General features: G+C 74.9%; 50 protein-coding genes and 1 pseudogene (1 of these 51 only partly in view). 36 read left to right on the top strand and 15 right to left on the bottom strand.

Annotated features, from left to right (window positions below; all coding sequences use genetic code 11):
- From steA to AC3WT4_RS05580, 7 genes are all read left to right on the top strand, one after another.
- Positions 1-366, top strand: the final stretch of a protein-coding gene (gene steA, locus AC3WT4_RS05610; RefSeq protein WP_074805944.1) for a putative cytokinetic ring protein SteA. Its footprint begins 822 nt before the window's first position; 366 of the gene's 1,188 nt are visible here — the last part of the coding sequence; its start codon lies beyond the left edge, outside the window; its stop codon occupies positions 364-366.
- 124 nt (positions 367-490) lie between these two features.
- On the top strand, positions 491-1,585 hold the full coding sequence (locus AC3WT4_RS05605; RefSeq protein ID WP_492314941.1) for a copper transporter: 1,095 nt from the start codon (positions 491-493) through the stop codon (positions 1,583-1,585).
- A gap of 1 nt (position 1,586) precedes the next feature.
- Complete coding sequence (locus AC3WT4_RS05600) at positions 1,587-2,426, top strand: hypothetical protein (RefSeq protein WP_074805949.1); 840 nt, start codon at positions 1,587-1,589, stop codon at positions 2,424-2,426.
- Positions 2,423-4,060 carry a murein biosynthesis integral membrane protein MurJ gene (murJ, locus tag AC3WT4_RS05595; RefSeq protein WP_400113343.1) on the top strand — a complete coding sequence of 546 codons (1,638 nt, stop codon included), beginning with the start codon at positions 2,423-2,425 and terminating at the stop codon, positions 4,058-4,060. Before AC3WT4_RS05600 ends, murJ begins: the two co-directional genes overlap by 4 nt.
- Positions 4,061-4,118: 58 nt before the next feature.
- Positions 4,119-5,804: a CTP synthase gene (gene pyrG, locus AC3WT4_RS05590; protein WP_492314940.1), complete on the top strand. Its 1,686-nt coding sequence runs from the start codon at positions 4,119-4,121 to the stop codon at positions 5,802-5,804.
- Positions 5,805-6,440: an NUDIX domain-containing protein gene (locus tag AC3WT4_RS05585; protein WP_108051580.1), complete on the top strand. Its 636-nt coding sequence runs from the start codon at positions 5,805-5,807 to the stop codon at positions 6,438-6,440. It begins immediately after the preceding gene.
- Between the two features lie 52 nt (positions 6,441-6,492).
- Positions 6,493-9,918, top strand: a complete 3,426-nt coding sequence (locus tag AC3WT4_RS05580) for an AfsR/SARP family transcriptional regulator (RefSeq protein WP_492314939.1) — start codon at positions 6,493-6,495, stop codon at positions 9,916-9,918.
- 26 nt (positions 9,919-9,944) lie between these two features.
- Here AC3WT4_RS05580 and AC3WT4_RS05575 read toward each other — a convergent pair whose 3' ends face one another.
- Positions 9,945-10,799: an ABC transporter permease gene (locus AC3WT4_RS05575; protein WP_492314938.1), complete on the bottom strand. Its 855-nt coding sequence runs from the start codon at positions 10,797-10,799 to the stop codon at positions 9,945-9,947.
- On the bottom strand, positions 10,796-11,833 hold the full coding sequence (locus AC3WT4_RS05570) for an ATP-binding cassette domain-containing protein (RefSeq protein ID WP_074805967.1): 1,038 nt from the start codon (positions 11,831-11,833) through the stop codon (positions 10,796-10,798). The genes AC3WT4_RS05575 and AC3WT4_RS05570 overlap by 4 nt, the downstream gene beginning before the upstream one ends.
- A 283-nt stretch (positions 11,834-12,116) precedes the next feature.
- Between AC3WT4_RS05570 and AC3WT4_RS05565 the strand changes: the two are divergent.
- Positions 12,117-13,086, top strand: a pseudogene (locus AC3WT4_RS05565) (patatin-like phospholipase family protein).
- Positions 13,087-13,137: 51 nt separating this feature from the next.
- Here AC3WT4_RS05565 and AC3WT4_RS05560 read toward each other — a convergent pair.
- The 3 genes from AC3WT4_RS05560 to AC3WT4_RS05550 all read right to left on the bottom strand — a co-directional run bounded on the left by AC3WT4_RS05560 (position 13,138) and on the right by AC3WT4_RS05550 (position 15,906).
- A complete protein-coding gene (locus tag AC3WT4_RS05560) occupies positions 13,138-14,082 on the bottom strand; it encodes a COX15/CtaA family protein (RefSeq protein ID WP_492314937.1) in 945 nt (314 codons plus the stop codon).
- Between the two features lie 67 nt (positions 14,083-14,149).
- Positions 14,150-14,953, bottom strand: a complete 804-nt coding sequence (locus AC3WT4_RS05555) for an ABC transporter permease (protein ID WP_074805978.1) — start codon at positions 14,951-14,953, stop codon at positions 14,150-14,152.
- A complete protein-coding gene (locus AC3WT4_RS05550) occupies positions 14,950-15,906 on the bottom strand; it encodes an ABC transporter ATP-binding protein (protein WP_074805981.1) in 957 nt (318 codons plus the stop codon). The genes AC3WT4_RS05555 and AC3WT4_RS05550 overlap by 4 nt, the downstream gene beginning before the upstream one ends.
- A 206-nt stretch (positions 15,907-16,112) precedes the next feature.
- Here AC3WT4_RS05550 and AC3WT4_RS05545 point away from each other — a divergent pair, with 206 nt between their 5' ends.
- The 11 genes from AC3WT4_RS05545 to AC3WT4_RS05495 all read left to right on the top strand — a co-directional run bounded on the left by AC3WT4_RS05545 (position 16,113) and on the right by AC3WT4_RS05495 (position 28,146).
- Positions 16,113-16,901: a helix-turn-helix transcriptional regulator gene (locus AC3WT4_RS05545; protein WP_074805984.1), complete on the top strand. Its 789-nt coding sequence runs from the start codon at positions 16,113-16,115 to the stop codon at positions 16,899-16,901.
- 95 nt (positions 16,902-16,996) lie between these two features.
- A complete protein-coding gene (sufB, locus tag AC3WT4_RS05540) occupies positions 16,997-18,457 on the top strand; it encodes a Fe-S cluster assembly protein SufB (RefSeq protein ID WP_074805987.1) in 1,461 nt (486 codons plus the stop codon).
- A gap of 1 nt (position 18,458) precedes the next feature.
- Positions 18,459-19,715, top strand: a complete 1,257-nt coding sequence (sufD, locus tag AC3WT4_RS05535) for a Fe-S cluster assembly protein SufD (protein ID WP_114552665.1) — start codon at positions 18,459-18,461, stop codon at positions 19,713-19,715.
- Positions 19,712-20,056, top strand: a complete 345-nt coding sequence (locus AC3WT4_RS05530) for a non-heme iron oxygenase ferredoxin subunit (protein ID WP_021480875.1) — start codon at positions 19,712-19,714, stop codon at positions 20,054-20,056. Before sufD ends, AC3WT4_RS05530 begins: the two co-directional genes overlap by 4 nt.
- Positions 20,057-20,121: 65 nt before the next feature.
- On the top strand, positions 20,122-20,904 hold the full coding sequence (gene sufC / locus AC3WT4_RS05525) for a Fe-S cluster assembly ATPase SufC (protein ID WP_061268222.1): 783 nt from the start codon (positions 20,122-20,124) through the stop codon (positions 20,902-20,904).
- Between the two features lie 27 nt (positions 20,905-20,931).
- The gene (locus AC3WT4_RS05520) at positions 20,932-22,248 is read left to right on the top strand and encodes a cysteine desulfurase (RefSeq protein ID WP_492314936.1); all 1,317 of its coding nucleotides are present in this window, start codon (positions 20,932-20,934) and stop codon (positions 22,246-22,248) included.
- Between the two features lie 11 nt (positions 22,249-22,259).
- On the top strand, positions 22,260-22,796 hold the full coding sequence (gene sufU, locus AC3WT4_RS05515) for a Fe-S cluster assembly sulfur transfer protein SufU (RefSeq protein ID WP_492314935.1): 537 nt from the start codon (positions 22,260-22,262) through the stop codon (positions 22,794-22,796).
- Positions 22,793-23,146, top strand: a complete 354-nt coding sequence (locus tag AC3WT4_RS05510) for a metal-sulfur cluster assembly factor (protein WP_074805999.1) — start codon at positions 22,793-22,795, stop codon at positions 23,144-23,146. The genes sufU and AC3WT4_RS05510 overlap by 4 nt, the downstream gene beginning before the upstream one ends.
- A 174-nt stretch (positions 23,147-23,320) precedes the next feature.
- On the top strand, positions 23,321-24,760 hold the full coding sequence (locus AC3WT4_RS05505; protein WP_492314934.1) for a helix-turn-helix domain-containing protein: 1,440 nt from the start codon (positions 23,321-23,323) through the stop codon (positions 24,758-24,760).
- A 432-nt stretch (positions 24,761-25,192) separates the two neighbouring features.
- Positions 25,193-27,748 carry a nitrite reductase large subunit NirB gene (nirB, locus tag AC3WT4_RS05500; protein ID WP_492314944.1) on the top strand — a complete coding sequence of 852 codons (2,556 nt, stop codon included), beginning with the start codon at positions 25,193-25,195 and terminating at the stop codon, positions 27,746-27,748.
- The gene (locus tag AC3WT4_RS05495) at positions 27,745-28,146 is read left to right on the top strand and encodes a nitrite reductase (NAD(P)H) small subunit (protein ID WP_492314933.1); all 402 of its coding nucleotides are present in this window, start codon (positions 27,745-27,747) and stop codon (positions 28,144-28,146) included. The genes nirB and AC3WT4_RS05495 overlap by 4 nt, the downstream gene beginning before the upstream one ends.
- A gap of 27 nt (positions 28,147-28,173) precedes the next feature.
- Here AC3WT4_RS05495 and AC3WT4_RS05490 read toward each other — a convergent pair whose 3' ends face one another.
- Complete coding sequence (locus AC3WT4_RS05490; protein ID WP_034656065.1) at positions 28,174-28,731, bottom strand: DinB family protein; 558 nt, start codon at positions 28,729-28,731, stop codon at positions 28,174-28,176.
- Between the two features lie 118 nt (positions 28,732-28,849).
- Between AC3WT4_RS05490 and AC3WT4_RS05485 the strand changes: the two genes are divergently transcribed.
- Complete coding sequence (locus AC3WT4_RS05485; RefSeq protein ID WP_492314932.1) at positions 28,850-29,560, top strand: lysoplasmalogenase; 711 nt, start codon at positions 28,850-28,852, stop codon at positions 29,558-29,560.
- Positions 29,545-29,871, top strand: coding sequence for a hypothetical protein (locus AC3WT4_RS05480; RefSeq protein ID WP_108047303.1), 327 nt, complete (start codon positions 29,545-29,547; stop codon positions 29,869-29,871). The genes AC3WT4_RS05485 and AC3WT4_RS05480 overlap by 16 nt, the downstream gene beginning before the upstream one ends.
- A 4-nt stretch (positions 29,872-29,875) precedes the next feature.
- Here AC3WT4_RS05480 and AC3WT4_RS05475 read toward each other — a convergent pair whose 3' ends face one another.
- From AC3WT4_RS05475 to AC3WT4_RS05455, 5 genes are all read right to left on the bottom strand, one after another.
- Positions 29,876-30,445 (bottom strand): DapH/DapD/GlmU-related protein, encoded by a 570-nt coding sequence (locus AC3WT4_RS05475; protein WP_492314931.1) that lies wholly within the window; start codon positions 30,443-30,445, stop codon positions 29,876-29,878.
- A gap of 9 nt (positions 30,446-30,454) precedes the next feature.
- Positions 30,455-31,330, bottom strand: coding sequence for a helix-turn-helix transcriptional regulator (locus AC3WT4_RS05470; protein ID WP_492314930.1), 876 nt, complete (start codon positions 31,328-31,330; stop codon positions 30,455-30,457).
- A 97-nt stretch (positions 31,331-31,427) separates the two neighbouring features.
- Complete coding sequence (locus AC3WT4_RS05465) at positions 31,428-32,471, bottom strand: zinc-binding dehydrogenase (RefSeq protein ID WP_400109559.1); 1,044 nt, start codon at positions 32,469-32,471, stop codon at positions 31,428-31,430.
- A 94-nt stretch (positions 32,472-32,565) separates the two neighbouring features.
- Positions 32,566-33,882 (bottom strand): PP2C family protein-serine/threonine phosphatase, encoded by a 1,317-nt coding sequence (locus AC3WT4_RS05460; RefSeq protein ID WP_492314929.1) that lies wholly within the window; start codon positions 33,880-33,882, stop codon positions 32,566-32,568.
- 92 nt (positions 33,883-33,974) lie between these two features.
- Positions 33,975-36,425, bottom strand: a complete 2,451-nt coding sequence (locus AC3WT4_RS05455) for a DNA gyrase/topoisomerase IV subunit A (RefSeq protein WP_074806036.1) — start codon at positions 36,423-36,425, stop codon at positions 33,975-33,977.
- A 257-nt stretch (positions 36,426-36,682) separates the two neighbouring features.
- Between AC3WT4_RS05455 and AC3WT4_RS05450 the strand changes: the two genes are divergently transcribed.
- The 4 genes from AC3WT4_RS05450 to AC3WT4_RS05435 all read left to right on the top strand — a co-directional run bounded on the left by AC3WT4_RS05450 (position 36,683) and on the right by AC3WT4_RS05435 (position 42,038).
- Positions 36,683-39,460 (top strand): bifunctional acetate--CoA ligase family protein/GNAT family N-acetyltransferase, encoded by a 2,778-nt coding sequence (locus AC3WT4_RS05450; RefSeq protein ID WP_492314928.1) that lies wholly within the window; start codon positions 36,683-36,685, stop codon positions 39,458-39,460.
- A gap of 75 nt (positions 39,461-39,535) precedes the next feature.
- Positions 39,536-40,129: a DUF5998 family protein gene (locus tag AC3WT4_RS05445; protein WP_074806042.1), complete on the top strand. Its 594-nt coding sequence runs from the start codon at positions 39,536-39,538 to the stop codon at positions 40,127-40,129.
- A complete protein-coding gene (locus tag AC3WT4_RS05440; protein WP_492314927.1) occupies positions 40,126-41,328 on the top strand; it encodes an alkaline phosphatase family protein in 1,203 nt (400 codons plus the stop codon). The genes AC3WT4_RS05445 and AC3WT4_RS05440 overlap by 4 nt, the downstream gene beginning before the upstream one ends.
- A 68-nt stretch (positions 41,329-41,396) precedes the next feature.
- Positions 41,397-42,038 (top strand): thymidine kinase, encoded by a 642-nt coding sequence (locus AC3WT4_RS05435; RefSeq protein ID WP_074806048.1) that lies wholly within the window; start codon positions 41,397-41,399, stop codon positions 42,036-42,038.
- Between the two features lie 13 nt (positions 42,039-42,051).
- On the opposite strand, the gene sepH is transcribed toward AC3WT4_RS05435, so the two are convergent.
- A complete protein-coding gene (gene sepH, locus AC3WT4_RS05430; protein ID WP_492314926.1) occupies positions 42,052-43,170 on the bottom strand; it encodes a septation protein SepH in 1,119 nt (372 codons plus the stop codon).
- Between the two features lie 263 nt (positions 43,171-43,433).
- On the opposite strand from sepH, the gene AC3WT4_RS05425 reads away from it, so the two are divergent.
- The 3 genes from AC3WT4_RS05425 to AC3WT4_RS05415 all read left to right on the top strand — a co-directional run bounded on the left by AC3WT4_RS05425 (position 43,434) and on the right by AC3WT4_RS05415 (position 45,519).
- Positions 43,434-44,087, top strand: a complete 654-nt coding sequence (locus AC3WT4_RS05425) for a trimeric intracellular cation channel family protein (protein WP_074806054.1) — start codon at positions 43,434-43,436, stop codon at positions 44,085-44,087.
- Positions 44,088-44,090: 3 nt separating this feature from the next.
- A complete protein-coding gene (locus tag AC3WT4_RS05420; RefSeq protein WP_255181129.1) occupies positions 44,091-44,942 on the top strand; it encodes an inositol monophosphatase family protein in 852 nt (283 codons plus the stop codon).
- Between the two features lie 277 nt (positions 44,943-45,219).
- On the top strand, positions 45,220-45,519 hold the full coding sequence (locus tag AC3WT4_RS05415; protein WP_021483601.1) for a DUF4193 domain-containing protein: 300 nt from the start codon (positions 45,220-45,222) through the stop codon (positions 45,517-45,519).
- A gap of 74 nt (positions 45,520-45,593) precedes the next feature.
- On the opposite strand, the gene AC3WT4_RS05410 is transcribed toward AC3WT4_RS05415, so the two are convergent.
- Positions 45,594-46,109 carry a DUF3093 domain-containing protein gene (locus tag AC3WT4_RS05410; RefSeq protein ID WP_074806057.1) on the bottom strand — a complete coding sequence of 172 codons (516 nt, stop codon included), beginning with the start codon at positions 46,107-46,109 and terminating at the stop codon, positions 45,594-45,596.
- A gap of 72 nt (positions 46,110-46,181) precedes the next feature.
- Between AC3WT4_RS05410 and dut the strand changes: the two genes are divergently transcribed.
- From dut to AC3WT4_RS05390, 4 genes are all read left to right on the top strand, one after another.
- Positions 46,182-46,658: a dUTP diphosphatase gene (gene dut / locus AC3WT4_RS05405; protein ID WP_034652386.1), complete on the top strand. Its 477-nt coding sequence runs from the start codon at positions 46,182-46,184 to the stop codon at positions 46,656-46,658.
- 106 nt (positions 46,659-46,764) lie between these two features.
- A complete protein-coding gene (locus tag AC3WT4_RS05400) occupies positions 46,765-47,508 on the top strand; it encodes a DUF3710 domain-containing protein (RefSeq protein ID WP_108047285.1) in 744 nt (247 codons plus the stop codon).
- Between the two features lies 1 nt (position 47,509).
- Positions 47,510-47,884 carry an OB-fold nucleic acid binding domain-containing protein gene (locus AC3WT4_RS05395; protein WP_034652381.1) on the top strand — a complete coding sequence of 125 codons (375 nt, stop codon included), beginning with the start codon at positions 47,510-47,512 and terminating at the stop codon, positions 47,882-47,884.
- Between the two features lie 108 nt (positions 47,885-47,992).
- Positions 47,993-48,895 carry a DUF3159 domain-containing protein gene (locus AC3WT4_RS05390; protein ID WP_108047283.1) on the top strand — a complete coding sequence of 301 codons (903 nt, stop codon included), beginning with the start codon at positions 47,993-47,995 and terminating at the stop codon, positions 48,893-48,895.
- A 24-nt stretch (positions 48,896-48,919) separates the two neighbouring features.
- Here the strand turns inward: AC3WT4_RS05390 and AC3WT4_RS05385 are convergent, their stop codons facing one another.
- A complete protein-coding gene (locus AC3WT4_RS05385; RefSeq protein WP_074807155.1) occupies positions 48,920-49,648 on the bottom strand; it encodes a potassium channel family protein in 729 nt (242 codons plus the stop codon).
- Positions 49,648-50,301, bottom strand: coding sequence for a potassium channel family protein (locus AC3WT4_RS05380; protein ID WP_074807158.1), 654 nt, complete (start codon positions 50,299-50,301; stop codon positions 49,648-49,650). Before AC3WT4_RS05380 ends, AC3WT4_RS05385 begins: the two co-directional genes overlap by 1 nt.
- A gap of 94 nt (positions 50,302-50,395) precedes the next feature.
- Between AC3WT4_RS05380 and AC3WT4_RS05375 the strand changes: the two genes are divergently transcribed.
- From AC3WT4_RS05375 to AC3WT4_RS05360, 4 genes are all read left to right on the top strand, one after another.
- The gene (locus tag AC3WT4_RS05375) at positions 50,396-52,399 is read left to right on the top strand and encodes an APC family permease (protein WP_074806063.1); all 2,004 of its coding nucleotides are present in this window, start codon (positions 50,396-50,398) and stop codon (positions 52,397-52,399) included.
- Between the two features lie 124 nt (positions 52,400-52,523).
- Positions 52,524-53,903, top strand: coding sequence for a class I SAM-dependent RNA methyltransferase (locus AC3WT4_RS05370; RefSeq protein WP_492314925.1), 1,380 nt, complete (start codon positions 52,524-52,526; stop codon positions 53,901-53,903).
- Between the two features lie 103 nt (positions 53,904-54,006).
- Entirely contained in the window at positions 54,007-54,240 is a 234-nt protein-coding gene (locus tag AC3WT4_RS05365) for a hypothetical protein (RefSeq protein WP_492314924.1), read from the top strand.
- A 207-nt stretch (positions 54,241-54,447) separates the two neighbouring features.
- Complete coding sequence (locus tag AC3WT4_RS05360; RefSeq protein WP_492314923.1) at positions 54,448-57,270, top strand: aconitate hydratase; 2,823 nt, start codon at positions 54,448-54,450, stop codon at positions 57,268-57,270.
- Positions 57,271-57,332 lie beyond the last annotated feature (62 nt).

Raw genomic sequence — 57,332 nt, 5'->3', positions numbered from 1 at the left:
GCGACCGGCACGAGCGAGGACATCGCGATGCTCCTCGCCGACGACAAGGGCGCCGAGGTCATCGTCGCCGTCGGCACGCACGCGACGCTCGTCGAGTTCCTCGACAAGGGTCGTGCGGGCATGGCGAGCACGTTCCTCACCCGTCTCCGCGTCGGCGGCAAGCTCGTCGACGCCAAGGGTGTGTCGCGCCTGTACCGGCACCGGATCTCCAACCTCCAGCTCTGGCTCCTGTCGCTCGCCGGGCTCCTCGCCGTCGTCGCGGCGCTGTGGTCGACGGCGGCGGGCCAGACGTTCTTCGGGATCGTGGGCGCCCGCTTCGACGACCTGTGGTCGTGGATCGGGACGCTCTTCTCGGGCGGCGGCTGAGCCCGCCGGGCCGTCGTCGTCGACGGCCCGCGCACGTGCCTCCGGCGCGTGCCCTCCGGCGGACAGCGCCGACCCTGACCCTTGCCAGCACGCAGCAGCTCGAACCGAAGGACACCACCGCACAGTGATCGACTTCAGGTACCACATCGTCTCGTTGATCTCGGTCTTCCTGGCGCTCGCCGTGGGGATCATCCTCGGCGCGGGCCCCCTCCAGGGCGCGATCGGCGACCAGCTCACCGGCCAGGTCGAGCAGCTGCGCACCGAGCGCAACGAGCTGCGCGACCAGCTCGACCGGGCGAACGTGACGCTCGGCGACGACGCCCGGTACATCGAGGCCGCGGGTCCGCAGCTCGTCGCGGGGTCCCTCCAGGACCGTCGCGTGGCGGTCGTCGACCTGGACGGTGCGGACGACGAGCGCGACGACGCGATCACCGCGCAGCTCGAGACGGCGGGTGCGTCCGTCGTCGGGCACGTGCGCCTCACGGACTCGTGGACGAGCCAGGACGAGGAGAGCGCGCGGCAGACGGTGGCCGAGGGCCTTGGCGACAAGCTGGGCGACGTCCCGCAGGACGCGACCCCCGAGCAGCGCCTGGCGCGCGCGCTCGCGCTCTCGCTCACCGGGGCGGCGCCGTCGAGCACGGAGGAGCGCAGCCCCGAGGCGGTCGAGCTCGAGGCGCTGCTCGAGCGCTTCGCGCTCGTCGACGTGGTCTCCGAGCAGACGCTGCCGGCGGACGTGGTCCTGCTGCTCGGGGGCTCCGCGCCCTCGCCGGCGACCCCCGCCACGGAGGGCGAGGAGCCGCCCGCACCCGACACGTACGCGGTCGACATCGAGGTCCAGGTGGCCGTCGCCGCGCAGGAGGTGGCCGACGCCGCGCTGGTCGCGGGCCCCACGGCGGTCTCGGGCGACGTCGTCTCGACGATCCGCGCGAACGAGGACCTCGCCTCGGCCGTCTCGACCGTCAGCGGCATCGAGGCCGAGCCGGGCCGGATCAACGTCCCGCTCGCGCTCGCGGCGCGGCTCGCGGACCAGGTGGGTCAGTTCGGGTTCGAGGAGAGCGCGACGGCCGTCCTCCCGCCCGCGGTCGAGCTCCCGCCGGTGACGCGCACGACGGCGTCCCCCGCGGGCGCGCAGGACGCCGGGGCAGGGGACGCTGAGGGCGACCCGGCCGGTGACGGGGCCCACGTCGAGCAGGCCGACGCCGGCGCGGGGGAGGGCTGACGTGGGGCGCGCGCTGCGCACGCTCGCTGCCGCCGGCGTCGCCGCGACGGTGACCACCGTGGCACGCCGCGCGGCCGGGTCGCGCGCGCCTGGGGGCGCGGAGCGCTGGACCCGGACCAACCACCGGGGCGAGCCCATCAGCCTGCTCGAGGGCCCGGCGGTGGCTGCCGGCCTCGTCGCCGCGACGCTCGCGGCGGGCGGCGACGCCCGCACGCGCGGGGCGGTCGCCCTCGCGACGGCCAGCGCGGGCACGTTCGGTCTCGTCGACGACCTCGCGGAGGACACCACGAGCCGCACCAAGGGGCTGCGTGGCCACCTCGGCGCGCTCGCGGAGGGTCGTGTCACGACGGGCGCGCTCAAGGTCCTCGGGATCAGCGGCGTCTCGCTCGTCGCGGCGGCGATCGGCACGCGCCGCACGGGCGGTGCCTTCGGGCACCTCGTGGACGTGGGCGTGAACGGCGCGCTCATGGCCGGCACCGCGAACCTGCTCAACCTCCTCGACCTGCGCCCGGGGCGCGCCCTCAAGGCCGCCGGGGTGGCGTCGCTCCCGTACCTCGGTACCGCCGCGGCGCCGACGACAGGCGCCGTCCTCGGCGCGGCCGTCGCCGCGGCGCCGGGTGACCTCGGCGAGCGCGACATGCTCGGCGACTGCGGCGCGAACGCGCTCGGTGCCGCGCTCGGCTCCCAGGTCGCGTTCACCGCGCCCCGCCCGGTGCGCTGGCTCGCGCTCGCGGGCGTCGTGGGGCTCACCCTCGCGAGCGAGAAGGTGAGCTTCTCGAAGGTCATCGAGGGCAACGACGTGCTGCGGCGCGTGGACGCGTGGGGCCGGCGCCCGGCGTGAGCGCGCGGGCGGGGCGGCTGCGTGCCGCCACGGGCACCCTGGCGGGCGCCGCCGCGATGATCACGCTCGTGACGATCGCGAGCCGCCTCGTCGGCTTCGCGCGGTCGCTCGTGCAGTCCGCCGCCGTCGGCACCGAGGGCGTCGGGTCGGCGTTCACCGCCGCGAACCTCCTGCCGAACGTGCTGTTCGAGGTCGCCGCGGGCGGCGCGCTCGCCGGCTCGGTGGTCCCCCTCCTCGCCGGGCCCATCGCCCGGCGCGCGGGCACGGAGGTCTCGCGCATCGCCTCGGCCCTGCTCGGGTGGACGCTCGTCGTGCTCGTCCCGCTCGGGGTGCTGCTCGCGCTCCTCGCGCAGCCGATCGCGTCCCTCCTCATGCTGCCGAAGCACCCGGAGCTCGTCGACGTCACGGCGACGTTCGTGCGCGTGTTCGCGGTCCAGGTCCCGCTGTACGGGCTGGCGGTCGTGCTCGGGAGCATCCTCCAGGCGCACAAGCGGTTCTTCTGGCAGGCGTTCTCGCCGCTCCTGTCGAGCGTCGCGGTCATCGTCGTCTTCCTCGTGTTCGCGGGCCTCGCGGGCGGGAACCAGAAGGACGTCGCCGCGCTCTCGGGCCAGGCCATCGCGTGGCTCGGCTGGGGCACGACGGCGGGCGTGGCCGTCCTCGCGCTGCCCCTCGTGCTCCCCGTGCACCGGCTGGGCGTCCGCCTGCGGCCCACGCTGCGCTTCCCGGGCGGCGAGGCGGTCCGGGCGCGCAACCTGGCGTTCGCGGGCGTGGGGGCGCTCGTCGCGCAGCAGCTCTCGGTGCTCGCGATCATGGGCGCCGCCTACCGGTTCGGACCGGAGCAGACGTTCCCGACCTACTGGTACGCCCAGCAGGTCTACCTGCTCCCGTACGCGGTGCTGGCCTTCCCGCTCGCGACGAGCACGTTCCCGCGCCTCGCCGAGCACGTCGCGCACGCCCGGCACGACGCCTACCGGCGCCTGCTCGCGACCACGACGCGCACGCTGCTCGTCGTGGCGGGGCTCGGGGTCGCGGCGCTGATCGCCGCGTCGGCGGCCGTCGAGGCGGTCTTCGCCCGCATCGCGAAGGGCTCGGTCGACGGGCTCGGGGGAGCGGTCGCCGCGATGGCGGTCGGCATCGTCGGGTTCTCGCTGATCCTGCACCTGTCGCGCGCGCTGTACACGATCGACCGCCAGCGGGTCGCGGTCGTCGTGACCGCCGCGGGCTGGCTCGTCGTGGCGGCGACCGCGTACGCGCTCCCCGCCCTCACGGGTGCCCGCGACCAGGCCGGGGTGCTCCTGCAGCTCGGCCTCGCGACCGCGGTCGGGATGTCGGTCGCGGGGGCCGGCCTGCTCCTCGCGACGCGCCGCCACGCCGGCCCGGAGGCGACGCGCGGCGTCCCGCGGACGCTCGTCGTCGTCGCGGTCGGCGTGGCCCTGGGCGCGCTCGCGGGCTCGGCGCTGTCGAGCGTCCTGCTGCCCGACGACGCGGGCTGGCTGCCCGCCGTCGGTGTCGGGGCCCTCGCTGCCCTCGTCGCGGGCGTGGTCGTCGTCGGCGTGTCGCTCGTCGGCGACCGCGCGGCCCTCCTGGGCGTCCTGCGCCGCGGTGCGCCCGGCTCGCCGCGCCGCCCGGTGTGAGCGGACCGACCCTCGGGTCCGCGTGCCGTCGTCGGGCACGCTGTTAGGATGGAGTTCCGTGGCAGATCACCTGAACCGGCCCTCCTCCCGCCTCAACGCCTCGGGCGCTCGTACCGAGCACCGCACCGCGCACGTCTTCGTCACCGGCGGCGTCGCCTCCTCGCTCGGCAAGGGCCTCACCGCGTCCAGCCTCGGTCGTCTGCTCCGCTCGCGCGGCCTGCGCGTCACCATGCAGAAGCTCGACCCGTACCTCAACGTCGACCCCGGGACGATGAACCCGTTCCAGCACGGCGAGGTGTTCGTCACCGAGGACGGCGCCGAGACGGACCTCGACATCGGCCACTACGAGCGCTTCCTCGACGTCGACCTCGAGGCCTCCGCGAACGTCACGACCGGCCAGGTCTACTCCCAGGTGATCGCGCGCGAGCGGCGCGGCGAGTACCTCGGTGACACGGTCCAGGTCATCCCGCACATCACCGACGAGATCAAGACGCGCATGCGCGCCCAGGCCGGTGAGGACGTCGACGTCATCATCACCGAGATCGGCGGCACGGTCGGCGACATCGAGTCGCAGCCCTTCCTCGAGGCGGCCCGCCAGGTACGCCACGAGCTCGGCCGGGACGACGTCTTCTTCCTCCACGTGTCGCTCGTGCCGTACATCGGCCCGTCGGGCGAGCTCAAGACGAAGCCCACGCAGCACTCCGTGGCGGCGCTGCGGTCCATCGGCATCCAGCCCGACGCGATCGTGCTGCGCGCGGACCGCGTGGTGCCCGAGCCGGTGAAGCGCAAGATCGCCCTCATGTGCGACGTCGACAACGAGGCGGTCGTCAACGCGATCGACGCGCCGAGCATCTACGACATCCCGCGCGTGCTGCACTCGGAGGGCCTGGACGCCTACGTCGTGCGCCGCCTCGGCCTGCCGTTCCACGACGTCGACTGGGACGGCTGGAGCCAGCTCCTCGAGCGCGTGCACCAGCCCGCCCACCGCGTCGAGGTCGCGCTCGTCGGCAAGTACATCGACCTCCCGGACGCCTACCTCTCCGTGACGGAGGCGCTGCGCGCCGGCGGGTTCGCGAACGACGCGAAGGTCACGATCCGCTGGGTCGCGTCCGACGAGTGCCAGACGCCCGAGGGCGCGGACGACGCGCTGCACGGCGTGGACGCCGTCCTCGTGCCCGGCGGGTTCGGCGTGCGGGGCATCGAGGGCAAGCTCGGCGCGCTGCGCTGGGCGCGCGAGAACAGGGTCCCGACGCTCGGCATCTGCCTGGGCCTGCAGTCGATGGTCATCGAGTACGCGCGCAACGTGCTCGGCATCGACGACGCGTCCTCGACCGAGTTCGACCCGGGCACGTCGCACCCCGTCATCGCGACCATGGAGGAGCAGCTCGCGATCGTCGGCGGCGACGGTGACCTCGGCGGCACGATGCGCCTGGGCTCCTACGAGGCCGCGCTCACCCCGGGGTCGGTCGTCGCGAAGACCTACGGCGCGGAGCGCGTCACCGAGCGCCACCGCCACCGCTACGAGGTGAACAACACCTACCGCCAGCAGCTCGAGGAGGCGGGGCTCGTCATCAGCGGCACGTCGCCCGACTCGTCGCTCGTCGAGTTCGTCGAGCTCCCCGCGGACGTCCACCCGTACTACGTGAGCACGCAGGCGCACCCGGAGTTCAAGTCGCGCCCCACGCGCTCGCACCCGCTGTTCAGCGGGCTCGTCCGGGCCGCGCTCGAGAACCAGGCGGACTGAGTGGCCGGCGAGCACCCGGTCGTGGACGCGCTCGCGCCCCGGCCGGTCGTCGAGACGGCGGTCGTGCACGAGGGCCGCGTGTTCGACCTGCGGTCCGACGTCGTCGACCTCGGGGACGGCGGCCGCGTCACGCGCGAGTACCTCGACCACCCCGGCGCGGTCGCGATCGTCGCCCTCGACGCCGACGAGCAGGTCCTGCTGCTGCGCCAGTACCGCCACCCGGTGCGACGCGAGCTGTGGGAGGTGCCCGCCGGCCTGCTCGACGTCGTGGGCGAGGACGGGCGCGTCGCCGCGGCCCGCGAGCTCGCCGAGGAGGCGGACCTGCGGGCGGCGCGGTGGGACGTGCTCGTGGACTACTTCACGACGCCCGGCGGGTCGAACGAGGCGCTCCGGGTGTTCCTGGCGCGCGACCTGTCGCCCGTGCCGGACGACGAGCGGTTCGAGCGCGAGGCCGAGGAGCTCGACATGGAGCTGCGGTGGGTCCCGCTCGACGACGCGGTGGCCGCCGTCCTCGGGGGCGCGCTGCACAACCCGTCGGCGGTCGTCGGGATCCTCGCCGCTGCGACGTCGCGCGCGGGCGGCTGGACCTCCCTGCGCCCCGCCGACGCGCCGTGGCCGGAGCGCCGCGGGGGCTGACGCGCCCCCGCACGCGGGACGGCGTCGGCGCCGAGGACTAGTGTTCTCCGCCGTGCGCGACCACGACGACCTCCCGGCACCGCCCGAGACGCTCGTGCGCGTCCTCGCGCCGGTCCGCGTGCCCGGGCCCGACGGCCGGGCCGTCGCCCCGCGGGGGCCGCGCGCGGCGGCGTTCGTGGTCGCGCTCGCGCTCGCGGGCGGTCGGACGCTCGGGGTGGCCTCGCTCGTCGAGGACCTGTGGGGCCCGGACGCGCCGCAGGACCCGCGCGCCGCGCTGCAGAGCCTCGTGTCACGGCTGCGGCGGGACGCGGCGCCGGGGACCGTGCTCTCGCGCGCCGGGGGCTACCCGCTCGGCGCGCCGAGCGATCTCGACCTCGCACGCGGGGCGCTCTCCCGCGCGCGCGGCGCGCTCACCCGAGCCCAGGAGGGCGGCCGGGACGCCGACGGCGCCGCCGCGGTCGTGGACGACCTGCGCGCCGCGCTCGCCTCGTGGACCGACGAGGAACCGGGTGCAGGCGTTCCCAGCCCCGTCGCGCAGGCGCTGCGCACGGAGGCCGCGCGGCTGCGGGCCGGGCTGACCGTCGCACTGAGGTCGGCTGCCGCGGCCGCCGGGGACCACGCGACCGTGATCCCGCTGGCGTCCGCGGCGCTCGACGAGGACGGGACCGACGAGGACGCCGCGCGCGACCTCATGACGAGCCTCGCGGCGTCGGGCCGGGAGCGCGAGGCCCTCGCCGCCTATGCGCGCCTGCGGCACGCGCTCGTCCGCGAGCTCGGCACCGACCCCGCCCCGGACCTCCGGCAGCTCGCCGCTGACCTGCTCGGCAGGTCGTCCTCCGCGCCCGACGCCCCGTCCGACGCCTCGCCCGACCGCGTGTCCCGTCCTCCGGCCGAGCGCGGCGGGCCGGCTGACGGCGGGGGAGCCCACCTCGGCGACGACCCGCCGGTCGGTCGCACCACGTCCGTGCGTGGACTACGGGCGGCGCCGGACGCGCTCGTCGGTCGGGACGACGACGTCGACGCCGTCCAGGACGCGCTCGCGCGGGCCCGGCTCGTGACCGTCCTCGGCCCCGGCGGCCTCGGCAAGACGCGCCTCGCGCAGGAGGTCGCGCGGCGCACGGCGGCGACCGGCACGGTCGACCTGGTGGTCGTCGTCGAGCTCGCGGGCGTGCGGTCGGACGCGGACGTCGTCGTGGCGCTCGCCGACGGCCTGGGCATCTCCCCGCCGGCCCGCACCGGACGGCTCGCCGACCGCCTCGCCGCTCCCGAGCTGCGCGAACAGGTGCTCGACCGGGTACGGGGACGCTCGGTGCTGCTCGTGCTGGACAACTGCGAGCACGTCCTCGACGGTGCCGCGCTCTGGGCCGCCGACCTGCTCGGCGCGGCGCCCGGGCTCGTGGTGCTCACGACGAGCAGGTCGCCGCTCCGGCTCGCCGCCGAGCTCGTCTACCCGCTCGAGCCGCTCCGTGCGGGCGCGGGCGACGGCCCCGCCGTGCGCCTCTTCGTCGAGCGTGCCCGCGCGGTCCGGCCGGGCGCGAGCCTGCCGCCCGCCGTCGTCGCGCGGCTGTGCGACCGCCTCGACGGGCTGCCGCTCGCCATCGAGCTCGCGGCGGCGCGCGTGCGGACCCTGAGCGTCGAGGAGGTGGAAGGTCACCTCGACGAGCGCTTCGCGCTCCTGCGCTCCGGGGACCGGACCGCCCCCGACCGGCACCGCACGCTCGAGGCGGTGATCGAGTGGAGCTGGAACCTGCTGGGTCCGGCCGAGCAGGACCTGCTGTGCCGCGTCGCCGTCTTCCCAGACGGCTTCTCCGCCGCGGCGGCGCAGGCCGTGTCCGACGCCGGGGGCCGGGCGCCGTCGCGGGCGCCGGCCTGGGAGGTCCTCGACGCGCTCGACGGGCTCGTCGCCCAGTCGCTGCTGCGCGTCACCGAGGACGACGGCGTCGTGCGGTACCGGATGCTCGAGACGGTGCGCGAGTTCGGTGCCCTCCGGCTCGAGGCCGCCGGGACGACGGGACCGGCGCGCGAGGCCGTGCAGCGGTGGGCGGCCCACCTCGCGACGCGGTGCGCCGACGCGCTCGTGGGCGGGGACCAGGCCGCCGCGGCGACGGACCTGCGCCGCGAGCAGGAGAACCTCGTCTTCGCGCTCCGTGAGGCGGTGCGGGACGAGCGCCCCGACGTCGTCGTGCGTGTCTTCACCGCGCTCACCGGCTCCTGGCTCCTGCTCGGCGTCGAGGACCAGGCCACCGGGCTCGTCGAGGTGGTCCTCGAGTCCGTCGTCGGGTGGGACGTGCCGTCCGGCGACGTCCAGCACGCCGCCCTCGCGCTCGCGGCCGTCGCGGGGGCGAGCGCGTTCGCCCGGCCCGAGCTGACGGCCCGCGCCCTCGGCCGCCTGCGCCGGCTGCTGCGACGCCCCGAGGCCGGGCCGCGCACCCGTGCCCTCGCCCGCCTGCTCACCGTCCGCAGCCAGGAGGAGATGGAGGCGACGCTCGCCGGGCTGCGCGCGTCCGACGACGCGTTCGTGGCGATGCTCGCCGAGTTCACGACGGCCCAGACCGCCGAGAACGAGGGCCGGCTCGCCGAGGCCCGGCGCTGGGGCGAGCGCGCGCACGACCGCGCGGTGGCCCGCGACGACGTCGCGGCGCGCGCCACCACGGCGATGTTCCTCGCGTCCTGCGCGAGCGAGGCGGGGGACGCCGTGGACGTCGGTCGCTGGGCGCGCGCGGCGCGCGACCACCTGCGAGCCCTCGGCGCGACGGCGACGCTGCAGCAGCTCGACTGGGTCGAGATGTCCGCCGCAGTGACCCTCGGGGAGACGGCGCGCGCCGAGCGGATGCTCGCGGCGCTCGCGGGCGCGGTCGAGCACGGACCCGTGGGCCCGGACGTCCCGGCGGACGTGCGGTCCGTCGTCGCGATGGCGCGCGCGGAGGTCGCGGCGCTGCACGGCGACGACGCCGCCGCCCTGGAGCTCTACGGGCAGGCGGCGGCGTCGTTCGACGGCGACGCGCGCTGGTCGCCCTGGTACGTGCTCCTCGTGTCGTCGTGGCTGGTGCGTCTCGCCGGGACCGGCACGGGGGCCGGTCGGGGTGCGTCCGAGGACGGGGGGCGGGCCGCGGACGTCGCCGCGGAGCTCCGCGAGGTCGTGCTCGCGATGCACCGGGCCCGGCCCCACTTCGTCGACTATCCCGTCGCCGGGACGGCGTTCCTCGCGCTCGGCGTCGCCGCGGTGCTCGACGCCGGCCGGCACCCGGGGCCGGGTGCGGAGGAGGGCGCCCTCCTCGTCGCGCTCGCCGAGCGGATGGGCTCGCGCCAGGACCAGCCCGCCCTGCGGCACGAGAACGCGTGGGCCCAGGTCGCCGGTGCCGTGGGCGCGGACGTGGTCGGGCGCGCCCGGGCGCGGGCGCGCGCCCTGTCTCGCGCGGACCTCGCCCGGCAGGGCTTCGCCCTGCTCGCCGGCGAGCCCGCCGCCGACCCCTCCTGAGGACGGTTCGCCTGCGCGGCGCGGCGTCAGGCCTTGCGCATGTAGGCGCGCACGGTGAGCGGCGCGAAGACCGCCACGATGACGGCGGCCCCGACGAGCGAGACCACGGCGTCCGACCCCAGGCTGCCGGTGTTCGCCAGCTCGCGGACCGCGGTGACGAGGTGCGACACGGGGTTCACCGCGACGAAGCCCTGGAGCCAGCCCGGCATCGTGTCGGGCTGCACGAACGCGTTCGACAGGAACGTGAGCGGGAACAGGACGATCATCGAGATGCCCTGCACGCTCGACGCCGTCCGCGCGACGACGCCGAAGAACGCGAAGATCCAGCTCACGGCCCACGAGCAGACGATGACGAGCAGGCCCGCGAGCGCGACCGCCCCGAGCCCGCCGCCGGGCCGGTAGCCCATGACGTAGCCCATCGCGAACGTGAGCGTCGTGGCGATGAGGTACCGGACGGTGTCGGCGAGCAGCGCGCCGGACAGCGGCGCGATCCTCGCGATGGGCAGCGACCGGAACCGGTCGAACACGCCCTTGTCCATGTCCTCCCGGAGCTGGGTACCCGTGACGACCGACGTCGTGATGACGGTCTGCACGAGGATGCCGGGGATGATCGTGGGGAGGTAGCTCCCGACGTCGCCCGCGATCGCCCCGCCGAAGATGTACGTGAACATCAGCGTGAAGAGGATCGGCTGGAGCGTCACGTCGAAGAGCTGCTCCGGCGTGCGCTTGATCTTCAGCAGCCCGCGGTACGCCATCGTCAGGGTGTGGTCGGCCGTCGCGCGGAGCGACGGGCGGTCGGCGAGGACGCGGTCGGCGCCCGCCTCGATCCGGCGTCGTGCCGTCGGGACGGCCGGTGCGGTGGTCGTGGTGGTCGTGCTCATCGCAGCGCCGCCTCTCGTGTCGTGGCCGCACGCTCGCCGCGCGGGCCGGGGCCGGGGTCCGTCGGGTCCTGATCGTCGCCGCTCGCGGCGTCCGCCCCGGTGCCGTGGCCCGTGAGCGTGAGGAAGACCTCGTCGAGGCTCGGCTTGTCCATGCTCAGCGAGCCCACCTCGATCCGGGCCTCGCGCAGGCGCACGAGGAGGTCGGTCACCGTGTCCGGTCCCGGCACCGGGACGGTGAGCCGGCGGGCCTCGGGGGAGACGGTCGCGGTGAGCCCGAGGGCGCGCTCGACGATCTCCAGCGCGGGTGCCAGGTCGTCGCCGTGGGCGAGCGAGAGCTGGAGCGACTGGTCGCCGACGGCGTCCTTGAGGTCGTCCGCGGTACCTTCCGCGACGACGCGCCCGCGGTCGATCACGGCGATGCGGTCCGCGAGCTGGTCCGCCTCGTCGAGGTACTGCGTGGTCAGCAGGACCGTCGAGCCGCTCGCGACGAGGTCGCGGATCGTGGCCCACATCTGGGCGCGGGTGCGCGGGTCGAGTCCCGTCGTCGGCTCGTCGAGGAAGATGAGGGGCGGCTGCGCGATGAGGCTCGCGGCGAGGTCCAGTCGGCGACGCATGCCGCCCGAGAAGTTCTTCAGCGGTCGCGACGCCGCCTCGGAGAGCCCGAACGTGTCGAGCAGCTCGACGGCCTTGCGCCGCGCCTGCCCGCGGGACAGCCCCAGCAGCCGCCCGAAGATCACCAGGTTCTCCGTCGCGCTGAGCGTCTCGTCGACGGACGCGTACTGGCCCGTCACGCCGATGAGCTGGCGCACCCGGTGGGGGTGCGCCACGACGTCGTGCCCGAACACCCGGGCCTGCCCGGCGTCGGGGCGCAGGAGCGTGGCGAGCATGCTGATGGTCGTGGTCTTGCCGGCGCCGTTGGGCCCGAGGACCCCGTAGACGGTGCCCGGGCGCACGGTGAGGTCCACGCCGTCGACGGCACGGTGCGCGCCGAAGACCTTCACGAGGCCCTCGGCCTCGATCGCGGGGATGGTCATGTGTCCTCCTGGTCGGTGGGTTCACGACCAGGCTGGGCGGTCGGTCTCGCACCGCGCTGTCACGCGGGCGCCGTCGCCTGTCATGCCGCTGTCATGCCGACGCGCAGGCGTGGTCGTCGGCCTGGCGGGGCGTGCTAGCGTCGGTTCCGGTCGTGCACCGAGCCGAGGAGGTGAGCCCCGTGAACGCTGTGTCCGTACCGGGCGCTCCCTCGCAGCCCACGATCGCGCGACGGCCGTAGCCGTCCCGGGAGCGCTCGCCGCACCATCGCGAGAGGCGACTCCCATGAGCACCACCACACCTTCCTCTGCACCGGGCTCCTCGACGGGCGCCACGATCCCTGGTCCGGCGGCCTCGGTCCCCGGCCCGACGACGGGCGAGCGCGCCCTCGTGCTCGGGGGCGGCGGCTCCACCGGCAACGCGTGGCTGATCGGCGTCGTCGCCGGTCTGGCGCACGCGGGGATCGACGTCACGACCGCCGACCTCCTCGTGGGGACGTCCGCCGGCGCCACCACCGCGGCACAGCTCACGGGCGCGGCGCCGGCCGAGCTCTACGCCGCCGTGGTCGCCGGAGCCCCGCCGCGGCGCGCGGACGCTCCCGGGGCGGGCGAGCGCCGGGAGCGGACCCGCCAGGCGGCGGACCAGATGGCGCGCACGGCCGCGCTCATCGCCGCGTCGCACGACGCGGCGGACATGCGGCGCCGGCTCGGCGCCGCGGCGCTCGAGCTCCCGGCGGCCTCGGACCCGTCCGCGCAGGCGCGCTGGCGGGCGACGGTCGCGGCGCGCCTGCCGAGCGCGGCGTGGCCGCGCCGCCTGCTGCTCCTCACTGCGGTGGACGCGCGGACCGGGGAACCGGTCGTCCTCGGCGCGCACAGCGGGGTCGACCTGGTGGACGCGGTCGCGGCGAGCTGCGCGAGCGGGTTCGCGTACGGCGTCGGGCCGGTCCGGTTCATCGACGGCGGGTACCGCCGCAACGAGAACGCCGACCTCGCGGCAGGGTACCGGCGCGTGCTCGTGCTGTCGCCGCTCGGCGGCAGGACGCGCACGCCGCGGGAGTGGGGCATGCAGCTCGACGCGCAGGTCGCGGAGCTGCGCGCGCAGGGAAGCGCGGTCGAGACGCTCGTCCCGGACGGGGACGGCCGAGGGGCTCGTGGGCCCCCGGGTGATGGACCTGTCGCTGCGCCCGGCCGCCGCCCGCTCGGGCTACGCCCAGGGCGTGGAGGCCGCGGACCGCGTCGCGCGCCTCTGGCGCTGAGCCCGGCCCGGGTCCGGCGCGTCGTCCGTCGACGCGCGCCGGGCCCCGGCGTCAGGCGCGCGTGCGGGTCGTGAGGACGACGCGCGTGGACCCGGCGACGAGGAGCGCGGAGCCGAGCATGTGCAGGCCCACGAGCAGCGCGGGCAGGCCCGTGAAGTACTGGACGTAGCCGATCGCGCCCTGGGCGAGCGTGATGGCGAGGAGGATCCACGCGGCGCGGCGGACCTCCTGCGGCCCGCGGCGGACGCTCACGAGGTACGCGACGAGGACGGCGACGAAGACCCAGACGGCCCACGCGTGCACCTTGCTCATGAGCGCCGGGTCGACGGCGAACCGGTACCCGACCTCCTCGTCGCCGCTGTGCGGGCCCGCGCCCGTGACGATCACGCCGAGGACCACGACGACGGCGGTGAGCCCGTACAGCGTCCACGCGAGCAGGCGCGGGCGCGGCTCGACCGTCGGGACGGGCGGGCCGTCGCCCTCGCCGGAGCGGTGCAGCAGCAGCAGGGAGACGGACACGAGCGCCGCCGAGACCACGAAGTGGAGCGACACCCAGCCCGGGTGCAGGTGCAGCAGCACGATGACGCCGCCGATGATCGCCTGCGCGGCGACGCCGAGGAGCGGCACGGCGCCCAGGAGCCGGTACGACAGGACGCGGGAACGGTCGGTCCACACGAGCACGAGGGCCGCGATCGCGATGACGCTCAGCACCCCGGTGAGCGTGCGGTTCCCGTACTCGACGAACTGGTGGTACGTCGTCTCGGGGTGGAAGCGCGCCGCGAACTGCCCGGGCTCGCACTGCGGCCACGTGGAGCAGCCGAGGCCCGAGCCGGTGAGCCGGACCGCGCCCCCGGTGACGATGATGCCGATCTGCGCGACGAGGTTGGCGACGAGCACCGGTCGGGTCCAGCGGCGCAGCGGCGCGAGCCGGTCCGGTCGGGTGCCGGCGGGGCGGTCGGTCGTGCCGGGGTCGAGCGCGGGGGGCGGGGTGCTCACTGTCCCACGGTATCGGGACGTGCGTGCAGGCCCGGAATCCTGCGGGTGTGAGATGTGCCCGGGCAGGTCAGGTCCAGCGGAAGAGCTTGCCGGCACCCCAGCCGAGCGCGGCGGTCCAGCCCAGCAGCACGACGACGGAGAACGGCGGCACGGACCCGTCGAGCAGGGCGCCGCGCATCGCCTCGCCGAGCGCGCCCGACGGGAGCAGCAGGGCGACGTGGGCGAGCGGCCCGGGCAGCTGGTCCGCCGGGACGAGCACGCCCCCGCCGACCGTGAGGAGCACGAGCACGAGGTTGGCGACCGCGAGCACGCCTTCGGCGCGCAGCGTCCCCGCGAGCAGCATCGCGAGCGACGTGAACGCGGCCGTGCCGAGCAGGACGGCGAGGAGCGCGGCCGGGATCCCCGCGAGGTCGGGCCGCCAGCCGAGCGCGAGCGCGACGGCGGTGATGACGACGACCTGCACGACCTCGACCGCGAGCACGCCCAGCACCTTGCCCGCGAGCAGGCCCCCGCGGCCGAGGGGGGTGGTCGACATGAGGCGCAGCACGCCGTTGCGGCGGTCGAACGCGGTCGCGATGGCCTGGGACGTGAACGCCGTCGACATCACGGCGAGCGCGAGCACGCCGGGCGTCACGAAGTCGACGCGCGTCGCACCGCCCGTGTCGAGGTCGACGAACGACGTGAGCACGAGGCCGAGCAGCAGCATGACGGGCAGGATGACCGTCACGAGCAGCTGCTCCCCGTTGCGCAGGATCATCCGGGTCTCGAACGCCGTCTGGGCGGCGACGCGGCGCCACGCGGGCGCGGCGAGCTCGGTCCCGGCCGGTCGCTGGGCCGCGGTCGTGGCCGACGGCGTCTCGTTCGCGGTCATCGCAGGTGCCGTCCCGTGAGGTCGAGGAACACGTCCTCGAGCGTGCGGCGGCCCACCGTGACGCGCGACGCGAGGACGCCGCGCGCGGCGAGCCACGTCGTCAGCGCGACGAGCGTCACCGGGTCGGCGGGGCCGGTGAGGGTGTACGAGCCGGGCTGCGGCTCGGCGACGGTCCACGCTTCGGGCCCCGGGGCGCCGTCGGGCGCGGCGAGCGCGTCGCGCAGCCCGCCGAGGTCCAGGCCGGCCGTCGCCTCGACCCGGACCGTGCGGTCCGTCTCGCCGTCGGCGCCGGACTCGAGGAGCTCGCGCGTCGCGCCCGCCGCGATGACCTTCCCGTGGTCGACGACGTACACCCGGTCCGCGAGGTCCTCCGCCTCGTCCATGAGGTGCGTCGTGAGGACGATCCCGACCCCCTCGGCGCGCAGCTCGCGCACGAGCTCCCACACGGCGTGGCGGCTCTGCGGGTCCATGCCCGCGCTCGGCTCGTCGAGGAAGACGACCTCGGGCCGCCCGACGATCGCCGCGGCGAGCGCGAGGCGCTGCCGCTGGCCGCCGGACAGGCGCCGGACGGTCGTGCGGGCGAAGCTCTCCAGCCCGAGGCGCTCGGTGAGCTCGCCGACGTCGCGCGGGCGGGCGTACATCGACGCGACGTGCCGCAGCATCTCCAGCGCGCGCACGCCCGTCGGCAGCCCGCCGTCCTGGAGCATCACGCCGACCCGGGGGCGCAGCTCGCGCGCGTCGGTCAGGGGGTGGAGCCCGAGCACCTCGACGCGCCCGGCGTCGGGAGAGCGCAGGCCCTCGCAGCACTCGACCGTCGTGGTCTTGCCGGCGCCGTTGGGGCCGAGCACCGCGGTGATCGCGCCACGCTCGGCGGTGAGGGACACGCCGTCGACGACGGCACGACCGTCGTAGCGCTTGACGAGGTCGTGCACGAGCACGGCGGGGGCGGGCACCCGGCCGATTCTAGGGGGAGCGCGCGCGCCCGCCGACCCGCGGCCGCCCTGGTCGCGCGGGGTGTCGCGTACGCCACATCGGCTGCCTCGAGGACCCGTCTGAGGGTCGCCTTGCTTGCGCCGGAACAATTAGGGAACAACCATGTTGTCTATATCGAGGGCGCTGCGCGCGCAGGCGTGCCCCCGAACCGACCACGGAGGTGAGCATGGGAGCAGGTGCGGTCCGACCGGACGCGCTGCGTACCGTCGCCCCCTCCGGCGCGCCCGCGACCGACGTCGACCGGCGCACGCGCGAGCGCGTGCTCGAGCTCGTCGCGAGCGCGGGCCCCGTCACCGCCGGCGACCTCGCCGCGACGCTGGGCCTCACGCCCGCCGCGGTGCGCCGCCACCTCGCCCTCCTCGAGGAGGACGACCTCGTCGCCGTGCACGACGCCGGGCACCCCACGGGGATGCGCGGCCGTCCCGCGCGGCGGTACGTGACGACGTCGGCCGGGCAGAGCGAGCTCAGCGGGACGTACGCCGACCTCGCCGCCCAGGCGCTGCGGTACCTGCGCGACGTCGCAGGCCCGGACGCCGTCGAGCGGTTCGCCCAGGACCGGCTGTCCGAGCTCGCCGACCGCTACGCGGGCCGGCTCGACGCGCCGGACGTCGAGGGCCGCGCGGCCCAGCTCGCCGCCGCCCTCGCCGACGACGGCTACGCCGCGAGCGTGCGCCCCGTGCCCGGCACCTCCGCCGTCCAGCTGTGCCAGGGGCACTGCCCGGTGCAGCACGTCGCCGAGGAGTTCCCGCAGCTGTGCGAGGCGGAGGCGCAGGTCTTCGCCAAGCTGCTCGGCTCGCACGTGCAGCGCCTCGCGACCCTCGCGACCGGCGCGCACGCGTGCACCACGAACGTGCCGGTCGGGATCTCCGTCCCGGCCCCCGCACCGCGGGTGGCGCGAGCCGCCCTGGCCCACGACGTCCGGGCGCGGGGGCGCCCGTCGTCGGGCGAGACCTGACCCTGAGGGGGCGCCCCGCCCCGCCCGCACGACCTCCCCCGAAGAACCTGTACCGACTGCCCCCGCCCGCAACGACGGACAGTGGAAGGACGACCATGAGCGCTCCCACCCAGGACGCCGCCGGCACGGCCCTGCCGACCGGTGAGAAGCAGACCGACGACGAGATCATCGCCTCGATCGGCGCCTACGAGTACGGCTGGCACGACTCCGACGAGGCCGGCCAGATCGCGCAGCGCGGCCTCAACGAGGACGTCGTGCGCAACATCTCCCGGCTCAAGAACGAGCCCGAATGGATGCTGAACCAGCGCCTCAAGGCGCTGCGCCTGTTCGGCAAGAAGCCCATGCCGAGCTGGGGCTCCGACCTCACCGGCATCGACTTCGACAACATCAAGTACTTCGTGCGCTCCACGGAGAAGCAGGCCGCCACCTGGGACGACCTGCCCGAGGACATCAAGGAGACGTACGACAAGCTCGGCATCCCCGAGGCGGAGAAGCAGCGCCTCGTCGCGGGCGTCGCCGCGCAGTACGAGTCCGAGGTGGTCTACCACCAGATCAACGAGGAGCTCGAGCGCCAGGGCGTCATCTTCCTCGACACGGACACCGCGCTGCGCGAGCACCCGGAGATCTTCCAGGAGTACTTCGGCACCGTCATCCCGTCGGGCGACAACAAGTTCGCCGCGCTCAACTCGGCCGTGTGGTCGGGCGGGTCGTTCGTCTACGTGCCGCCGGGCGTGCACGTCGAGATCCCGCTGCAGGCCTACTTCCGCATCAACACGGAGAACATGGGCCAGTTCGAGCGGACGCTGATCATCGCGGACGAGGGCTCCTACGTGCACTACGTCGAGGGCTGCACCGCGCCGATCTACTCCTCGGACTCGCTGCACTCCGCGGTCGTCGAGATCGTCGTGAAGAAGAACGCCCGCGTGCGCTACACGACGATCCAGAACTGGTCGAACAACGTCTACAACCTCGTGACCAAGCGGGCGACCGCGGCCGAGGGCGCGACGATGGAATGGGTCGACGGCAACATCGGCTCCAAGGTGACCATGAAGTACCCGGCGATCTACCTGCTCGGCGAGCACGCGCGCGGCGAGACGCTGTCGATCGCGTTCGCGGGCGAGGGCCAGCACCAGGACGCCGGCGCCAAGATGGTCCACGCGGCGCCCCACACGTCGTCGTCGATCGTCTCGAAGTCGGTCGCGCGCGGCGGTGGCCGCACGTCCTACCGCGGCCTGGTCCAGGTCCTCGAGGGCGCCTCGCACTCGGCCTCGACCGTGCTGTGCGACGCGCTGCTCGTCGACCAGATCTCCCGGTCCGACACCTACCCGTACGTCGACGTCCGCGAGGACGACGTGTCCATGGGGCACGAGGCGACGGTCTCGCGGGTGAGCGAGGACCAGCTGTTCTACCTCATGTCCCGAGGCATGGAGGAGACCGAGGCGATGGCCATGATCGTGCGCGGGTTCGTCGAGCCCATCGCGCGCGAGCTGCCCATGGAGTACGCGCTCGAGCTCAACCGCCTCATCGAGCTGCAGATGGAAGGGTCCGTCGGCTGATATGACCACCACCACCGTTCCCGAAGAGGCCGGTCTGACCACCGACCACTCGCGCGCGCAGGCCGACGGGGCGCACTCCCACGGCGTCGTCGTGCCCCAGGGCTCGCGCGCCGAGCGGCTCACGTCGTTCGACCTCGCCGACATCCCTGTGCCCTCCGGGCGCGAGGAGGAGTGGCGCTTCTCGCCCGTGGCGCGCCTCGCGCCCCTGTTCGACGACAAGATCGTCGGGCAGAGCGGCGGCGGCGACGTCCGCGTCACGGTCGTCGAGGCGCCCGAGGTCGAGGTCACGATCGTCGGCCGCGACGACGAGCGCCTCGGCACCGCCGGCAAGCCCGGCGACCGTACGGCCGTGACGGCGTGGAACGCCTTCGAGCAGGCCACGGTCGTCACGGTGCCGAAGGAGGCCGTCGCCTCCGACGTCACCTCGGTCCGCATCGAGGGCCACGGCTCCACGCCGACGGCGAGCCACGTCCTCGTGCGCGCCGAGCGGCACTCCGAGGCCGTCGTCGTGCTCGACCACGTGGGCGCCGCGACGCTCAACGAGACGGTCGAGATCGTCGTCGAGGACGGCGCGCACCTCACCGTCGTGTCCGTCCAGGACTGGGCCGACGGCGCCGTGCACGCGTCGTCGCACCGCGCGCGGATCGGGCGCGACGCGCGCCTCAAGCACGTGGTCGTCACGCTCGGCGGCGACGTCGTGCGCGTCACCCCGGACGCGGAGTTCACCGCCGAGGGCGGCGAGGTCGAGATGGTGGGCCTCTACTTCGCGGACGCGGACCAGCACCAGGAGCACCGCCTGTTCGTCGACCACGCCGTCCCGCGCTGCAAGTCCCGCGTGACGTACAAGGGCGCGCTGCAGGGCGAGGGCGCCCACGCCGTGTGGGTCGGGGACGTGCTCATCCGGGCCGAGGCCGAGGGCACCGACACGTACGAGCTCAACCGCAACCTCGTCCTCACGGACGGCGCGCGCGCGGACTCCGTGCCGAACCTCGAGATCGAGACGGGCGAGATCGAGGGCGCGGGGCACGCGTCCGCGACCGGCCGCTTCGACGACGAGCAGCTCTTCTACCTGCAGGCTCGCGGCATCCCGGAGGTCGAGGCGCGCCGCCTCGTCGTCCGCGGCTTCTTCGCCGAGCTCATCCAGGAGATCGGCGTCGCGTCGGTCGAGGAGCGCCTGCTCGAGGCGATCGAGCGCGAGCTGAGCAAGTCCATGTCGATCATCGACGGGAGCGCCGAGCCCGCCGAGGCGACGGCGTGACCGCACAGCCCGCCTGCACGACGTCCGACCTCGGCCCGGAGGAGGCGCTGCGCGTCGAGCTCCCGGCCGAGGACGGGCGCGTCGTCGAGGTCGCGGTCGTGCGCGACGGCGACGGCGGGTGGCACGCGATCTCCGACATCTGCTCGCACGGGGCCGTGTCCCTGTCCGACGGGGAGGTCGAGGGCTGCTTCGTCGAGTGCTGGCTGCACGGCTCGCAGTTCGACCTGCGGACCGGCATGCCGACCGCGCTGCCCGCGATGCGGCCCGTGCCGGTCTACCCGGTGACGGTCGACGGCGAGCAGGTGCTCGTCGACGTCGACCGCGTCGTCGCTCCCACCTGACCCGACCTTCTCTGACCCGGCGCCGCGCGCGCCCCCCAGCTCAAGAACCTCTTGGAGAACCACTGATGTCCACTCTCGAGATCCGCGACCTGCACGTCAGCGTCGAGACCAAGGAAGGGCCGAAGCCGATCCTGCGCGGCGTCGACCTGACGATCGCCAGCGGCGAGGTCCACGCCATCATGGGCCCGAACGGCTCGGGCAAGTCCACGCTCGCCTACTCGATCGCCGGCCACCCCAAGTACCAGGTCACCGGCGGCACCGTGACGCTGGACGGCGAGGACGTCCTCGCCATGAGCGTCGACGAGCGCGCCCGTGCCGGCCTGTTCCTCGCCATGCAGTACCCGGTCGAGGTCCCCGGCGTGTCCGTGTCCAACTTCCTGCGCACCGCGAAGACCGCGATCGACGGCGAGGCCCCCGCGCTGCGCCACTGGGTCAAGGACGTCAAGGGCGCCATGGAGCGCCTGCGCATGGACGACTCCTTCGCCGAGCGCTCGGTCAACGAGGGCTTCTCCGGTGGCGAGAAGAAGCGCCACGAGATCCTCCAGATGGAGCTCCTCCAGCCGAAGTTCGCCGTCCTCGACGAGACCGACTCGGGTCTCGACGTCGACGCGCTGCGCATCGTGTCCGAGGGCGTCAACCGCGTCCACGGCGAGACCGACGCGGGCATCCTCCTCATCACGCACTACACGCGCATCCTGCGCTACATCAAGCCGGACTTCGTCCACGTCTTCGTCGACGGCAAGGTCGCGGAGGAGGGCGGCCCGGAGCTGGCCGAGCGCCTGGAGGAGGAGGGCTACGACCGTTACCTCTCCGGCGCGGTCGAGTCCGCCTCGGCCGCCTCGGCCTGAGCGCTCGCACCATCTGAGGAGACGACCATGACGACCACCGCGCACCCCGCAGGGCAGCACGCCGGTCCGGCGCGCCTGACCGACGTCGAGCTCGCCGCCGTGCGGGCGGACTTCCCGCTGCTCGAGCGCACCGTGCGCGGTGGTCGTCCGCTCGTCTACCTCGACTCCGCGGCGACGGCGCAGAAGCCGCAGGTCGTCCTCGACACCGAGGTCGACTTCTACGAGGAGCGCAACGCGGCCGTGCACCGCGGCGCGCACCAGCTCGCCGAGGAGGCGACCGAGGCGTTCGAGGACGCCCGGGCCGACGTCGCGGCGTTCGTCGGCGCGCGCCCGGGCGAGATCGTCTGGACGTCCGGCGCGACGGCCGCGATCAACCTCGTCGCGTACGGGATCTCGAACGCGACGCTCGGCCGCGGGGGAGAGGCGGCCCGCCGCTTCGCGCTCGCGCCGGGCGACGAGATCGTCGTCACCGAGGCGGAGCACCACGCGAACATCGTCCCGTGGCAGGAGCTCGCGGCCCGCACCGGGGCCGTCCTGCGCTGGTTCGAGGTGGACGACGACGGCCGCGTGCGCGTCGAGGACGCGGCGACCGTCATCACCGAGCGCACGCGCGTCGTGGCCTTCACGCACGTGTCGAACGTGACGGGCGCGGTCACGCCGGTCGAGCCGATCGTGGCCCGGGCGCGCGAGGTCGGGGCGCTCACGGTGCTCGACGCGTGCCAGTCCGTGCCGCACCTGCCGGTCGACCTGCCCGCGCTCGGCGTCGACTTCGCCGCGTTCTCGGCGCACAAGATGCTCGGGCCCACGGGCGTGGGCGTGCTGTACGGGCGGCGCGAGCTGCTCGAGGCGCTGCCGCCCGTGACCACCGGCGGGTCGATGATCGAGGTCGTCACGATGACCGAGTCGTCGTACATGGCGCCGCCGCAGCGGTTCGAGGCCGGCACGCAGCCCGTCGCGCAGGTCGTCGGGTTCGGCGCCGCCGCGAAGTACCTGCACGAGCTCGGGATGGACGGCGTCGCGGGGCACGAGCACGAGCTCGCCGCGGAGCTGCTGCGCATCGGGGAGATCCCCGGCGTGCGCATCATCGGCCCGCGCGAGCCGGAGGACCGGCTCGCCGTCGTGTCGTTCGTCGTGGACGGGGTGCACGCGCACGACGTCGGCCAGGTGCTCGACGACGCGGGCATCGCCGTGCGCGTGGGTCATCACTGCGCCCAGCCCCTGCACCGCCGGTTCGGGATCGCCGCGACCGCGCGCGCGTCCGCGTCGGTGTACACCACGCGCGAGGACGTCGACGCGTTCCGGGAAGCATTGGCCGGGGTGCGCGCGTTCTTCTCGGTGGACTGAGAGAGGACCCGATGAGCTCGATCGAGCAGATGTACCAGCAGGTCATCCTGGACCACGCCAAGACCCCGCACGGTCGGGGCCTGGTCGAGGTGGCCGACGGCGCGACCAGCGGCCAGTCGCACCAGGTGAACCCCACGTGCGGCGACGAGGTGACGCTGCGCGTCGAGCTCGCCGGCAACACGATCGACCGCGTGAGCTGGGAGGGGCAGGGCTGCAGCATCTCGCAGGCGTCCCTGTCCGTCCTCACCGACCTCGTGACGGGGCGGCCGGCCGCCGAGGCCGAGCACCTCGGCGACGTGTTCCGCGAGCTCATGGGCTCGCGCGGCAAGGGCCTCGACGAGGCCGTGGAGGACGAGCTCGGTGACGCCACGGTGTTCACGGGCGTCTCGCGCTACCCTGCACGGATCAAGTGCGCCCTGCTCGGCTGGGCCGCGCTGCGCGACTCGCTCGTCACCTCGGGCGCCCTGAGCACGCCGGGCGACGCATCGACCGCAATGGCTTCCGACGCGGCGCTCGCCGCGCGGGGAACGACGGAGGAGAACCGATGACCACCGAGACCGGCGCGCCCGCCGCGGGCGCCACGCCGAGCCCGCCGAACGTCGCGGACGTCGAGGAGGCGATGCGCGACGTCATCGACCCCGAGCTCGGCATCAACGTCGTCGACCTCGGCCTCGTCTACGGCATCCAGATCGACCAGAACAACCACGCGGTCATCGACATGACGCTCACGTCGGCGGCCTGCCCGCTGACGGACGTCATCGAGGACCAGTCCGCTCAGGCGCTCGAGGGCCTCGTCGACGGCTTCCGCGTCAACTGGGTCTGGATGCCGCCGTGGGGCCCGGAGAAGATCACCGACGACGGCAAGGAGCAGCTCCGCGCGCTCGGCTTCAACGTCTGACGCCACCGCTCCGACCGACGCCGCGTCCCTGTCCGGGGGCGCGGCGTCGTGCTGTTGCGGGCAGGTCGTGCGGTGTCGTCCGGGCCCGGTCGCGGTTCGCCCCTTCCGGTACGTTGACGCGGATCGTCCTGAGTGTTGGGATATGTGCGCCCACACCACTTTTCGGAGGACGACGTGACACAGCAGGACCAGACCGGCGCGGGCGGTTCCCCGCGGCAGGTGCGCTATCGCGGCCGGCACCTCCCGATGGTGGCGGTGGTCATCGCGGCGACGATCGCCACCGCCCTGGCGTACAGCGGCATGGTCCTGTTCGGTCTCGAGGTGGCGCACATGTCGCCGCTCGAGGCGTACGGGCTCGCGGGCTTCCTCGAGATCAGCCTCGTCGCCGTGGCGCTCATGGCGCGCAACGCGGCGCTGGAGGGGCGGCCCTACGGCGTTCTCCTCGCGCTCACGTGGGTGCTCTCGGGCACGTCGGGCCTGTTCGCGGCGCTGCACGAGATCGCCGTCCCGACGGCGAGCACCCCGTACATGGTGGTGTTCCGGTTCGTGCCGCCGCTGGTCGCCGCGCTCATGTGGCACCTCGCTCTCGTGGGGGAGCGGCACATGGTCACGGGGCACACGCTCGAGGAGCGTCGTCGTGAGCTGCGCGTCCACGGGTACGTCTCCGCGCTGGAGCAGTGGCGCGACGCGCGCGCCGACAGCGCTGGCTCGCCCGCGGACCTGCGCAAGGTCCGCGCCGCGCACGAGCGGCAGCGCGCCGCCCGGGACGCCGCGCTCAAGCTGCTGACGGTCGAGGACTTCGAGCGCCGCATGCAGGTCTGGGTCGACCGCCTGGAGGCCGCCGAGCGGCACGGCAACCGGCTCGACCTCATCGGGGCGAGCTCCGCGAAGCGCGGCACCGCGCGCGGCAAGGCGGGGGCCGCGGTGCCCGAGGCTCCCGCGCCCGCGGTCGTGTCCGCCGGGGCGAGCGGCCCGGCGCTGCTCGCGCCGGAGCCCGCGCGCCACGACGACACCGACGCGGTCGAGACTTCCCCGACTCCCGAACCGGTCGACGACGTGACGACCGACGTCGTGACGACCGACGCCGCGCTGCTCGACGAGGTCCCGACGGACGATGCGCCGTCGGCCGACCTCCCGGTGCGCGAGGTGACCCGCGACCTGCCCGCCGCCGACGCGACGGCCGACGCGGAGTCCGCGAAGGACGCGCGCGCCGCCGAGCCCGCGTTCGAGGCCCTGCCGGACCTCGAGGCGCGGGTGAAGGAGATCTTCGGTCGCACGCGGCCGCTCCCGTGGGAGCAGCCCGTCCCCGAGGAGGCGGAGACGCCGTCGGCCCCCGAGCCGCCGGCCGTGACGGGGCACACGCGCCGCGTCGAGGTCTTCGACCTCCCGCGGCCCCAGGACGTGGAGGCGACGCCGGCGGACGACGCCGGGACGACGCCCGGCGAGGACCCGATGGCCGAGCGCGACCGCCGCATCGTCGAGCTCGCTCGCGAGGGCCTCAACCAGCGCGAGATCGCCCAGCGGGTCTCGGCGTCGCGGTCGACCGTGAGCCGCGTCGTGCGTCGCTACGAGGACCAGCTGGCCGACGAGGCCCGCGAGCTCGCGAACGCCTGAGACGCCGCCGAGCGCTCGGCGGGAGCAAGCCCGAGCCCCCTCTGTGGGTGGCCCCTGTCCCTCCCCCCCTCCCCCCCCTCCCCCCCCCCCCCCCCCCCCCCCCCCCCCCCCCCCCCCCCCCCCCCCCCCCCCCCCCCCCCCCCCCCCCCCCCACGACGCCGCGTCCCGTCCGGGGCGCGGCGTCGTGCCGTCCCCCTCGCACGCGTGGCCGGGCGGGTGGCTTTCGCCGTGGGTACCGAGGACCTTGGTCCCCAGGGGCGGCTGTGGTCGGACCGCGTCGCCTAGGGTCGGGGCAGGCACCGGTCGCACCCGGGTCGGGGCCTCGACGCAGCCCCCCGCCTCTCGAAAGTGCTCCCCGTGGCCTCCCTCTCTCAGCCCTCGTCCCACGACGGCCCCCTGGACGGCGACCGGATCGTCGTCGTCGGCGCCGGCATGACGGCCCACCGCCTCGTCGCGGGCCTGCGCTCGCGCGACCCCGAGGGCGCCTGGTCCGTCACCGTGATCGGTGACGAGCCGCACGAGCCGTACGACCGCGTGCACCTGTCCGAGTGGTTCGAGGCCCGCGACGTGGACGCCCTCACCCTGGATCGCGCGGTGTGGGACGACCCGCGCGTCACGCTCGTCACCGGGGACGCGGTCGCGTCGCTCGACCGCACGGCGAGCGTCGTGACGACACGGTCGGGGCGCCAGGTCCACTACGACCGCGCGGTGCTCGCGACGGGCTCGTGGGCGTGGACGCCGCGCGCGGAGGGCACGGGCCTGCCGGGCCTGTTCACCTACCGCACGCTGGACGACGTCGAGCGGCTCGCCGAGTGGGTGCGCCTGCGCGAGCGGGCGCTGGGGCGGGCGGTGCGCGGCGTCGTCGTGGGCGGTGGCGTGCTGGGCCTCGAGGCGGCGGCGGCGCTCCAGCGGCTCGGCGCGGAGGCCACCGTCGTGGAGTTCGCCGACCGGCTCATGAGCGTCCAGCTCGACCAGGGCGGCGGCGAGATGCTGCGCCTGCTCATCGAGGACCTCGGCGTCACGGTCCGCACAGGTGCGGGAGCGCACCGGTTCCTCCCCGCGGGCGACGGGTCGGTGGGCTCGGTCGAGCTCACGGACGGCTCCGAGCTGGCGACGGACGTCGTCGTCTTCTCCGTGGGCATCCGGCCGCGCGACAGGGTGGCGCGCGAGGCGGGCCTGGCGATCGGCGAACGCGGCGGCGTCGTCGTCGGCGAGGCGTGCCAGACCTCCGACCCGGGCGTGTGGGCGATCGGCGAGTGCGCGTCGGTGGACGGCGCGTGCGCGGGCCTGGTCGCGCCCGGGAACGACATGGCCGACGTCGTCGTCGACCGCTTCCTCGGCGGCGAGCGGGTGCACCGGCGCACCGACGACGGCACCAAGCTCAAGGGCGTTGGCGTCGAGGCGGCGTCGTTCGGCGACATCAACGCGGTGAGCGCGGGCGCGCTCGAGGTCTCGTTCGTCGACCCGATCCACCGCCGGTACCGCAAGCTCGTGCTCTCGGACGACGCGACGACGCTGCTGGGCGGCGTCTTCGTCGGCGACATCGAGCTCTACTCGGCGCTGCGTCCGCTCCTGGGCCGCCCGCTCGGCGCCGACCCCGCGGCGGTGATCGCCCCCGACGGCGAGGGCCTGGCCGAGACCGAGCTGCCCGACGAGGCCGTCGTGTGCTCGTGCAACAACGTCGATGCCGGGACGGTCCGGGCCGCGGTGACCGAGCACGGCTGCCGGACGATCGGGCAGGTCAAGGACTGCACGACGGCGGGCACGGTGTGCGGGTCGTGCGTCCCGGCGCTCACCAAGCTGCTGAACGGCGAGCTGTCCCGGGCGGGGGTCGCCGTCTCGGACGCGCTGTGCGAGCACTTCGCGATGTCCCGGGCGACCCTGTACCGGATCGTGCGGGAGGAAGGGCTGCGCACGTTCTCCGAGATCGTCGCGGCGCACGGGACGGGCCGCGGCTGCGCCGTCTGCCGCCCGACCGTCGCGTCGATCCTCTCGACGCTGCGCCGCGGGCACGTCCTCGAGGGCGAGCAGGCCGCGCTCCAGGACACCAACGACCACGTCATGGCGAACCTGCAGAAGAACGGCACCTACTCGGTGATCCCGCGGATGCCCGGGGGAGAGGTGCGTGCGGACCAGCTCCTGGAGTTCGCGAAGGTCGCCGACGACTTCGGGCTGTACGTGCGCGTCACCGGCGGCCAGCGGCTCGCGATGTTCGGCGCGCGCCTCGACCAGCTCCCGGAGATCTGGCGGCGCCTGACGGCCGTGGGTTTCGAGTCCGGGCACGCGTACGGGAAGTCGCTGCGCACCGTGAAGACGTGCGTCGGGCGTACGTGGTGCCGGTTCGGCGTGCAGGACTCGTCGGCCATGGCGGTGCGGCTCGAGCTGCGCTACCGCGGCCTGCGCTCGCCGCACAAGATCAAGTTCGGCGTCTCCGGGTGCGCGCGCGAGTGCGCCGAGGCTCGTGGCAAGGACGTCGGCATCATCGCGACGCACAAGGGGTGGAACCTCTATGTCGGCGGGAACGGCGGAGCCCAGCCGGCCCACGCCCAGCTCCTCGCCGAGGACCTCGACGACGAGACCCTGGTCCGTTACGTCGACCGGTTCCTCATGCTCTACGTCCAGGAGGCCGACCGTCTCCAGCGCACGGCGCCCTGGGTCGCGGAGCGCGCGGGCGGGCTCGAGGAGCTGCGCCGCGTCGTCGTCGAGGACTCCCTCGGGATCGCCGACGAGCTCGAGGCCGCGATGGCCGAGCACGTGCGCGACTACGAGGACGAGTGGAGCGCGACGCTCGCGGACCCGGCGAAGCTGCGCAAGTTCACGCCGTTCGTCAACGCGCCGGAGGCGGTCGACGGCGACCTCGCGTTCGTCCCCGAGCGCGGGCAGGTCCGTCCCGCCGACGAGACCGACGCCGTCGCCTACCCGGACCCCCGCGCGGCGCGCGACGTCGCGCTCGTCGCCGCCCGCGCCGAGCTGGAGGACGTCCGATGAGCACGTTCGTCGACATCTGCGCGCTCGACGACCTCGAGCCCGAGCGCGGGGTCGGGGCCCTCCTGGGCGGGACCCAGATCGCCGTCTTCCGGCTCGCCGACGGCACCGTGCGCGCCGTCCAGCAGCGGGACCCCTACTCCGGCGCCAACGTCATGTCGCGCGGCCTCGTCGGCACGCACCGCGTCATGCTCGACGACGGCACGGAGCGCGACGTCGACACCGTGACCACCCCGATGCTCAAGCAGGTGTGGGACGTCGACACCGGCGCGGTGCTCGACGCCGGGGGCAAGGACCGCAGGTCCCTGGCGGTCTTCGCGGCCGAGGTGCGCGACGGGCGCGTCCTCGTCGCGGACGTCGCGACCTCGACACCGGGGACGGCGGGACGCGCGACGACGTGAGCGGCAGGGGCGTCGTCGGCTGAGGCCCTACTGTCCGGTCCTGCCGTCGATCCGCTCGCGCAGGAGGTCGGCGTGCCCGCAGTGCCGGGCGTACTCCTCGATCCGGTGGACCAGGACCTCGCGGACCGCGACCCGGTCCGCGCCGAGCCGCTCCCCGAGGTCCGGGTGCCGGGCCAGCACCGCGTCGGTCGCGGCCTGCTCGCGCGCCAGGTTCGCGTACGCCTCGTCGACCACGCGCTGGTCGGCGACCGCGCCGTCGAAGTCCGCGTCGTGCCCCCCGTACAGCGCCGGCTCGCCGTCGTCGTCGGAGACCCACCCGCGCCACTCCCGCTCCACCTCCGCGAGATGGCGGACGAGGCCGAGCAACGACATCGTCGACGGCGGCACGGAGCGCCGTGCGAGCTGCTCGGGGTCGAGGCCCTCGCACTTCATGAGCAGCGTCGTCCGGTAGCTCGCCGTGTAGTCGAGCAGCGTCGCGAGCTCGCCGTCCGGGCTCACACCGTCGGTGTTGCGCGGGTCCTCGTCCGGGTCCACCCACATGTCCGGGTAGACGGCTGCGCGGGTCCACCGCACGGGCTCGGTCATCGCCCCATGCTCGCGCGCACCGGGGTGCCCCACAAGGTCATTCGCCACGGCCCCAGGCGCTAGGATCGGCCACCGCCGGCAAGGACGCCGGTGCACGACCGAAGGAGTCTCCTCGCCCATGATCGTCGCGTGGGGCGCGCTCGCCCTGCTCACCCTCGTCCACCTCGCTGCCCACCTCCTGGGCGCCGAGACGCTCGCCGACACGTCGCAGTGGTTCCTCATGCCGGTCCTGGCGGGGTGCCTCTGGCTCGCCACGCGGCGCCACGCCGACGGCGACCGTCCGGGCCGGCGCTCGCGGCTCGTCCGGCTCACGCTCGTCGCGCTGGGCTTCTCGTGGCTCGGCGACACCGCACCCGACCTCGCCGACGGCGACACCGCCTTCCTGGTCATGGTCGGGTTCTTCCTCTGCGCCCAGGTCGTGTACACGATCGCGTTCTGGCCCTACCGCGCAGGCTCCGTCCTGCGCCGCCCGCTCGCGCTCGTGCCGTACGGCCTCGCGCTGCTCGCCCTCGTCGTCGCGTGCGCGCCGGACGCCGGGTCGCTGCTCGTCCCGGTCGTGGTCTACGGCGTGTGCCTCGTGACGATGGCCGTGGTCGCGACGGGCGTCGACCGGCTCGCCGCGGTCGGTGGTGCGGTCTTCCTCCTGTCCGACGCGCTCATCGCGCTGAACGCCTTCGCCCCGTGGTACGACCTGCCCGGGCACGGCTTCTGGGTCATGCTCACCTACGTCGTCGGCCAGGTGCTGCTCGTGCTCGGCGTGCTCCGTCGAGAGCGTGCGGCGGTGGTCCCCGTCGCGGAGAAGGGAGGAGCCGCATGGGCGTCGACGTGACGCTCGCGAGGGTCGTCCAGCAGGGGACGAGTCCCCGGCGTCGTTCCACCACGTCTGTCGACGTGGTGCCCGACGACGGTGAGGTGCTGGCGCGGCTGCTCCCGGCGAGCGGCTTGCCGATGCTCGCGCGGGTCGATCCGTACGGTGACGTCGTGCTCAGCGGCTCGGAGATGGAACAGCTCCTCGACGAGCTGCACATCCTGATGGACCGCTCGTCCCCTCCGGACGCCGTCGTCCTGGGCGCGGTCGTCGCGCTCGCCGAACGGTGTCGTCGGGAGCTCGGGTCAGAGCTGCGGTTCGAGGGCGACTGAGGCCTCAGGCGTCGAGCGAGCGGACGACGCGAGCGGGTGAGCCGACGACGACCGTGCGCGGCGGGACGTCCCGGGTGACGACGGAACCGGCCCCGACGACGGCGTCGTCCCCGATCGTCACGCCCGGGAGGACGGTCACGTTCGCCCCGAGCCAGACGTTGCGGCCGAGGACGACGCGCGCCGGGTGCATGTCGGCGCGGTGGGCCGGGTCGAGGTCGTGGTTGAGGGTCGTGAGGACGGCGTTGTGCCCGATGAGGCACTCGTCCCCGACGATGATGCCGCCCTGGTCCTGGAACCGGCAGCCGGAGTTGACGAACACGTCACGCCCCAGGGTGATGTTCTTGCCGAAGTCGGCGGTGAAGGGCGGGAAGAGGTTCACGGACTCGTGCACGGGCTTGCCCGTCAGCTCCGCGAGGAGCTCGCGGACCCGTTCGGGCGAGCGGTATGCGCCGTTGAGCTCACCGGCGATGCGCAGCGCCTCCTGGCTCGTGCGGTGCATGACGGCGTGCAGCGGCGAGCCGCCAGGGATCGTCCGCCCGGCGTCGAGCTCGGCCAGCAGGTCGTCCAGGTCCATGGGTTCCTCTCAGTCGGTGAGGGTCGCGGTGGTCGAGGCCGCGGTGGCCGCCCATGACGCGAGCAGGCGCAGCGACTCCTCCGTCGGGGAGCCCGGCGTCGCGGTGTACACGGTCATGCCGAGCCCGGGGTCGCCGTGGAGCTCGAGCGTCTGGTAGTGCAGCTCGAGGTCCCCCACGACGGGGTGCCGGAACGTCTTCTGCCCGGCGTAGTGCCGCCGCACGTCGTGGGACGCCCACAGCTCGCGGAACCGCTCGCTGCGCGTCGACAGCTCGCCGACGAGGGCCTGGAGCCGCTTGTCGTGCGGGCTGCGGCCCGCCTCGCGGCGCAGGATCGTGACGTTCGTCCAGGCCGCCCGGTCCCAGTCGGGGTAGAAGTCGTGGGACGCGGGGTCGAGGAAGATGTGGCGCGAGAAGTTCGCCGGTCCCGCGGAGCCCGCGATCAAGGGCGCGTACATCGCGGACCCGAGCGCGTTGGCGGCGACGAGGTCCATGCGGTTGTTCTGGATGAACGCCGGCGCGGTGGTGATCGCGTCGAGCAGGTACTGCAGCTCCGGGCGCACCGGCGTGTCGCCGTGGCCGCGCGGCGGGCGCGCGCCGACGGGGTTGGCGGTGCGCGCGAGGTCGAGCAGGTGCTCCCGCTCGGCCGCGTCGAGGAGGAGCGCCCGCGCGACGGACTCGAGCACGGCGTCGGACACGCCCCGCAGGTTCCCGCGCTCGAGTCGCGTGTAGTAGTCGACGCTCACCCCGGCGAGACGGGCGACCTCGTCGCGGCGCAGCCCGTCGACGCGTCGACGGCCGCCGTACGTCTCGATGCCCGCCTGCTCGGGCGTCACCCGCGCTCGACGGCTCATGAGGAACTCCCGCACCTCGGAACGGTTGTCCATGGCCTCCACGTCCTTCACGGTAGTGCGGGACGACGGCGCGCGGCGCGGGCGGGCGGCACCCCCACGCCGCGCACGCCCGGTCCGAGCGTCCCGCCGGTCAGAACGTGACGATCGTCTTGAGGGACTCGCGGCGGTCCATCGCGGCGTAGCCGTCGGCGATGTCGTCGAGCGCGACGGCCTTGTCGAAAACGCGACCGGGGTCGATCGCGCCGCTCAGCACCTGCGGGATCGCGTCCTCGAGGTAGGCGCGGACGGGGGCAGGCCCGCCGGTGAGCGTGATGTTGCGGCCGAACAGCGAGGCGAAGCCGACAGGGGCGTCGTCGTACTGCGGGACGCCCACGCGGCTGATCACGCCTCCGGCGCGCACGACGCCGTAGGACTGCTCGTAGGCGGGCAGGTGCCCGACGGCCTCCACGACGACGTGGCTGCCCAGGCCGTCCGTGAGGTCGAGGACCCGCTGCACGCCCTCGGCGCCGCGCTCGGCGACGACGTCGGTCGCGCCCCACTCGCGCCCCAGGTCGGTCCGGGCCTCGTGACGGCCCATGAGGATGATGCGCTCGGCGCCCATCTGGCGTGCGGCGAGCACGGCGGACAGCCCGACCGCGCCGTCGCCGACGACCGCCACGGTCTGGCCCGGGGACACGTGCGCCATGTGCGCGGCGTGGTACCCCGTGAGGTACACGTCCGAGAGCGTGAGCAGCGAGGGCAGGAGCGGGCTCGACTCGTCGACGTCGGGCACGGCGACGAGGCTGCCGTCCGCGAGCGGGATGCGCGCGAGCTCGGCCTGCTGGCCGCCGACGTCGCCGGGGTTGCCGTAGAAGCCCCCGTGGGGGCACGCGGTCTGGAACCCGTCGCGGCACACGTCGCACGTGTTGTCCGACCAGGCGAACGGCGCGATCACGAGGTCGCCGGGGCGGACCGTCGTGACGGCGGACCCGGCCTCCTCGACGACGCCGAGGAGCTCGTGGCCGATCGGGACGCCCTCGTCGGTGCGACCCATCGACCGGTACGGGTGCAGGTCCGAGCCGCAGACGCACGCGCGCACCGCGCGCACGATCGCGTCGGTCGGCTCGAGGATCGCCGGGTCGGGACGGGTCTCGACGCGGACGTCGCCCGCGCCGTAGATGACGGTGGCCTTCATGGAGCTCTCCTCGCTGTGGGGTACGCGCACCATTCGACACCTGCCCCGGGGCCGCGTGGGAGTCCCGCTCCAGCAGGGTTCTGGCAGTACCTGGCTAGGCGCCCGTGGCCGTGCCCTCGCCGTCGACGTGCACCATGACGAGAGCGACGTCGTCCTGGGAGCCGAGCGGCACGAGCTCGGCGAGGAGCGCGTCGAGCAGCTGGTCCGGCGCGACGTCGCCGAGCGCCTCGACGCGGCCCGGCAGCTCCGCGAGCACGTCCCGCAGGGACCGGTCCCGGCGCTCGACGAGCCCGTCGCTGTAGAGCAGGAGCGTGTCGCCCGGGCCGAGCGACGTCGCGTGCTCGGCGCGCGGGCCGCCGAGCCCGACGCCGAGCATCGGTGACGGGCGTGCCGTGAGCAGGTGGGCGGTCCCGTCCGCGCGATGCACGACGGGCGGCACGTGCCCGGCGCTCGCCCAGCGCACCGTGCGCCTCCCCGCGGGGCCGGGGGTGCCGACGCGCGCGACGGCGACGGTCGACAGCGCCTGCAGCCCGAGACCCTCCGCGGTGCGCTCGGCGGCGTCGAGCGCCTCGGCAGGACCGGCGTCCGTCGCGAACGCGACCGAGCGCAGCACCCCGCGCAGGTGGCCCATGTGGGCCGCGGCGGCGACGTCGTGCCCGGTGACGTCGCCGACCACGACCGTCGTCTCGCCGTCGGGGTGCACGAACGCGTCGTACCAGTCGCCGCCGACGTGGACCTCCGGCACCGCCGGGCGGTACCGCACGTCGATCGTCAGACCGGGGATGCGCGGGGGAGGCGTGAGCACGGAGTCCTGGAGGGCGAGCGACGCGCGGCGCTCGCGCGTGATGACGTCCGCGTAGCGGTCGACGGACGACCCGAGCAGCAGCGCCTGGTCGACGACCGAGAGCGCGGGGGCGTCCGCGGGGCCGGTGGTGCGCTCCACGTCCGGGATCGCGACCCCGCCGGCCTGCACGACCGACGTCACGTCCTCCGCGCGGTGCACGACGGCCGTGACCCGGCCCGCGGCGTCGAGCACCGGGAGGTTCGTCGTGAGCCACCAGCGTTCGACCCACCCGCCGGCAGTCCCGCGCAGGTCGTACCGGTGGGGGCCGATCATCTCGATCTGCCCCGTGCGCGCGACCCGCTCGAGCGACAGCACGACCCGGTCGACGGCGCCCTGGTCCGGTCCCTGGGCCGGGAAGACGTTGAGGTAGTGGCGCCCGACGACGGCGCTCGCGGGCGCGTCGATCGTCCGCAGGAGCGACTCGTTCGCGTCGAGGATCGTGAGGTCCGGCGCGAGGACCGCCTTGGGGGCCGTGAGGACCGAGAAGACGGCGTGGTAGTCGACGGGGCCGGCGGTCCCGTCCGGCTCCGGCGGCGTGCGGACGGCACCCCCCTGGTTTCCTGCCACACTCCGAGAATGACCCAATCCCGGGGGCTCGCAGGTCGAGCGAAGGTCCCGAAGTCTCCCGACGGACGGCCGGAGGTGCCGGCGCGGCCGCGCTAGCCGACGGCGGTGACCGGGGACGCGAGCGGCGTGCCCGACCCGTCGCGGCGCTGGTCGACCGGCGGCAGGTCGACCGACTGCCCGCCGGACCCCGTGGCACGGGCCGGCCCCTGGCCGACCCACGCGAGGATGAGCGCGTCCTCGCCCTTGAGGAACCGGTGCGCGCGGACGCCGCCGGTCCCGCGGCCCTTGCCGGGGTAGAGCTCGTAGGGCGTCACCTTGCCGGCGCCGGTCTGCGTCCCGGGGAGCGCGTCGGACGACCCCGCGACGGTGACGACGACGCCGAGGTCGCGCACGTCGGCCGGGACGACGCCGAAGAACGCGACCCGCTGGCCGTCGGCGAGCCGGATGCCGGCCATGCCGCCCGCCGGGCGGCCCTGGGGCCGGACCGCGGACGCGTCGAAGTGCAGCAGGGACGCGTCGCTGGAGACGAACACGAGCTCGTCGGCGTCCGTCGCGGGCGCCGCGCCCACGACGGTGTCGCCGTCCTTGAGCCCGATGACCTCCCACTCGTCGCGGTTGCCCGGGACGTCGCCCGGGGTGACGCGCTTGACGACGCCCTGCGCGGTGCCGAGCGCGAGCGGGGGAGCGTCGGGGTCGAGCGACGCGATGGTCACCGCGTCCTCGCCCGGCTCGAGCGCGACGACCTCGCTGAGCGGGACGCCGCCGGACAGGCTCGGCGCGTTGTCCGTCGGCGGGAGGGCGGGCAGGTCGAGCACGGAGACGCGCAGCATGCGGCCCCGGCTCGTGACGAGGCCGACCTCGCCGCGCGCGGTCGTGCGGACGGCGGCGCGCAGCACGTCGTGCGCGGCGCGCGGCCCCGAGCGCGCGGGCTCCGTCTCGTCGCTCGTGCGGGCGAGCAGCCCGGTCGCGGAGAACAGCGCCCAGCACGTGGTGTCGGCGACCTCGAGCGGGACGGCCGCGGTCGTCGTCGGTGCGGCGCCCGCGGACTCCAGCAGGATCGTGCGGCGCGGGGTGCCGTACGTCTTGGCGACGTCCGCCATCTCGCCCGACACCACGGCGCGCAGCCGTGCGTCGCTGCCGAGGATCTCCTGGAGCTCCTCGATCTCGCGGCGCAGCGTCTCCTGCTCCTTCTCGAGCTCGATGCGCGAGAACTTGGTGAGGCGGCGCAGCTGGAGCTCGAGGATGTACTCCGCCTGCGGCTCCGACAGGTCGAACACCGTCTGCAGGCGGCCGCGGGCGGTCGCCGTGTCGTCGGACGACCGGATCACCTGGATGACCTCGTCGATGTCGACGATCGCGACGAGCAGGCCGTCCACGAGGTGCAGCCGCTCGGAGCGCTTGCGCAGCCGGTACGCGGAACGACGGCGCACCACGTCGATGCGGTGGTCGACCCACACCGACAGCATCTCCCGCAGACCGAGCGTGCGCGGCTGGCCGTCGACGAGCGCGACGTTGTTCATGCCGAACGAGTCCTCGAGCGGCGTGAACTTGTAGAGCTGCTCGAGCACCGCCTCGGGGTTGAAGCCCGTCTTCACCTCGACGACGATGCGCAGCCCGTGCTCGCGGTCCGTGAGGTCGGTCGCGGCCGTGATCCCCTGGATCTTCTTCGTCTTGACGCCCTCGGCGATCTTCTCGATCACCTTCTCCGGGCCGACGAGGTAGGGCAGCTCGGTGATGACGATGCCCTTGCGGCGCGGCGTGAGGCTCTCGACGCGTGCGGTCGCGCGCGTGCGGAACGTGCCGCGGCCCGTGCGGTAGGCGTCCCGGACGCCGTCGAGGCCGACGATCTTGCCGCCCGTGGGCAGGTCCGGGCCGGGCACGAACCGCATGAGCGACTCGAGGTCGGCGTCCGGGTGCGCGACGAGGTGGCGCGCCGCCGCGACGACCTCGACGAGGTTGTGGGGCGCCATGTTGGTGGCCATGCCGACCGCGATGCCCGACGCGCCGTTGACGAGCAGGTTGGGGATCGCCGCGGGCAGGACCTCGGGCTGCTGGAGCTTGTTGTCGTAGTTCGGCACGAAGTCGACGACGTCCTCGTCGAGCCCGGCCGTCATCGCGAGCGACGGCGGCGCGAGGCGCGCCTCGGTGTACCGGGAGGCCGCGGGGCCGTCGTCGAGCGTGCCGAAGTTGCCGTGCCCGTCGACCAGCGGGAGCCGGAGCGAGAAGTCCTGGGAGAGGCGCACGAGCGCGTCGTAGATCGCGGCGTCGCCGTGCGGGTGCAGCTTGCCCATGACCTCGCCGACGACGCGCGCCGACTTCACGTGGGCCCGGTCGGGGCGCAGCCCCATGTCGGCCATCATGTAGAGGATGCGGCGCTGGACGGGCTTGAGGCCGTCCCGCGCGTCGGGCAGGGCGCGCGAGTAGATGACGGAGTAGGCGTACTCGAGGAACGACGTCTCCATCTCCGCCTGGACGTCGACGTCGACGATCTTCTCGTTCACCTCGGCCGGGTCGATCGAGGGGGTCGAGGACTTGCGCGCCATGGGCCTGCGGGCTCCTGCCGTTCGGTGCGCCGCGGTGGCGCGAGGTCTGTGCCGTCGTGGCCGGCGCTGTGCCGGCCGGGTGCTGCGGTTGCGTGCCGCACGCGAGGGTACGCCACGGGTCCGACACGCGGTGCCACGGCGCCTGCCACGGCGCCTGCCACGGCACGTGCCGGGACCGCCTGCCGGGACCATTGTCCTCCCGGCTCGGGCCGGGGTGGCGCAGGCGCACCGCGCGCGCGACCGCATAGCCTGGGGGCGTGGACGACGGCGCACCGGGGCGGGACCCGGACCGGTACCCGGTGGAGTGGGAGGCCGACGTCGTGCTGCGCGACGGGACCACCACCCACGTGCGGCCCATCCGCCCCGAGGACGCCGACGCGCTCCAGCGCTTCCACGTCGGCCAGTCCGAGCGCTCCACGTACCTGCGGTTCTTCGCGCCCATGGAGCGGCTGTCCGAGCGCGACCTCGAGCGCTTCACGCGCGTCGACCACGCGGACCGCGTCGCGCTCGTCGCGGTGCGACCGCGCGACGGCGCCCCCGGGGACGGCGGCGAGGACATCATCGGCGTCGCGCGGTTCGACCGCACCGGCCCCGCCGAGGCGGAGGTCGCCTTCAACATCGCCGACTCCGCGCAGGGGCGGGGCCTCGGCTCCGTGCTGCTGGAGCACGTCGCCGCGGCGGCGCGCGAGCGCGGCGTGCGCCGCTTCACCGCCGAGGTGCTGCCGCAGAACGGCAAGATGCTCGCCGTGTTCCGCGAGGCCGGGTACGACGTGCGCCAGCAGATGGACGACGGCTTCGTCCAGGTCAGCGTCGACCTCGACCCCACGGAACGGTCCCGGGCCGTCATGGCGGACCGCGAGCACCGCGCGGAGGCCCGGAGCATGCAGGGGCTGCTGGGCGCCACGAGCGTCGTGCTCGTCGGTCCCGACGCCCCGCTCGACGCGGGCGCGGAGCACGACGGCGAGGCCCTCGACCGCCTGCTGGCGCAGCGCGCGCTCGCCGCGCTCGACCGGAGCGCCGTGACGGTCCACGTCGTGGGTGCCGCGCGCGCGCCGGGGGAGGAGCAGTCGTACGCCTCCCTCGCCGACGTGCCCGGCCCCGTCGACCTCGCCGTCGTCGCGCTGCCGCCGCCCGCGGCGATCGACGCGGTCCGCCGGCTCGCGCGCCTCGAGGTGCGCGGCGTCGTCGTGCTGTCGGCCGGCTTCGCCGAGACCGGGCCGGACGGGCTCGCGCTGCAGCGCGAGCTCCTGCGCGTCGCGCACACGGCGGGCCTGCGCGTGGTCGGGCCCGCGAGCTACGGGCTGCTGCGCACGGGCGACGCGCCCGACCGTCCGGCGCTCGCCGCGACCCTCGCCCACGACCTGCCGGCCCCCGGCGTGGTGGGCCTGTTCAGCCAGTCCGCGCCCATGGCCGTGACCCTCCTCGCGACGACGGCGCGGCGCGGCCTGGGCGTGTCGTCGTTCCTGTCCGCCGGGCACCGCGCGGACGTCTCCGGCAACGACCTCATGCAGTACTGGCAGGACGACGCGGCGACCCAGGTCGTGTGCCTCTACCTCGAGTCCATCGGCAACCCGCGCAAGTTCTCGCGCATCGCGCGCCGCCTCGCGTCGGTCAAGCCCGTGGTCGTGGTCACGGCCGGGCGCTCGGGGCACGTCGTGCCGCCGGGGCACGCGGTCCGCTCGACGCGCGCGCCGCGGCGGACGCTCGAGGAGATGCTCCGGCAGTCCGGCGTCATCCGTGCCGAGAACACGCACCACATGATCGACATCGCCCAGCTCCTCGCGCACCAGCCGCTCCCCGCTGGGCGTCGCGTCGGCATCCTCGCGAGCTCCGCGTCGCTCGCCGCGCTCGTCGCCGAGGCGTCCGCGTCGGCAGGTCTCGTCGTCGCACGCTCGGACTTCCTGCCCGAGGACGCGTCCGCGGACGAGCTCGCCGCCACGGTCGACGCGCTCTACGCGCCCGACGCGTGCGACGTCGTCGTGGTGGTGCAGGTCCCGGTCGTCGGGCCGCGGCGCACCGACGTCTCGCGCGCCGTCGCGGACGCGGCCGCGCGCACGGGCCGCACGACCGTGGCGAGCATGCTCGGCCTGCACGGCCTCACCGACGAGCTCTCGGCGCCCGCCCCCGCGGCGGAGGACGGGACCGGGGCGGAGGACGGGACCGGGGCCGCCCTCGTGCGCGTCCCCGCCTACTCGACGCCGGAGGACGCCGTCGCCGCGCTCGGCGCCGTCGTGCGCTACGCGCGCTGGCGCGAGGCCGACCACGGCACGCCCGTGCGCCCGACCGGCGTCGACCCGGTACGGGCGCGCGCGCTCGTCGAGGGCGCGCTCGCCGGCCAGGACGCCGTCGACCTCGACCCGACGACGACGGCGGAGCTGCTCGCGTGCTACGGCGTGCGGGTCTGGCCCGCGCGCCGGGTGCGCAGCGCCGACGAGGCGGTCGAGGCCGCGCGCGAGGTCGGCTGGCCCGTGGCGCTCAAGAGCACCGCGCCAGGCCTGCGGCACCGCGCCGACCTCGGGGGCGTGCGGCTGGACATCGCGGACGAGACCGAGCTGCGCACGGACTTCGCGCAGATGCGCGCGGCGCTCGCGGCGGTGCTGCCGGGCGCCGCGGACGAGCCGTTCGAGGTCCAGGCGATGGCCGACGCGGGCGTCGCGTGCGTGGTCCGCTCGACCGAGGACCAGCTCTTCGGGCCCGTCGTCTCGTTCGGGCTCGCGGGCGACGCCGTCGACCTCCTCGGCGACGTCGCCTACGGCGTGCCGCCCCTGACCGACGTCGACGTCGCGGCGATGGTCCGCTCGGTGCGCGCCGCGCCGCGCCTCTTCGGCTACATGGGCACGCACGTCGTCGCGACGGCCGCGCTCGAGGACGTCCTGGCGCGCGTGTCCGTGCTCGCGGACGACCTGCCCGAGGTCCGCAGCCTCGAGCTGTACCCCGTCGTCGTCTCGGAGCACGGGGCCGCGGTCCTCAGCGCGCGCGTCACGCTCGCCGACGCGCAGCGCGCCGACGCGCTCCGGCGGGCCCTGCCGGGCTGACGGGCCGGTCCCTGCCCGCCCGGGGCCCTCGTCGGCGGGTGGCCCCGGCCCGGCGCCGGATGGGACAATGCACGGGTGCCCTCTGCTACCTCCAACGCCTGGACCGACCTGACGACCCAGCTCCACCGCGCCGGCTACTACCCGGAGCTCGTCGCGGACGTCCTCGACCTCGCCGTCGCGGGGGAGGAGATCGTCTCGCACCTCGTGCTCCCCGAGACGACGTTCGACGCGACCGAGGTGCGCCGCCACCTCACGGTGCTCGTCCTCACGCCCACGCGGCTCGTCACGGCGCACGTCGACGACCACCCGGCGGACAGCGAGAACCCGTCGGCCTCCGCCGCCGCCACGACCGAGGCGGTGCCCCTGTCCGAGGTGCGGTCCGTCTCGCTCACGCACGTCGTGGCGGAGCCGCACGAGCACCGTGCGGGCACCGCGCCCCTCGAGGTCACGCTCGCGCTCGGCTGGGGCGCGGTCTCGCGCGTCGACCTCGAGCCCGCCGGCTGCCCCGACCCCGCGTGCGACGCCGACCACGGGCTCACCGGCCAGATCACGCCCGACGACGTCGTCGTCCGGGTGAGCGCCGAGGCGGAGGGCCGGGACGCCGTGCGGGCTGCGGTGGACTTCGCGCGGGCCCTCTCGCGCTCCACGACGCGGCACAGCGCCCGGTGAGCGAGGCACCCGCGGACGCGCCGGCCCCGGTCGCCGACCCGGCGCTCCCTCCTGGTCTGCTCGCGCCCGAGCACGGGACGGGCGGCCTCGCGGCGGTCCTGCCCGCCGCCGCGGGCGCGCTCGGCGTGAGCCTGACGACGGCCACGGGGCTCGCGAGCGAGGCCGCGCGCAGCGCCCTCGACCTCCCGCGCGCCGAGCGCGTGTGCGTCGTGCTCGTCGACGGTCTCGGCCACCTCAACCTCGCCGAGCGCGCGGGCCACGCGCCGTTCCTGCGCTCGCTCCTGCCCGACGCGCGGCCCCTCACCTCGACGTTCCCCAGCACGACCGCCGCCGCGATCGGCGCGTTCGGCACGGGCACCGCGCCGGGCCGCACGGGCATGCTCGGGTACACGCAGCGCAACCCGGCGACGCGCGGCCTCGCCAACATGGTGTCGTGGGAGGGTGCGCCCGCGCCCGCCGAGCTCCAGCGCGAGGAGCCGGTGCTCGCGCGCCTGGCCGGGTCGGGTGTCGCGGTGACGTCGACCGGCCCGGCCCGGTTCGCCGGGTCGGGCATGACGGTCGCCGCGCTGCGCGGCGGCACGTACGCGTCCGCCGAGCCGCTGTCCGGGCGCGTCGACGCCGCCGTCCGCGCGCTGTCCCGGCCCGGGCTCGTCTACCTCTACTGGGGCGAGGTGGACAAGGCGGGCCACCACCACGGCAGCGCGTCGTGGCAGTGGGGCGACGAGCTCGAGGCGCTCGACCGCGAGCTCGCGCGCCTCGTACGGTCCGTGCCGCGGGGCACCCTCGTGCTCGTCACCGCGGACCACGGCATGGTCGACGTCGACCCGGCGCTGCGCCGCGACGTCGCGACCGACCCCGCGCTCTCACGTGGCGTCGAGCTCGTCGGCGGCGAGCCGCGCGCCGTCCACGTGTACACCGAGCCCGGCCAGACGGCGGCCGTCGTCGCGCGCTGGCGCGACGTCCTCGGCGACGACGCGCTCGTGCTGGCGCGGGAGGAGGTGCTGGCGCGGGGCTACCTCGGGCCCGACCCCCGACCCGAGGCCGTCGCCGCCGCCGGCGACGTCATGGTCGCGCTGCGGGGGCGGGCGACCGTCGTCGACTCGCGCACCCAGACGCCCGCGTCGCTCACGCTCCTGGGCGTGCACGGCTCGCTCACCGAGCGCGAGATGCGCGTGCCGCTGCTCGTCGCGGCCACCTGACCCGACCGCGCCCGTCGCCCCGGCCCCACCGGCGTGACCGCACCGACCGACCTCGCGGAGGACCGCCGATGGCAGAGCTCGTCTTCTTCTCCGGGACCATGGACTGCGGCAAGTCCACCCTGGCGCTCCAGCTCGACCACAACCACGCCGCGCGCGGCCGGCGCGGGCTGATCTTCTCGCGCGACGACCGCGCCGGGTCCGACCGGCTCTCCTCGCGCCTCGGTCTCGAGGTCGTCGCGCGCGAGGTCCACGACCACACCGACTTCTGGTCGCTCGTCACCGCCGAGCCGGAGCCCGTGGACTACCTCGTGTGCGACGAGGCGCAGTTCTACTCCCCGGCGCAGGTCGAGCAGCTCGCGCGCCTCGTCGACGAGACGGAGATCGACGTCTTCGCGTTCGGCATCACGGCCGACTTCCGCACGCGCCTGTTCCCGGGGTCCGCGCGCCTCATCGAGCTCGCGGACCGTGTCGAGGTCCTCCAGGTCGAGTCGCTGTGCTGGTGCGGTCGGCGCGCCACGCACAACGCGCGAACGGTGGACGGGCGCATGGTCGTGGAGGGCGACCAGGTCGTCGTCGGGGACGTCCGGGCCGGCTCGGGGGAGATCGGCTACGAGGTGCTGTGCCGCCGCCACCACATGCGGCGCATGACGACGGCGGTCGCGCGCCGGCACGCGACGGAGGACGGGCTGCCGCTCGACCTGCCGCGCTGACGCGACCCGGTCGTCACTCGGGGCGGGCCCCGAACACGATCTCGTCCCAGCTCGGGACCTTCGCGCGCGACCGGTTCTTCCCCTTGCGGGCCTCGCGCGCGGCCTGGGGCCGCGCCGCGCTCGAGGAGCCGTCGGCGTCGGCGTCGGACGGCGACGGCGCGTCGTCCGCCGTGCCCGCCTGCCCGGGCGCGTCGGTCTCCGGGCGCGCGGGCTCGTCGTGACCGTCCGCGGACGCGTCGGCGACGACGGGGCTCTGCTGGGGCCGGATCGTCGGCAGGTGCACCACGGTCGCACCCGCGGGCAGGCCGCCGGAGAAGCCGCCCTCGGGCTCGTCCTGCGCACGGTTCCCCGGGGCGAGCGGCCCGAAGCCCTCGAACGGCTCCTGCCCCACGGTGTCGCCCGCCGGCGTCGGGTCCTTGCGCGGGCGCACGCCGCGCCGCTGGCTCAGGTCGTCGAGCAGCTCGGCCGTCCCGTCGTCGGCCGGCGGCGCGGACCGCAGGCCGCGGGCGCCGCGAGCGGTCGCGTCCACGTCGAACACCGCGACGGCCCCGGGGGCCGGGTCGCGCGGGGCGTCCGTCCCGGAGAGCCAGCGGGCCTCGTCGTCGAGCGCCTGCAGCGCGCGCGTCGCCGGGTCGTAGGTCCAGCGGGCGGTGCGCTCGCCGGTCCCGGCCTCGAACGTCGCCGTCACGACCCACGGCGACCCGTGCGCGCGCGCGGCGCTCCACGCGACCGCGGCGGCGTCGACGTCGCGCGCGGCGAGCCGCTGCGCGACGAGCTCGCCCACCGTCGGAGAGTCCTCGTCGTGCCCCGGGCGCAGCCCGCGCACGCGTTCGACCACGTACTCCTGCTCGGCGACGACCGGACCGGCGAACCGGCGCACGTGCTCGACGCCGAGCCCCGCGGCCTCGGCGACCGCCTCCACGGAGTCCCCGGCGCGCAGGCGGGCCTGGATCTCGCGCGGGGCGAGGTTGCGCTCGCCCTCCGCGCGCAGGTGCTCCAGGTGCGGGCGGTCGCGCCGTACGGCCGCGCGCAGCGCCTCGGTGATGGGCAGCACGAACTGCGCGCCACCCGTCGCGCGCAGGACGAGGTGCTCCCCGTCCTCGTGCAGTCTCACCAGCTCCAGCTCGTCCATGGACCCTCCCGTGTCGCCGCGCCCGGTGGCGCTCGCGGTGCTGCTCGTGTGCCGCTCGTGCTGTCGCCCGGGGCCCGGCCGCGTGCCGGACCGCCGTGCGCCGTGGACCGCGACACCCGCGCCACCGCTCCCTCGAGGGTGCCATCGTCCCATCCCCGAGCGGCGCAGCACGCGCGGTGCGCCGCCCATTCGCACCGGTCCCGGCCCGGCCCCGGCCCGGCCCCGGCCCGGCCCCGGCGGGCCGCGGCTGGGATGATGCGGGGGTGATCCTCGACCTCGTGCCCGGTGACGCCCTCGAGCTCGCCGGCGTGTTCTTCGCGGCGCTGTCCGGCGGGCTCGCCGCGGTGCGCAAGCGGTTCGACCTCGTCGGCGTCCTCGTGCTCGCCTGGGCCGCCGGCCTGGGCGGCGGGCTCCTGCGCGACGTCCTCATCGGGGCGATCCCGCCCGTCGGGATCTCCGACTGGCGGCTCGTGGCGGTCGCAGCCCTCGCCGGCGTCGTCACGTTCTTCTGGCACCCGCGGCTCGAGCAGCTGCGGCGCAGCATCATCGTGCTCGACGCAGGCGCCCTGGCCCTCTTCGTGCTGTCCGGCACCATGAAGGCGCTCGAGTACGGCGTCGGCCCGCTCGCGGCGGTCTTCGCCGGGGTGCTGACCGGGGTGGGGGGCGGCATCCTGCGAGACCTGCTGACCAACGAGGTGCCGCTGCTGTTCCAGGACAAGCAGCTGTACGCCATCCCGGCGCTCGCGGGCGCCGCGCTCACGGCGGCGCTCGCCGAGGCGGGCATGCTCGGCCCGTTCTCGCAGGCGGCGGTGCTCGCGCTCGTGTTCGGCTTCCGCCTCGTCTCGCTCCGCCTCGGCTGGTCCGCGCCCGGCCCGTGGGAGGGTCGCCGGGCACGCCGCGGGTCGGGCAGGATGTGAGCCGTGCGCCTCTTCATCGACGACCCCCGGCAGCCCGACGACGTCACCGTGGCCGACCTGCGCGACCTGGCCGAGCGCCTCGCGCGCGAGGCCGGCGAGCTGGTCCGCTCCGGCCGCCCCGACCGCGTCGAGGTGGCGGCGACGAAGTCGACCGCGACCGACGTCGTGACGCGGATGGACGCCGACTCCGAGGCGCTGCTGCGCCGCGGCATCGCCGCCGCCCGCCCCGACGACGCGATCCTCGGCGAGGAGGAGGGCGCCTCGGCCGGGACCTCCGGCGTCACGTGGGTCATCGACCCCGTCGACGGGACCGTGAACTACCTCTACGGCGTCGCGTCGTACGCGGTGTCGGTCGCCGCGGTGGTCGGTCCGCCCGACCCGCTGGAGTGGACGGTGCTCGCCGGGGCGGTGCACTCCGTCGTCGACGACCGCACGTGGACGGCGGGGCTGGGCGCCGGCGCGACGCTCGACGGCCGCCCCGTGCACGTCAACGCCGAGACCGACCTCGGCCAGTGCCTCGTCGGCACCGGCTTCGGGTACGACGCCGACCGCCGTCGCGCGCAGGCCCGCGTGCTGCTCGACGTGCTGCCGCAGGTCCGCGACATCCGTCGGCTCGGCTCGGCCGCGATCGACCTGTGCCTCGTCGCCACGGGCGAGCTCGACCTCTACTACGAGCGCGGCCTCAACCCGTGGGACATGGCCGCGGGAGCGCTCGTCGCGCACGAGGCCGGGGCGCGCGTGACGGGCCTGCGGGGCCGGGCCGCGGACCGCGAGATGACGGTCGCGGGACCGCCCGAGGCGGTCGCGCGCCTGGTCCGGATCCTCGAGGACGCGGGCGCCGACTCCGACTCCTGAGGCGGCACCGCGCACCCGTGACCAACGACACCCGGTCGCGTGCCGCGACACAGGGTGCATCCCTCAGGGAAATGGTGCAGAATCCGGGGGCCCACCGGGAACAATTCCGGTGCGCCGCGCATTGATGAGCGTGCAGTGCCACGAACCCCCTCGGGGCACGTCACGTCACGGGGTGCCCCCGCACCCCGCACCCGTGCCGCCCGGCACGACCGGCCGTCGCCGGTGGTCCGGACGCGCACAGTCGCGATCGACGATATTCCGGAGAGTGACCCCACAGATGGCAACAGACTACGACGCCCCCCGCAAGAGTGAAGAGGAGCTCAGCGAGGACTCGCTCCAGGAGCTCCAGGCTCGTCGCTCCGACAAGAGCTCGGGCGTCGTTGACGAGGACGAGACCGAGGCGGCCGAAGGCTTCGAGCTGCCCGGTGCCGACCTGTCCGGCGAGGAGCTCTCCGTCCGGGTCCTTCCTCGTCAGGCGGACGAGTTCACGTGCGCGAGCTGTTTCCTCGTGCACCACCGCAGCCAGCTCGCCTACGAGAAGAACGGCCAGCAGATCTGCTCGGAGTGCGCTGCCTGACCCGCCGCGCACCACGGCCGACGGCCGCCGCCCCCTCCCTGGGGCGGCGGCCGTCGGCGTTCGCGGGCCTGCGCTCAGGCGGCGTGCGCGGCGCGGACCGCGTCGGCCAGGCGCTGCGGGTGCCGGGTCGAGACGAGCCAGTACGGCGTCGGGTCCTGCGGGTCCTCGAGCACCACGTGGACCCCGGTGCGCGCCCAGGCGCGCAGGCACACGTACGCGCGCGCGTCGAGGCGGGGGCCGAGCTGGACGCGCATCGCGTCGGCGTCGAGGGTCGTCACCTGGCCGAGCAGGGACGCCGGGACGTGGGCCCGCCCCGCCCGGAGCTCGCCGTCGGCGACCTCGACGACCGGCGACGTCCACCACAGCGCGACGACGCCCGCGACGGCAGCCAGGCCGCCGACGCCGAGCGCGATGGCGTGGCTCGCCGGCCACAGGGCGATCCCGAGGACGAGGGCGAAGCCGAGCGCCGCGGCCCAGCCGCCCACGCCCGGGACGAGGCGCTCGCGGTACGAGGCCGTGCTCGCGGCGCCGGAGGTCCCGGCGGGTCCGCGGGTCGGGGACGGGGTGCTGCGGTCGGCGGCGTCGGTCATGGGTCCATCATCCCAGCACCTCGTACCGTGGCCGACGTGCTCGCGGCGCTCCGCGCGCACTAGGCTCTGCGGGTGCCGAACCACCAGCAGCCCTCGACCGGCGACGTCGACGTCCTCATCACGCTCCTCGACGACGTCCCCCTGCCCGCCTACGCCCACCCGGGCGACGCGGGCGCGGACCTCGTGACGACCGTCGACGTCGAGCTGGCGCCGGGGGAGCGGGCCGTGGTCCCGACGGGCGTGTCGATCGCGCTGCCCGACGGCTACGCGGCGTTCGTGCACCCGCGCTCGGGTCTCGCGGCGAAGCACGGGCTCACGGTCGTCAACGCGCCGGGGACCGTGGACGCCGGGTACCGCGGCGAGATCAAGGTGACGCTGCTCAACACCGACGCGCGCGAGCCCGTCGTGCTGCGGCGCGGGGACCGGGTCGCCCAGCTCGTCGTCCAGAAGGTCGAGCGGGCGCGGTTCGTGCAGGCCGAGCGCCTGCCCGGGTCGCACCGCGGCGAGGGCGGGTTCGGGTCGAGCGGCGGGTGGACGCCCGCACCCTGACCGGCGCACCCCGACCGCCGCTGCGCGGGCTAGTGTGGAATCAGTGCGGGACGAGCGTCCCGTGAGGAGACCCGGCCGAGTGCCGGGCAGGTGAAGGAGTTCGTCCGTGGGTCTGTTCCGTCGCTCCAGGTCGTCCGAGCCGGCCGAGTCGCCCGAGCCGTCGGGCACGACGTCCGAGCAGGCCGGCGACGGCGCGCCCGCCCCGGAGGCGGCCGCCGAGGCCCCCGCGCGCGGCCCGTACGACTCCTCCCAGGTGCCCGAGCGCGGCCCGCGCCTCGACCTCGGCGCGGTGTGGCTCCCCGGCGTGCCGGGCATGGAGCTGCGCATGGAGGTCGACAAGAAGACGCAGCGCATCACGGGCGTGGCCTGCGCGGTCGGCGGCTCCGGGCTCCAGGTGCAGGCGTTCGCCGCGCCGCGCACCGAGGGCATCTGGGACGAGATCCGCGGCGAGATCGCGGCGTCCGTCACCAAGCAGGGCGGCACGGTCGACGACCTGCCCGGCCCGTTCGGGCGCGAGCTGCTCGCGCGCATCCCCGCGCAGACGCCGGACGGTCGCCCGGGCGTCCGGCCCGCGCGCTTCGTGGGCGTCGACGGCCCGCGCTGGTTCCTGCGCGGCGTGCTCACGGGCAAGGCGGCGGTCGACCCGGCCGAGGCGCGACTGCTGGAGTCGGTGTTCGCCAACATCGTCGTCGTGCGCGACCAGAACCCGCGCCCGCCGCGCGACCTGCTCACCCTGCACCTCCCGGGCAAGGGCCCCGACGCCGCCGCGGCCCCGACCCCGGCCGGCGCCCCCGAGACGCCGTCGTTCGACCCGCTGACCCGTGGGCCGGAGATCACGGAGATCCGCTGACATGGTCCCCACCCTGCGTGACGCCTGGCGCACCGCGCTCGCCTCCCAGGAGGAGCTCGCGGCCGACGAGGAGCGCACCGAGGCGGCCCGGCAGAAGGGCTGCCGCGCCGTGGCCGAGCTGCCCAACCGTCGCCGCGCGAAGATCTCCGGCGTCCTGCGGTCCGTCGTGCTCCGCCCGCGCGAGGGCGTGCCGACCGTCGAGGTCGAGCTCTTCGACGGGTCCGGGGTCGTCGACCTCGTCTGGCTCGGGCGCCGCCGGATCGCCGGGATCGAGCCCGGGCGCCGCGCGCTCGTCGAGGGCCTCGTGTGCGACGTCGACGGCCGCCGCACCATCTTCAACCCGCGCTACGAGCTGCTGGCCAAGCCGGGGGAGTGACCGGGCGGCCGTCGTGCACGGCCGTGCCGTACGATCCTGCGCACCCGACCCGGCCGCACCGGCCCTCCCGCCGGCGCCGCCCACCCGAGCCCCCGAGGACGCCCCGACATGACGAGCAGCAGCGACGCGACCGGCGGCCCCGCGGGCGGGCGCCCCGACCCGGAGCGCGTTCCCGTGGCGCACGACGCCGAGGTGGTGGAGACCGTCGTCGACGACGTCGCGGCGCCCGAGGACGGCCGCGCCCGCGGCGTGCGCGCGCTCGCGGGCGAGGACTTCTCGGTGGCCGACGCGATCGGCGGTGTGCGGGGGCTCGTGGAGTCCGTCGCGCCCGGGCTCGTGTTCGTCGTCGTCTACGTCGCGACGACCAACCTGCGCTGGGCGCTCGTGACGTCCGTGGCGGCGGCCCTCGTGGCCGTCGCGGCGCGCCTCGTCCAGCGCACGCCCGTGACGCAGGCGTTCGGAGGTCTCCTGGGCGTGGGCATCGGCGTCCTGTGGGCGTGGCGCTCGGGGGAGGCGCAGGACTACTTCGCGTGGGGGCTGTGGACCAACGCCGCGTACCTCGTCGCGCTCCTCGTGTCCGTCGTGGTCCGCTGGCCGCTCGTCGGGCTCGTCGTCGAGGGCTTCCGCAGCGGCTTCGGCGTGGGGACGGCGTCGGGCGGCGCGGCCGCGGCCGACGGTGACGACCCCCGCGCGAGCGCGGGCGCTCCCGCGGAGCAGCCCGCCGAGCGGGCCGCCGGGGGCTCGGGAGAGCCCGGCGCGTTCGCGCGCTGGGCGCGGGCGTGGCGGTCGGACCGCGCGCTCGTGCGCCGCTACACCGCCGCGACGTGGCTGTGGATCGGGCTCTTCGGGGCGCGCCTCGCGGTCCAGGTGCCGCTGTACCTCGACGGCGACGTCGGCTGGCTCGGCACCGCGCGCCTCGTCATGGGGATCCCGCTGTGGGCCCTCGTGCTGTGGCTCACGTGGATCCTGGTGCGCCGGCCGGCGACCGCCGGTCCCCGGCCCGCGGCATAGCCGCGGGGCGCGGGCGGGGCGCCGTCAGAGCAGGTCGCCGCCGAGCTCGGGGGGCTCGACGGGCGCGTCCGGCGCCGTCGGGCCGTCCTCGGCCTCCCCGGCGAGCAGCCGGGCCAGCGCGCCCTCGTCCGCCTCGTTCCCCGTGACGAGCAGGAGCTCGTCCCCGACCTCGAGCGTGTCGTCGGCGCTCGGCGCGATCGGGCGCGTGCCGCGCACGATCGCGGCGAGCACGGTGTCCGCCGGCCAGCGCACCTCGCCGACCCGGTGACCGAGGAGCGGCGACGACGGCGGCAGCGTCACCTCGAGGATGTCGGCGCCCGACTGGTGGAACGTGAAGATGCGCACGAGGTCGCCCACGGCGACGGCCTCCTCGACCATCGCCGTCATGATGCGCGGCGTGGACACCGCGACGTCGACGCCCCACGACTCGTCGAACATCCACTCGTTCTTCGGGTTGTTGACGCGCGCGACCGTGCGCGGGACGCCGAACTCGGTCTTGGCGAGGAGCGACACGACGAGGTTCACCTTGTCGTCGCCCGTCGCGGCCACGATGACGTCGCACTCGTCGACCTTCGCCTCGGCGAGCGACGACAGCTCGCACGCGTCGGCGAGGAGCCAGTCGGCCTCCGCGACCTGCGCGACGCGCATCGCGGCGGGCTGCTTGTCGACGAGCATGACCTCGTGGTCGTGGCTGAGGAGCTCGCGGGCGATCGAGCGGCCGACGGAGCCCGCCCCGGCGATGACGACGCGCATCACTCGGCCTCGACCTTCGGTGCGTGGGTGAGCCGGCGTTCGACGACGGCGGCCCGCTCGTCGTCCATGAGCACGTGCAGCACGTCGTTCTCCTGCAGGACGGTGCGGTCGGTGACGAGGACGCCGTCGCCGAAGCGGCTGACGAACGCGACGCGCGCCTCGGTCGCGTCCTCGATGGCGCGGACGGTGCGGCCGATCCAGCCGGGGTGGAAGTCGACCTGGGCGAGCCGCACGCGCCCGGACGGGTCGCGGTACTCGTCGGTCGCGCCGAACGGGAGCATGCGGCGCAGCACCTGGTCCGAGGTCCAGCGCACGGTCGCCACGGTCGGGATGCCGAGCCGCTGGTAGATCTCGGCGCGCTGCGGGTCGTAGATGCGGGCGACGACCTTCTCGACGCCGAACGTCTCGCGGACCACGCGCGCGGACAGGATGTTCGAGTTGTCGCCGTCGGAGACGGCGGCGAACGCGTAGGCGTCCTCGATGCCGGCCTGGACGAGCGTGTCGCGGTCGAACCCGACGCCGGTCACCTTCTTGCCCGTGAACTCCGCGGGCAGGCGCCGGAACGCGTCGGGGTTCTGGTCGACGACGGCGACCGAGTGGCCGCTCGACTCGAGGGACTGGGCGAGCGTCGCACCGACGCGCCCGCAGCCCATGATCACGAAGTGCACGCACCGAACGCTACCGCCCGCGGAGCCCGTGGGCGCGCACCAGCGCGACCGGGCGCCGTCGGGCATAGCATGTGTCCTCGTGTCGGAGATCGCTGATGCCGCGAAGCGGCTGCTGCTCGGGCGGCCTGTCCGTTCCGAGCACCTGGGGCACACGCTGCTCCCCAAGCGCGTCGCGCTGCCCGTCTTCGCGTCCGACGCGCTCTCGTCCGTCGCGTACGCCCCGGACGAGATCCTCCTGACGCTCGCCCTCGCCGGCCTCAGCGCGACGATGATCTCGCCGTGGGTCGGCCTCGCGGTCGTGGTCGTGCTGCTGACGGTCGTCGCGTCCTACCGCCAGAACGTGCGCGCGTACCCGTCGGGCGGCGGCGACTACGAGGTCGCGACGGTCAACCTCGGCCCGACGGCGGGCGTCGGCGTCGCGTCGGCCCTCATGGTCGACTACGTGCTCACGGTCGCGGTCTCGATCTCCTCGGGCGCGCAGTACGCCGCGAGCGCGATCCCGGCGCTGCGGGACCACGAGGCGGCGTTCGCGATCGGGCTCGTCGTGGTGCTCACGCTCGTCAACCTGCGCGGGGTGAAGGAGTCGGGCACCTTCTTCGCGATCCCCGTCTACCTCTTCATGCTCGCGATCGGCACGACGGCGGTCGTCGGCTTCTTCCAGTACGTCACCGGCAACCTCGGCCCGGCGGAGAGCGCGGAGTTCGAGCTCACCGCGGAGAGCGGGTTCGACCAGGGGCTCATGGGCATCGCGGGCGCCTTCCTCGTGGCGCGCGCGTTCGCATCCGGGTGCGCCGCCCTCACGGGCGTCGAGGCCATCAGCAACGGCGTCCCCGCGTTCCGCAAGCCCAAGTCGCGCAACGCCGCCACGACGCTCGCCCTGCTGGGCGGCATCTCGGCGGCGATGATGCTCTCCATCCTCTTCCTCGCCCGCGCGACGGGCGTGCACTACGCGGAGGACCCGCACGCGCAGCTCTCGCTCAACGGCGAGCCGCTCCCGGTCGACTACGTGCAGCACCCCGTGATCGGGCAGCTCGCGGAGACGGTGTTCAGCGGCGCGCCGATCCTGTTCTACGTCGTGTCTGCCGTGACGGGGCTCATCCTCGTGCTCGCGGCGAACACCGCGTTCAACGGGTTCCCGGTGCTCGGCTCGATCCTCGCCAAGGACGGCTACCTCCCGCGCCAGCTCCACACGCGCGGCGACCGCCTCGCGTTCTCGAACGGGATCATCACGCTCGCCGTCGCGGCGATCGTGCTCATCTGGGCCTTCGACGCCGAGGTGACGCGCCTGATCCAGCTCTACATCGTGGGCGTGTTCGTGTCCTTCACGCTGTCCCAGCTGGGCATGGTGCGGCACTGGACCCGCGCGCTGCGCACCGAGCACCAGCCGCGCGAGCGGTCCCGCATGCGCCGCTCGCGCGTCGTGAACACCGTGGGCCTCGGCATGACCGGCACGGTCCTCGTCATCGTGCTCCTCACGAAGTTCACGCACGGCGCGTGGATCGCGATCCTCGCCATGGCGATCGTCTTCGTGCTCATGAAGTCGATCCGCAAGCACTACGACACGGTGCGCGACGAGCTCGCGCTCGGCGACGACGCCGCAGCCGCCCGCGCGCTGCCGAGCCGCGTGCACGCGATCGTGCTCGTCTCGAAGATCCACCGCCCGACGATGCGCGCGCTCGCGTACGCGCGGGCCTCGCGGCCGTCGGTCCTGGAGGCCGTCACCGTCGGCGTGGACGCCGAGGACGTGGAGGACCTCATGCGGCAGTGGGAGGCGCTCGACCTCCCGGTGCCGCTGCGCGTGCTGGACTCGCCGTTCCGCGAGATCACGCGGCCCGTGCTGTCGTACGTGCGGTCCGTGCGGCGCGAGTCCCCGCGCGACCTGGTGGTCGTGTACATCCCGGAGTACGTCGTCGGGCACTGGTGGGAGCAGCTGCTGCACAACCAGAGCGCGCTGCGCCTCAAGGGCCGCCTCCTCTTCACGCCGGGCGTCGTCGTCGCGTCGGTGCCGTGGCAGCTCTCCTCGACGGAGGGGCAGACGGGGCTCGAGGGCGAGGGCTTCCGCCAGCGCTTCACCGGCTACTGATCCCGCCGACACGGCGGGCGCGGACGGCTCGGCCCCGACGCGGGGCCGGGCCGTCGTGCGCCCGGACCGGGACGGGCGACCGCGCCCGGGACGCGGACGGGGGAGCGTCCGGGATACTGGGGGCATGCCGTCCTCCTCGCGTGGTCCCGCCGTGCCCTCCGACCGTCCGTCCGACCCCGCCGCCGGTCGTCCCGACCGCGCGCCGCGACGCGGCGGCCGACGTCAGGGGCGCCAGAACCGGCAGTCGCCGCGCACGCTCCCTCGACCTGAGGTCGAGGTCGAGCTCGAGGTCGGTCCCGTCGCGCACGGCGGCCACTGCGTGGCCCGCCACGAGGGCCGGGTCGTCTTCGTGCGGCACGCGCTGCCGGGCGAGCGCGTGCGCGCCCGCGTCACCGAGGGCGGCGACGCGGCCAAGTTCTGGCGCGCCGACGCGGTCGAGGTGCTCGAGGCGTCGCCCGACCGTGTGCCGTCCGCGTGGCCCGAGGCGGGCCCGGGCGGCGTGGGCGGCGGGGAGCTCGCGCACGTCGCGCTGGGCGCGCAGCGGCGGTGGAAGCGCGACGTCCTGGCCGAGCAGCTGCGCCGCCTCGCGCGCCTCGAGCTCGACGACCTTCACCCTCAGGTAGAGGTCGAGGGTCTGCCGGGTGACGACGAGCGCGGCGGCCTCGGGTACCGCACGCGCGTCGACCTCGTGGCCGACGGCGGCGGGCGCGCCGGCATGCACCGCTTCCGCTCGCACACCGTCCTCCCGCTCGACGCCATGCCGCTCGCGAGCGAGGACGTCGCCGACCTCGCGGCGCACGAGAAGGTCTTCACCCGCACGTGGCGCCCGGGCACCCGGATCGAGCTCGTCGCGCCCGTCGGGTCCGCGCCGGTCCTCCTCGTCGACGGCGAGCCCTGGCGCGGGGGGCCCGACCACCGGCCCAACGCACGGCGCAGCGTCACCGAGCGGGTCGTGCTCGGCGACCGGGAGCACACGTACCGGGTCGCCGCCGACGGGTTCTGGCAGGTCCACCGGGAGGCGCCCGCGACGCTGACGCGCGCGGTGCTCGACGGCGTCGGCGACGTCGACGGCGCGCGCGTGCTCGACCTCTACTCCGGGGCCGGGCTGTTCACGTCACCGCTCGCGGCCGCGGTGGGGGACGACGGCACGGTCCTCGCCGTCGAGGGCGACGAGCGCGCCGTGCGCGACGCCCGGCGCAACGCGCACGGGCTCGACCGGGTCGAGCTGCGGCACGGGCCGGTCGAGCAGGTGCTCGGGCAGGACGGGAGCGGGGCGGACGTCGTCGTGCTCGACCCGCCCCGCGTCGGTGCCGGGCGTGCCGTCGTCGAGGCTGTGGCGGCCCGGCAGCCCTCGCGCGTCGTCTACGTCGCGTGCGACCCGGCCGCGCTCGCCCGCGACGTGTCGTACCTCGCGGAGCACGGCTACGGGCTCACGTCGCTGCGCGCGTTCGACCTCTTCCCCATGACGCACCACCTCGAGGCGGTCGCCGTCCTCACGCGCTGACCGCGCTGACCGCGCTGAATGTGCGCCGGCGTGGACGCGGTCCGGGCCGCGGAGGGCGCATGATGAGGGGAGAACCCTGCGACGACGGGACGGTGGTGCGTGCATGACGGGCACGACGGGGAGGGGGACCCGGGCGGACGTCCCGGCGGCGAGCGAGGACAGGACCGCCGGTGACCCGGACGACGTCCGGGACGTCGTCGGCATGGGCGTCCTGATGCCGAACGGGCGGCTCGCGGGCCGGAGCTTCGCGTCGCGCGCGGAGGCGGAGGCGTGGGCGCGGCCCGACGAGGGGGAGCAGGTCGTCGAGCTCAACGTCCTGTGCGACTGCGACCTCTGAGCCGTCGCCGACCCCATATATCTTGACGTCAAGATATATGGGGTATGCTGGTCACGGTGCAGGTCGCGGGTCGTGGACGAGCCGCCGGCCACCGCCCCGCCCGTCCTCCGGGACGCGGACGGAGCGGCGCACCGGCCCGGCGTAGTCTGGGCGAAGCCCCCTGAACCATGGCATCCGTGCCACCGTCTCGCCACGAAGGAGCTACGAGTGAGCAGCGTCGACACGTTCGGGTCGAAGGGAACGCTGGAGGTCGGTGAGAACTCGTACGAGATCTTCCGCCTCTCCGCCGTCGAGGGTGTCGAGCGCCTCCCGTACAGCCTGAAGATCCTCGCCGAGAACCTCCTGCGCACGGAGGACGGCGCCAACATCACCGCGGACCACGTCCGCGCGCTCGCGTCCTGGGACCCGGCCGCGCAGCCGGACACCGAGATCCAGTTCACGCCGGCGCGCGTGATCATGCAGGACTTCACCGGTGTGCCGTGCGTCGTGGACCTCGCGACGATGCGCGAGGCCGTCGCGGAGCTCGGCGGCGACCCGTCGCGCATCAACCCGCTGGCGCCGGCCGAGATGGTCATCGACCACTCGGTCCAGATCGACGTCGCGGGCCGCTCGGACGCGTTCGAGCGCAACGTCGAGTTCGAGTACCAGCGCAACCACGAGCGCTACCAGTTCCTGCGCTGGGGCCAGACGGCCTTCGACGACTTCAAGGTCGTCCCCCCGGGCACCGGCATCGTGCACCAGGTCAACATCGAGTACCTCGCGCGCACCGTCATGACCCGTGAAGTCGGCGGCGTGCTGCGCGCCTACCCGGACACGTGCGTCGGCACCGACTCGCACACGACGATGGTCAACGGCCTCGGCGTGCTCGGCTGGGGCGTCGGCGGCATCGAGGCCGAGGCGGCCATGCTCGGCCAGCCCGTCTCGATGCTCATCCCGCGCGTCGTGGGCTTCAAGCTCAACGGCTCCATCCCGGCGGGCGTCACCGCGACCGACGTCGTGCTCACCATCACCCAGATGCTGCGCCAGCACGGCGTCGTCGGGAAGTTCGTCGAGTTCTACGGCGCGGGCGTGGCCCAGGTGCCGCTCGCGAACCGCGCGACCATCGGCAACATGAGCCCCGAGTTCGGCTCGACCGCCGCGATCTTCCCGATCGACGGCGTGACGATCGACTACCTGCGCCTCACGGGCCGCAGCGACGAGCAGCTCGCGCTCGTCGAGGCGTACGCCAAGGAGCAGGGCCTGTGGCTCGACCCGGAGGCCGACGGCTACGTCGAGCCGGTCTTCTCGGAGTACCTCGAGCTCGACCTCTCGACGGTCGTCCCGTCGATCGCCGGCCCGAAGCGCCCGCAGGACCGCATCGAGCTCGGCGAGGCGAAGGAGTCCTTCGCGTCCGCGATCCTCGACTACGTCGACGCCCAGGAGGCGGCACCGTTCACGGGTCTCGACGAGTCGGTCGAGGAGACGTTCCCGGCGTCCGACCCGATCGCCGCCGCCGCGCACGACGACCCGTCCGACCAGCCGGTCGCGCCGAGCCACGCCGACAGCGCGAAGCGCCCGCACAAGGTCGTCCCGGTGACGCTCGAGGGCGGCACGACGACCGAGCTCGACCACGGGCACGTCGTCATCGCGTCGATCACGTCGTGCACCAACACGTCGAACCCGTCGGTCATGCTCGCGGCGGCCCTGCTCGCGAAGAAGGCGGTCGACCGCGGCCTCGCCTCGAAGCCGTGGGTCAAGACGTCGATGGCGCCCGGCTCGCAGGTCGTGACGAACTACTACGAGAAGGCCGGCCTGTGGCCGTACCTCGAGAAGCTCGGCTTCCACCTGGTCGGCTACGGCTGCGCCACGTGCATCGGCAACTCGGGCCCGCTCGCCGACGAGATCTCGGCGACGGTCAACGAGCACGACCTCTCGGTCGTCTCGGTCCTCTCGGGCAACCGCAACTTCGAGGGTCGCATCAACCCCGACGTGAAGATGAACTACCTCGCGTCGCCGCCCCTCGTCATCGCGTACGCGCTGGCCGGCACGATGGACTTCGACTTCGAGGGCGAGCCCCTCGGCACCGACCCGCACGGCGAGCCGGTCTTCCTCCAGGACATCTGGCCCTCCCCGGAGGAGGTCCAGGCGACGATCGACGCGTCGATCGACCGCGACATGTTCACGAAGGACTACGCGGACGTCTTCTCGGGCGACGACCGCTGGCGCGCGCTCGAGACGCCCGAGGGCGACACGTTCGCGTGGGACACCGAGTCGACCTACGTGCGCAAGCCCCCGTACTTCGAGGGCATGGGCATGGAGCCGTCGCCCGTCACGGACATCTCCGGCGCGCGCGTGCTCGCGAAGCTCGGCGACTCCGTGACGACCGACCACATCAGCCCTGCCGGCGCCATCAAGGTGGACTCGCCGGCCGGCAAGTACCTCGCGGAGCACGGCGTCGCGCGCCGCGACTTCAACTCCTACGGCTCGCGCCGCGGGAACCACGAGGTCATGATCCGTGGCACGTTCGCGAACATCCGCCTGCGCAACCAGCTCCTCGACAACGTCGAGGGCGGCTACACCTTCAACTTCGTGAAGGACGCGCAGGACACGATCTACGACGCCGCGCAGGACTACGCCGCGCAGGGCACCCCGCTCGTCATCCTCGGCGGCAAGGAGTACGGCTCCGGCTCGTCGCGCGACTGGGCGGCCAAGGGCACCGCGCTCCTGGGCGTCAAGGCCGTCATCACGGAGAGCTTCGAGCGCATCCACCGCTCGAACCTCATCGGCATGGGTGTCCTCCCGCTGCAGTTCCCGGCGGGCGAGAACGCCGAGTCGCTCGGTCTCGCGGGCACGGAGACCTTCGACATCGAGGGCATCACCGTGCTCAACGACGGCACCACGCCGTCGACGGTCAAGGTCACCGCCACGAAGCCCGACGGCACGAGCGTCGAGTTCGACGCGGTCGTGCGCATCGACACCCCGGGCGAGGCGGACTACTACCGCAACGGCGGCATCCTGCAGTACGTGCTGCGCTCGCTCGTCAGCGCCTGACGACGACGCGACCTCGACGGCGGGGGGGGGGGGGGGGGGGGGGGGGGGGGGGGGGGGGGGGG

Source organism: Cellulosimicrobium sp. EB106-03-01-XG111 (genome assembly GCF_058792115.1).
The sequence above is the reverse complement of the archived record's forward strand: the minus strand, read 5'-3'. Positions and strand labels throughout refer to the sequence as shown.

Bases quoted from the DNA above. Each gene is read 5' to 3' on its own strand.
- AC3WT4_RS05575 (WP_492314938.1), bottom strand. From the start codon at position 10,799: ATGAGCACGACCACCACGACCACCGCACCGGCCGTCCCGACGGCACGA.
- AC3WT4_RS05570 (WP_074805967.1), bottom strand. From the start codon at position 11,833: ATGACCATCCCCGCGATCGAGGCCGAGGGCCTCGTGAAGGTCTTCGGC.
- AC3WT4_RS05555 (WP_074805978.1), bottom strand. From the start codon at position 14,953: ATGACCGCGAACGAGACGCCGTCGGCCACGACCGCGGCCCAGCGACCG.
- AC3WT4_RS05545 (WP_074805984.1), top strand. From the start codon at position 16,113: ATGGGAGCAGGTGCGGTCCGACCGGACGCGCTGCGTACCGTCGCCCCC.
- sufB (WP_074805987.1), top strand. From the start codon at position 16,997: ATGAGCGCTCCCACCCAGGACGCCGCCGGCACGGCCCTGCCGACCGGT.
- sufD (WP_114552665.1), top strand. From the start codon at position 18,459: ATGACCACCACCACCGTTCCCGAAGAGGCCGGTCTGACCACCGACCAC.
- sufC (WP_061268222.1), top strand. From the start codon at position 20,122: ATGTCCACTCTCGAGATCCGCGACCTGCACGTCAGCGTCGAGACCAAG.
- AC3WT4_RS05520 (WP_492314936.1), top strand. From the start codon at position 20,932: ATGACGACCACCGCGCACCCCGCAGGGCAGCACGCCGGTCCGGCGCGC.
- sufU (WP_492314935.1), top strand. From the start codon at position 22,260: ATGAGCTCGATCGAGCAGATGTACCAGCAGGTCATCCTGGACCACGCC.
- AC3WT4_RS05510 (WP_074805999.1), top strand. From the start codon at position 22,793: ATGACCACCGAGACCGGCGCGCCCGCCGCGGGCGCCACGCCGAGCCCG.
- nirB (WP_492314944.1), top strand. From the start codon at position 25,193: ATGACGGCCCACCGCCTCGTCGCGGGCCTGCGCTCGCGCGACCCCGAG.
- AC3WT4_RS05495 (WP_492314933.1), top strand. From the start codon at position 27,745: ATGAGCACGTTCGTCGACATCTGCGCGCTCGACGACCTCGAGCCCGAG.
- AC3WT4_RS05490 (WP_034656065.1), bottom strand. From the start codon at position 28,731: ATGACCGAGCCCGTGCGGTGGACCCGCGCAGCCGTCTACCCGGACATG.
- AC3WT4_RS05485 (WP_492314932.1), top strand. From the start codon at position 28,850: ATGATCGTCGCGTGGGGCGCGCTCGCCCTGCTCACCCTCGTCCACCTC.
- AC3WT4_RS05480 (WP_108047303.1), top strand. From the start codon at position 29,545: ATGGGCGTCGACGTGACGCTCGCGAGGGTCGTCCAGCAGGGGACGAGT.
- AC3WT4_RS05475 (WP_492314931.1), bottom strand. From the start codon at position 30,445: ATGGACCTGGACGACCTGCTGGCCGAGCTCGACGCCGGGCGGACGATC.
- AC3WT4_RS05470 (WP_492314930.1), bottom strand. From the start codon at position 31,330: ATGGACAACCGTTCCGAGGTGCGGGAGTTCCTCATGAGCCGTCGAGCG.
- AC3WT4_RS05465 (WP_400109559.1), bottom strand. From the start codon at position 32,471: ATGAAGGCCACCGTCATCTACGGCGCGGGCGACGTCCGCGTCGAGACC.
- AC3WT4_RS05455 (WP_074806036.1), bottom strand. From the start codon at position 36,425: ATGGCGCGCAAGTCCTCGACCCCCTCGATCGACCCGGCCGAGGTGAAC.
- AC3WT4_RS05435 (WP_074806048.1), top strand. From the start codon at position 41,397: ATGGCAGAGCTCGTCTTCTTCTCCGGGACCATGGACTGCGGCAAGTCC.
- sepH (WP_492314926.1), bottom strand. From the start codon at position 43,170: ATGGACGAGCTGGAGCTGGTGAGACTGCACGAGGACGGGGAGCACCTC.
- AC3WT4_RS05415 (WP_021483601.1), top strand. From the start codon at position 45,220: ATGGCAACAGACTACGACGCCCCCCGCAAGAGTGAAGAGGAGCTCAGC.
- AC3WT4_RS05410 (WP_074806057.1), bottom strand. From the start codon at position 46,109: ATGACCGACGCCGCCGACCGCAGCACCCCGTCCCCGACCCGCGGACCC.
- AC3WT4_RS05395 (WP_034652381.1), top strand. From the start codon at position 47,510: ATGGTCCCCACCCTGCGTGACGCCTGGCGCACCGCGCTCGCCTCCCAG.
- AC3WT4_RS05390 (WP_108047283.1), top strand. From the start codon at position 47,993: ATGACGAGCAGCAGCGACGCGACCGGCGGCCCCGCGGGCGGGCGCCCC.
- AC3WT4_RS05385 (WP_074807155.1), bottom strand. From the start codon at position 49,648: ATGCGCGTCGTCATCGCCGGGGCGGGCTCCGTCGGCCGCTCGATCGCC.
- AC3WT4_RS05380 (WP_074807158.1), bottom strand. From the start codon at position 50,301: ATGGGCTGCGGGCGCGTCGGTGCGACGCTCGCCCAGTCCCTCGAGTCG.
- AC3WT4_RS05370 (WP_492314925.1), top strand. From the start codon at position 52,524: ATGCCGTCCTCCTCGCGTGGTCCCGCCGTGCCCTCCGACCGTCCGTCC.
- AC3WT4_RS05365 (WP_492314924.1), top strand. From the start codon at position 54,007: ATGACGGGCACGACGGGGAGGGGGACCCGGGCGGACGTCCCGGCGGCG.